The organism is Saprospiraceae bacterium, from assembly GCA_016716185.1.
Lineage (GTDB): Bacteria > Bacteroidota > Bacteroidia > Chitinophagales > Saprospiraceae > Vicinibacter.
Map to the genome: position 1 here is coordinate 2,664,018 of JADJWV010000002.1, position 57,671 is coordinate 2,721,688.

Sequence of the window (57,671 nt, forward strand, 5' to 3'; positions counted from 1 at the left end):
TTCATGCTATTTAGGCATCATGGGTTCTTCCATCTTTATTTCGGCTGGTTTTGCCTCTGTTTTTTTGCTCAAACCGAATGTCAGGGTCAACTCGTGAGAACCGTTGTTGAAGTTCTGAAACTCAAGGTAGGATTGATCGTAAGAGTAATAAATTCCCAGGCGATCCAATTTAATGCCAGCGAGCATGGCAATGCGATGCCAGGATGGATTAAAACTGTAGGTAAATCCTGCCACCAATCTATCTTCCATCAACTTTGCAAGGATGTTGAGATCCGTTGCAAATGGGGCGTCTGAAATTTTTCTCAGGCCCAGTGAAGGTTCAAGCACCAGTCTGTATTCCGGCATTTTCCAAATACCTCCTAAAAACGCTGTAAAGCTTACAGGCTTATCTTCTTCGGGCTGGTTGGTTGCAATATTGGCATCGTCGAGTTTGGTTTGAACGATATGAGGGATACTGATCCCAATGCGGTATTTGCCTTTAATTTCCGAATAAAAACCAAAATCAGCTGCAAAATATTTTTCGCCGTTTACTGCTCTGTTGACTACCGGATCTGGATTTTGGTGTAAAGGATCCGTAATGGCCTCATTATCGAGATTATATTGAATATATGCCCCTGATAAGCCCAATGACATTTTCATATCCTGATTGGCATTAAAATGATAAGCATAGTTCAATTGGCCCAGAAATCGATTGGCCACTCCAAAATTTTCATTGTAAACCAAGGCCCCCAGACCCATATTTGTTGCAGCACTCCCGTCGATTCCCAGAGTTAATACTTTAGGAGCTCCGTCAAATCCGGACCATTGATTTCTGAAATTGAATAACAATTGGCTTTGTCCGGAAATACCCGTAGCAGCCGGATTCAACAAAAAGAGATTCAAATGATAATGGTTGTAAACCGTTTGAGCTTTTAATGCCGTGGCATAATCCTGAGCAGACAGAGACCAACTCCCCATCATTATCATCAACAAAATCAGCCAATTTATATTTGATTTTTTCATAATGTTTAAAATATTATTATACAATATTTTATCTAACAATTGTCACAGTTCCTTTGAAATACTGATCATTTTTTCCGGGCTCCAGGACTTTCAGGATCCACATATAGGTACCTTCCGTAAGCGTGTTTCCATCGTCGTCTTTTCCGTCCCAGGTATTCAGATAATTGACGGCAGCAAAGACCTGATTCCCCCATCGATCGTAAATGGTGAGGGTATTTTCAAAATTCTGGACGCAATTAATTTCAAAAAATTCATTAAACCCATCTCCATTCGGAGAAATGACCAATCTGGATTTGTAACATTCGTTATCGATCATACCCACACACACGGTAAATTCCTCTGAAGCGGTGCAACCATTTGCGTCGGTAATCGACAGGGTGCAATTTCCCGAAGGCAAATCATTGGCTATAACTGCCGAATTACCATTACACCAGGAATAGGTAATGGGTGCCGTGGCTCCGGATAACAGAGCTTCATAACGACCGTTGTTATCAATATTGGTGCTGGCACACGCCAGTTTTCTAACCGTGAGATCGATAGCAGGAGCGTCAGGCAACAGTAATGAACTCGAAATTTTAGTATTCCCTGCAGCATCTGTTACGGTAACTCTGTAACTGATATTGGGACATAAATTGGTTGCCGTATTGGAATTCAGTGTTGAATCGTGAGACCATTTGTACTTATAAGGCAATTTGGGGTCGGTAGAGGTGACCTCCACAAAGATTTTGCCATCGCAGAGACCTCGACAACTTACGGGTTGATTGCCCAATTTAGGGTCAATTTTTAAATTTACAGTAATCGTTGGTGGGGTCGTATTGATCGCATCGCATATAAAAGTGTCGCATTTGATGCAACTATTGCGGTCGGTAATGCAGAATACGTAGGTACCAGGAGCACAATTTATGAGGTCTTCTGTATTACTGATCACTTGTCCGTTGGCATTTCTCCATTGATAGGTAAATGACGGGGTGCCTCCTTTTCCTGTAGTATAGATGGCGCCATCTGAACCCGAGGACCGCTTGGTGCTATCCAGCGTAATGACGATTTCATCCGGTTCTGTTACCGTAAATGAGCCGGTTGCTGTATTTCCACCGGCATCGGTAACTGTGACGGTATAGGTTCCTGCACACAATGAATCGGCTATATTTCCACGGTCGCCATTACTCCATTGGGCCAGTTGATATGGGGTACTTCCCCCCGAGGCACTGACATTGAGTCTTGCTTTACAATCACCAAAACAACGAACAGAATCCAAATAAACTATACTAACGACCTTAATAGGTGGTGGGTTAATCGTGAAGGTATCGATTTTAGTACAACCGTTGGCATCTTTCAGGGTTAATTCCCAATTCCCTGCAGAAAGATTCATTGGATCCTCTTCCGTTTTTGGATTGGTCCTGTTTGGCAATCTTACATACAGGAAAGTATAAGGTCCAGTTCCACCCATTACAGTGAGATCTATTTTTCCATCGTTTACTGTCTGCACATGTGTAATGACTGCAGTACATTTCAATTCATCGGGTTGAGTTATCGTTACAACCGTAGATGTAGTCCTTGCATTTCCATTCCCTTCATCGATCACAACCAGTCTGTAGTCCCCGGGACACAAGTCGTTTGGAGAAAGCACCGTAGATATTACGATTTGGGATGGTTGCAACTGCCATTCATATCTGAATGGTCCTTTACCTCCTGCAATCTGTGTTCCAGTGACACTACCGTTGCAATCGCCAAAACACCTGGCATTGGTTTTAGTGCCCAGAGTGATGGTGACCGGTGTTATTACCGGACAGCAGGTTACTGTAAGTTCTGGTTCTCCTTTGATCACCGCAAAATTATCGCTGACGCAATCTGAGAATTCTAGCGGGCTTCCCAAGAGGTCTGTAAATTGAATTTTTGTATCAAAAGGGCAATCTGGTGGGGACACCAGTAAAGATTCGAAACATACCGAGAACATAGAAGCCCCGTTGGCAAGATCTTGCGGGCCGGTTTGGGAATCCCAGGTCACCCTGATAGAATCTTTAACCACATTGAAATTATTGGAACCTAAATTGGGTAGATTTATGCTGCTAATCCGGTTAAATTTCAATTTAGTATTGTCGAATTTCATACTGAATTGAAAATTCTGTACACATTTAAATCCATCTACTCTGATCGGAATACAAAATTCACCACACGCCTCCACCGTAGTATCCCTAACATAGAGATTCAGGGTTTTTGCCGGTGCAGCTGTAATGGTGAGTTTTCCCGATGTAAATTTAACTGGAACCACATCGCCATTTCCATTCGTAAATTCAACAACGACAGGGGTTCCATCGAAAGTGATATCAGTCATGGAACCTGCAGCTCCGACAGGTCTCAGACAAACTTCAAAAAGTGTAGTATTATCTGCAAGTGTAAGTGGATCCCTGCCTGCATCCCAATTGATCTGTACACCACTTCTGTCTGGCAAGGCCGCATAATTTTGCCCCCACGACAAAGACCAGGCCGCTGAATTCAAGGTATCGAAGACTGCAACAGCAGTATTCCAATGCATGGTAAATTGTCCGGTTTGGATCAGCTTAAAGTTTTTGGTGGTAACCTTTATGCATTTCACGACTCCGGCCGGAGTCGTTTCTGTGGCGGCTATGATTTGTAGGCCACTGGTATCCGGAGGAGGTCCACCTCCCTGGCAACCCGGGCCGTTGATTTTGACTTTGCCTGTGTTGGCAGTTAAATTGACATTTTCAAAGTTGCCATCCAGTACTTCTATTGAGGTTGGTTTGCTGGTCAGTTGCACAAAAGACGAATCGCATTCCTTACCTATGAGTTTGAATCTCAAGGTAAACAAAGTGGCGCCATTGTTGATATTTTTTCCGGTTCCTCCCGGAGCATCCCAGGTAAACCCAATTTGGCCGTTTTTTACGCTGGCACTTCCGACATGAGTCGAAAAATTGACATCGTAATTAGCCGTTTTGATAACGTCTACAATAGCCAGTACATTGGAGTCGTAACTGAATGAATACTGGGTTGCCAATATATTATTGAAACCAGTTACCGTCACCGGAACCTGGACTGTATCGTTCTTGTTACCGGATACGGTCGCGATGGTCAGTTGTACCTGAGACGTGAGGTTCCCACAAAGAAAAAAACTGGATAAGACAAAAATGTAATTTTTCATAGTTTACTGGATTTGGGTAAATCATATGGACTCCAATCCACTTACAAAATTAATATACCTTTAATAATCTTTATAATGAATATAAGTATTTTTTATAATACAAGCATCCAAAAACAGCTATAAACCCCTTTTTACAGGTCTATATCCGAGAATTGAGCTTGAAATTGCTTAGATTGAAAGTACTGAAATAGGTGTTACTCTGGCAAATCTAAGTAAAAAGCCTAAGTTTAGTCCATAATCCTTAGAAAATAACGATAGAATTGGGCCAAACGCTTCAGCTGAAATTCAAGATAACTTCCATGTGCAATAAGAAAGCCTGACCATGTCACCATGATCAGGCAATAACACTGCATTTACTCAATCCTTATCATCTGATAAGAATTAATCGTTTTGTATCGGTAAAATCCACGGTATTCATCTGCAAGAAGAAGACACCGTAGGTATTTAATTCACTTGATTTCAACACCAGTTCATGACGACCTGCCTGATAGAATTTGCGGGATTTATAAATCACTTTTCCATCAAGTTCATAGGCAATGAATTCAACTTCCTGATTTTTTGACAGGTCAAAGCTAACCGTGGTGGTCTCTTTGAATGGATTCGGTTGGTTTTGATACAATACCGATCCACTGGCAAATTCAGTTGAAATTTCATTTCGTATTTTCAACTCCATGTTCATGATTTCCAGCTGTTCATTGTAACATTCCGGAACCAAAGTTTTCGAAATGGAAAGCCAGTTGGTTTTTTCTATCGCCACTTTAGGTTTTACAACGAGGTAAAAAGCAATCTCATTCGCTCCGAGCTGGTAAGAAGTTTGGTGCCCCAGAGCCAATCGGACTTCATTTTGTTCTATTTTATAATCGTCATCCGTAAGTTTGATTTTACCCGGCTCCAAAGCGAGCCATTCGATTTTACGACCGTCGGCAATCATGGACAACTGCATTCCTTCTATTTGTGTGGCATGACTTATATACACCGGAATCCGGTATTCTTTTCCAGCTTCCAATGCTTTATCATCGAGTACTAACAATCGTTTGTTAGCTGTACGTACGGTTGATTGCTGAACATTGCTGGCATCGACATCGATATTGATATCCCCCATTTTCAATCCATAAAAATCAGCAGTCAACTGGTTTCTGTTGATCAGGTTGTAATTGATGACCGACTTGAAACCACATGGATCCATCGGACTCGGAACGGCTGAGTTTACCGGCACAAATCTCCAGTTGGGCGATTTTTCAAATTTATTGGTAATCCCCAATATCAATCTTCTGATCTCAGAAATATCGGCAGCAGTTACCGAACAACTTGCATTGACATCGGCTGCCAGATATTTGTAAGGCGAATCAAAAGTCTGGATTCCGAGAATGTGTTTTTGGATCAATACGATATCGTATGTACTGACACCATTCACATAATTTCCATTGGTTTTTTCAGCACGGATGTTGTAATTCATTCCCGGAGTGATGTAGTTGAATGTAAACAAGCCGTTTTTATCTGTGTAGGTGGTATTGGTACCCGCGGGACTTGGTCGTTCCCAGATGGCAGAAACCCCATCTACCGGACTGTCGGTGATCGTGGTAATTTTACCCTGGATGGTTAAACCTGTAGGACAAACTTTGTTTGGATCCTGAACATCGAGTTGTACTTCGCAATAATCCGAATTACCAGCCTGATCGACGACATATACCCTAACGATATTGATGCCAATATTAGAGCAGGTAAACAACATGGAAGGCTCAAATCTACCGTTGATCAGGAAGTAATACTTCAAGCTGTCTTTAGGTGTACAATTATCTTCGCTGTTGATATTGAAGTCTTTTGCCCAGATCTCTACACTTTGTGTGCTCGGCATGACCGTTGTAACGATATGGCCGATACAATATGGTGTTGGTTTTTTACCATCGCGCACGGTCAGGAGATAAGTACAGGTAGATTTATTGTTGCAAGCATCCCATACAGTGAACGTAACTTTATGGACTCCGACCGGATAAATACCCGATGCAACTTTTCCAGGGCCGACAAATGCACTGTCGTAAACACCATCATTAAACAAATCGATGTGGTGATGCCAAACCAGATCTGAAGAGTCTGTGCAATCATCTGTTGCTGCGGCAGCGATATCCAATGCTCCCTGACAACCTGGTCCAAAAACATCTATCGTGCGGTTATTGCAGCTCGTAATAAACGTTGGAGGCACCGTATTGGTAATTTTTATAACCTGGGTCCAGGTCCAATATCCCGGAGAACCTTGACTATTCGGATTCCAGACGCACCAATCGATGACGATCCATTTTCTCAATATTTTAAGGCAAGCGTCGGGATCCAGAGTAAATACCAAATCATCGTAGGTAACTACCACATTTGCGCATTTATCTGCGCCATAAACCCATGGCTTTCCTGTAATGTCGGGAGTTAATTGTGGTTTGCTCAGGCAGTCGGAATTACTTAAATAATCCAACGGCCATTTCACAGTAACGTTGTCCGCAGTAAAATCGATGATCCTGATTCTTTGCGTACATGTAGAAACCAAACCTCCCGGATCTTTTGCTTCAAATTTTCTGTAGATGTAGCCTTGTCCGCATTTTAAGTCTGTTGTGACCGTTTCTGTAACCTCAACTCCACAACCATCATAGGCGTAACCATCGATAAGAGGTGCAGAGTAATCCAAATGAGCATCTTTTATATCAATTGCTTTCCGGTCGGCGGGATTATTTCTAACGGTTCCAAAAACTGAAAGGTCGGCATAATCGAATTCACATGATACTGTTATATCCGGAGGACAATAAATGAAGGGAGCCAGTTTATCCTGAACTTCGATTTCAACCATACATGTATTTGAATTTCCATGAACATCCCAAACTCTGAAGCCAACCATCAGGGTCTTTCCAATATCGGCACAACAAAAATGTACGTAAGGTCCCCACTGATCGCCATTGGGAGTATTGCAAGGCACCCCGTCATCCATACGTTTAACTTCATATCTAAGCACACCACAATTGTCGTGGGAACGGTCATCGAACGTTAATGCTTCCACTTTTGCCGTTCCATCGATGGTGAGTGTAACCACTGTTTTTTGATCGCAAACAGCGATCGGTGGAATTTTATCTTCGACATAAACTTCTGTTGCGCAATCGGTATAATTTCCACACTCGTCAGTTACCTGAAAAATGACCCAGTTTAAACCTAATGGAAGATCGGAAATACTATAAAGTCCATTTGGCAATTTAGTCACATTCGCATTGGAAGTACCCTCATATGTAGGTGAACCATTCTGCGATGCAATTTTATAACCCACCTTTACAGTAGTCCTGCTACATTCCTCAATAACAGTTGGAGGAGCGAGTAAGGCTGTTCCAGAACATTTCCAAACATCCGTACTTATGGTGATGTTTAGTGCACAAGCTACAATGGGTCCGCGCTCATCGACGATTTTGATCACCTGATAATGCGTGAACACATTTTGTCCGCTGGGTTGGCACCAATCGACGTAAGTCCATTTTCTTAAGATTTTAAACGTTTTTGGACAAACCGGCAGGATCTGATCTTCATAAGAGACTGCAATTTTGCAAACACTCCAATCCGGATAAATGGGTTCTCCTGCAACCGTTGGAACACCAGTAACGGCAGGAGGAGGGACGGTATCCAGATCCAGGCAATCAAAAATCGTATCTCTTGGCCATTTTAAGTCAAGCAGTGGATCAATTTTCCGAAAATAAACACATTGTTCACAAGTATCCGAACGGTTACCACTTCTGTCGGTATAGTAATAAGTGATTACGCGTTTACCAATGACATCCGGAGTAGAGTCGCAATCAAATTTAATGATTACGTCGGAAATCACGTGACGGGTTGTGTCGGAACAGTTGTCCATAACCAAAGGATTTTCGAGAATGTAATTCTTCTGGTTGCAGAAAACGGTATCCGGTTCCGGACAGCGAATGACCGGTGGAAATTTATCTTCTACATAAATGGAACCCCAACAAGAATTATTACCCAGGTAGACTGCTACCGTAAGTGTTTTTCCAATGTGGATGGAGGTTACTGTTGCGTTGGGTATTGGAACACCATTGGTTCCAAAAACCACAACAGTATAATTGCAACCAACACCGGGATCCTCGAGGATCATATCCGGAGTAATGATTGCCTGACAGCTCCCATCGACGGAGACCTGTACCAGGTCGTCGCAAGCCAAAGGGCACTGTGCTAAATTTTCCTGAACATGTAGAAAACACATCATGCAGATGGACAGCATCCATCGCAGGGCTGGTTTAATGGGTAACAGGATTGTAAATGTTTCCTTTCTCATTTTAATTCGGTTTAAAGGATTGAAGTAAATCAGTTTGTTATTAATAAATATTATACTCAACAATGGACCCAAAGGCCCCAAGTTTTCAATTTTGTTAAAGCAAATTATATTCGTAAGCTACTTTGATCAGTCCGGATGCATTTCTGACGTTCATTTTTCGCATCAGACTTTTTCTGTGTGCACTTACGGTGTCTTTGCTTATAAATAGCAATGCAGCTATGTCTTTATTGGATTTCCCTTTAGCTACCAACTCGAGAATTTCTTTTTCTCTTTTTGTCAGATGTTGAGAAGCATTAAAGCGATTGACCGTTAATTTGGATTGAAGATTTTTCCGGTTAACATCTGTTAGTTTGATATCCCTTCCTGTAAAAATCTCACCCTCCATCACTGTTTCAATGGCTTTTTCCAATTCTGCCAGGTCTGCATTTTTTGAAAGGAACCCATCGGCCCCTTTTTTGAGGACATCTCTCGCAATTTTGGCATCCGTATACATACTAATACACAGGATCCTGAGTTGCGGATGGAGTTCTTTGAATTTTGGTATCATTTGTCCGGCATCAGCATCTGCCAGATTCAGGTCCAAAAAAAGGAGATCTACGGATTCAGGATTGAGGAGCCGGAGGGTTTCTGTAATGTTTCCTGCTTCGCCAGCGCAGGAAAGAGAAAGCCGACTTTCGATCTGATCGAGCAGCAATCTGAACCCTTTTAAGAAAAGCTGATGATCATCTGCCACTACATATCGGATCGCATCCATGAATTAAGTCCCGGTTTTTTTGAACATATTATAAATAAGCAAAATAAGTGCCAAAAGACCCGGAGCGGGGCACTACAAGCGAATAGGATTTCGGCTATGTTGTACTAAATTTAATTTATAAATAAGATTATCAACCATTTATACATAATATAAATAGTTAATATTAATATAAAATAAATGATAAAAATATTTTATGTGTTCATGAGAAGAACCTGGTTTGGAAGTATAACCGGGCTATAAGACTGATATTGCTTCTCATTTCTGGCTTTAAAAGAAAGATCAATAAAGGGCCAAGTAATTGATAATCAGTAATTTATTGGAATACGAAGCATCGACCCATACATTGATGATCTACGACAAAAGGGATTCGGCATTCAAAAGTTCAAACCCTTTTTTGCTGAATATGGATGCCTGGAAACCGGGCAAAAGTGAAAAAGCACCGATTTCGCCTTTTTTATTCATAGCTATATAGCCAACCTGGAAAGGTTCGGTTGAATTGATGGACATAAGCCTTTTGATGGCTTCTTTGCAGGCCTTTTGGGGATGCATCCCTTGCCTCATCATTTCAACAATAGAGAATGCCCCAACTTTTTTCAGGACTGCCTCCCCCAATCCCGTCGCGGTAGCTGCTCCAATTTCATTATCGACATACAAGCCTGCACCGATGATCGGGGAATCACCAACCCTACCCCGCATTTTAAAAGCCAGTCCGCTGGTCGAACAGGCTCCCGATAAATCACCGCTTTGATCCAATCCAAGAATTCCAATGGTATCGTGGCGCTCGCTATTGATAACCGGGCTGTATTTGGATTTCACCTTCCAGTTATCGTAGGCTTTCCGTGCTTTGTCGGTCAATAAATTCTCAGTTATAAATCCTTGCTCCTGTGCAAATTGACTGGCTCCAAGCCCTGCAAGGATGACATGGGGAGTCTGCTCCATGACCCTCCTTGCCACAGAAACTGGATGTTTGATGTCCTCTAAAAAGACTACAGAACCAGCATTGCCTTTTGAGTCCATAATACAGGCATCCAGGGTAACCTTGCCTTCCCGATCCGGAAATCCTCCATAACCCACTGAAGTATCTTCCGGGTCGGACTCCGGTACCCGGGCTCCCGCCTCGACGGCATCAAGTGCCGACTTACCTATGCTTAGCTCATTCCAGGCCTCAGATACTGCATTTTTGTTATTCCAGGTGGCAATGATCAGAGGCTTCCTGGATTTTTTTGATGCAAATTCCAATTCCTGGGCTATACCTCCCCAAAATTCAGCTGCTCCGAAACCAAGCAACGAACTGGCAGAGAGAAAATTTCTACGGTTCCACATTATTTTACCCATTTAATTTCGTCACAAAATAACCAGGAATCACCACCCGCACCCAGATGCCAGGAAGGCATTTGGCCGGCATTTTTGGCCTTTATCCTTGCGAATCTGATTGACTGACCGGGATTAAAATTGTACGTTTTGGTAAGAGAATGCTCCGTATCCAAAGGAATTTCAGTTTTTGCAACGAAAGGAACAGAATAACTTTTTCCATCCAAAGAATATTCAATACTTACCTCTGAAGGCAGCAGGATCCAGGATTTTTGATCCTGCAGAAAACGAATTTGAATGTTTCCGGAGTTTTGCACCTCGTCAAACTCTAATTCTGCAACCAGGTCTTGCGCCTGAAAACCCTGCCAAAACCCATCCCGGTAATCTTCACTACCATGGACGCCATCAATCAGAGCGTCTGGTCCGGTAGCTGCATACTGATTTGCATAAGTTGATGTCAAAGTCAGTTTGATCCCATTAGGTTTTACAAAAAAGTCAGCTTTTTGCCAACTCCGTCCGGATTCTTCTTGTTTTAATTTAAAATAAAGTGTAGTTGGTTTATAAATCACAATGGGCTGTTTATAATCATAAACAGGACCCCTTGTAGTATCAAAACTATAAACCATATCTAAATTCTGCACGGAAGCCAGTTCAATTCGATTCGAATCTTTGAACACCTGATCCCCTTTCAAAATATAGGGGGCAATTCTGTATAAGGGTTCTTCACTCGGAAATTCAGCAAGCTTTTCATTCAAGGCCCGCTTCGCTAACGAAAATTCAAGCACGTCACCTTCACTTAAAGAAAACCGGTAACCCGGAAAGGACCCATTTTTTTTAAAAACAGAAACATATTTATTTTTTGCCGAAATGTTACTTTGAATCTGAATTGGTTTTTTACCAGGCACTTTAATTGTTGCATGGCGGAATGAAGGAACTCCCAAATCGTAAGTGGCGTGAAAAGGATGAACAGGATAAAATCCAAGTGCACTAAAAACATACCAGGAAGACATTTGACCGCAATCCTCATTGCCAATCAAACCGTCAGGAGAATTTTTATAAAATTGTTCCTTTATCGCGCTTACATATCTCTGTGCTTTTTCCGGTGCCCCGACATAATTATACAAATATGCATAGTGATGACTGGGCTCATTTCCATGGGCATACTGACCAATCAATCCGGTAATATCCGATTGAACTCTTCCCGTCATTTTACTTTCGGAAGTAAATACTTCATCCAATTTCTTATGCATGACATGACTTCCTCCCATCAAATTCATCATGCCTGATACATCGTGATGCGCTCCAAATAAATATTGGTAGGCATTGGCTTCAGTGAAATGAAAATTCACTTCTCTGGGATCAAAATCAGCAATAAACTTCTGGTTTAATTTGGCTTGAAAAAAACCTGTTTTCGGACAAAATAAATTTCTGTAACCATAGGGCGACAAAGACCTGTCTACATCCGCACGAATAAATTCAGCAGCTGCAAAGTCCAGACTATTTTCTATAGTTTTGGATACAGATTCAGACTCTTCATTGGACGCAATAAAACCTTTGTGCATAAACTTCAGTCCGGAATTATTCCCAAACATCAACGAATTTTTGACGGCTTCTTTAGCCAGTAGCGTATCAAAATTAAAATCGTTGTGAGCAAATGCATTTGCGATCACGGGAATTGCATGGTTTCCTATCATACACCAGGTTTCATTCCCCGCAAGTTCCCACACGGGTAATTGTCGAGATGCCTGATATTGTCTAAGAAAGGTTCGGATAAATTTTGCATTGTAATCCGGATAAATGAATTGATATAATGGATGTGTGGAGCGGTATGTATCCCAAAGAGAAAACACTGTGAAATGATCATCGATTTCGGCGATATAAATATTCTGGTCCATTCCCCTGAATCTTCCATCTGCATCCTGAAATAAACTTGGATGAATGAGATTGTGGTATAATGCTGTATAAAAAATTGTCTTTTTAGTCCGGCCCTTATCTTCGATTTCGATCCGAGACAAAAGTTCATTCCATTTATCTTCAGAGGATCTCATCATTTCTTCAAAATTGAATTGATCCCAATCGGCTTCCAGATTTAATGAAGCACCGTTTGCATCTACGGCTGATATGGCGACATGCAGCTGCAAAATCTTTGATCCGTTATTTTCAAAGACCAAACACATTTGAGTCGAATCGGCATTAAAAAAAGAAGAAATAATTTTCTTATCAAATTGAATATTGAAAAAAAAATGCTGGTTTTTTGCCCAGGATGAAGATTGTCTGAATCCTTCAATTCCAGTTGAACTCAGATTGGTAATTCCGGAAGACACCAAAGGATCCCTGTGTTTTAAATCCAGAATCAACCATTGGTTTTTAGGATCTTCATATGTATACCGGTGCATCCCGGTGCGCTTTCCAACAGTCATTTCAGCCCAAATGGAATATTTATCAAGTTTGACTTTGTAATAGGCCGGACTTGCAAATTCATTTTCCTTCTTAAATGTTGATCTGTAAACTGAATTCGAAAAAATATCTTCCGGAATAAGTCCTTGTCCTGGCATGATCAACAGATCGCAGTAATCTGCAACTCCGGTACCGGAAAGATGTGTATGGCTGAATCCATAAATCAAAGAGTCCGTATAGTGATATCCGGAACATCCGTCCCAACCTTCGAGCCGGGTATCCGGACTGAGTTGCATCATCCCAAAAGGATAACAGGCTCCGGGAAATGTATGTCCATGCCCTCCCGTTCCAATGAACGGATTGACAAATGTATTGTAGCCAGTTCTTTGGCAGGAATTCAGCAATAGTATTACACAAAATAAAGATAGAAATAAAACGGCAGGAAATTTTGAGTTCAGTTTAGCATTTGATTTCAATGAGAAAATAGTTTAGTTAATGAAAGAATTTTGCATTCCATTTGTGAATCAGGTCTGGCATGATTATCTCATTCTTGGCATTTTTCGTTTACCACCGGGACGAAACATCATTCTTTGGTCCATTTGCCCTGCCATCTTCATCCTTCCCTGTTGTTTCATCACATCATCGAGCATTTTCATCTGATCCTTAAATGCATCGATTGTAATGTTTAATTTTTTAAGTTCCCTGTATGCATTATTAGCTTGAGTCATTCTGTTTTTGGTCAAATGAATATTGATCATTTGAATGAGGATCATGGCCTTTTCATTATCTGAAGGCAATTTGAGAGATTGTGCTTTTGTCAACCAGGATTCTGCTTCTTCAGTCTTATTTCGTTGCATGGCTATGCTGCCTTTGATCAGAAAATAGTAAGCTCTGTTGGTTACATAGAGCAAATTGGGAAACAGCGTTAAGGCCAACCTTTTTTCGCAGGCTTCAAAGTCGGTTGATTGCATAAACATGGCAGCAGATTGCACCGTACCCAGTAAAACATAACTGACCAGCAAGATCAGGCCAATAAGCAATAAGGGAAATGCATACCAAAAACCGGTTGTAAATGCCAGAACCAGGCCCCCACCCAGGAATAATGCGATCAGGGCAAATTTTAAATAAATATTAAGTGTAAACATAGAGACTTTCGAAATTAAGAATGTAAAGGTAAATCAAAGCTGTAATAAAATAAAAGTCAAATGGATTGTGTAGACAGACATCTCAGGACTTCTGTACTTCCCAATGAAATAATATTCATTAATTCTTAATCGGAGGGAATAAGACGTTCTATAAGGTTAATTTTTAAATAAGGCAGATTCTGATCCCTTGCTCAGGCAGAAATGAACATTTATTCTCATATTCCAATGAACCTAATCATTTAGAATATTGAATAGTACCTGGATGGCATCCGTTAGAAATTTCTCTTGGAATTTGAATTTCAGACACGCATCTCCGCCTTTACATTTTCAATTTTTCTGATTTCGGGAAATCAATGTGTCGCGGGAGCTTGATATTACAACCCATCCAAACTGATTTCCGATAAGTAAAATCTCCCGGTATAACAAGAATTCCAACTGTTAGCACGTAAAAATAACGGTGCTGACAATTCGACCCCCGGTGAAATCCTCAATTTAAAAATAGGTATCTTTGTACAATAAATAAAATGCTGCGAAGTTCTTAAGGATTGAACTTTACCAGGCAGAATTTACCAAACCATGAGAATTACATTCATTTTTTTTCTTATACTTAATCAATTCATTGTCAATAGTCAATCGGATTTAAATCGCGATTTTCCCATCATCCCAAAACCAAAATCGATTCGGGTTGTAGGAGGCAACTACAGTTTGAATCAGCTTGATAAAATAATTATACCTACGGGAAGTTTGGAAGCTGAACAAATCGCAAACAGCATCCGGGAAATTCTTCAAATTCCAATTTTAAAACTGAACCGGCAAAAAAAGATTGATAAACCATCAACAAGGAGTTTGACACTCTCCCACATCGATAAACCAGGCCGGGATGAATATTACAAAATCAGCATCACTAAAAACGGTATCTGGTTGCAAGGCAGCTCGGCGAAAGCCTGGTTTTTGGGAATGCAAACCCTTTCGCAGTTATACGAGCTGAATTCCAGCCACTTTGCTGAAAAAACATTGCCTTATTGTTTAATTGAAGATGAACCAAGATTTAAGTACAGAGGAATGCATCTGGATGTAAGCAGACATTTTTATCCTGTAGAATCCATTAAGAAATATTTAAGATTGATGGCCAGATTTAAGTTCAATACTTTTCATTGGCATCTCACAGATGATCAGGGTTGGCGGATAGAAATAAAGAAATTTCCGAAGCTCCAGGAAATCAGCAGCAGTCGGAAGGCCACTTTAAAAGGCCATGCAAGTCAATATCCGGAAGTGTATGATTCGAGCACTTATCATTATTATTATACCCAGCAGGATATCAGCGAAATAGTGGATTATGCATCAAAACTTTATATTGATGTAATTCCTGAAATTGAAATGCCCGGCCACAGCACGGCTGCCCTGGCCGCTTATCCGGAATTCAGTTGTAATGGAGAATTGAGAGATGTCGCATGTAAATGGGGCGTTTTCAATTCAGGAGTGTATTGTACCCAGGATACCACCATATGGTTTTTAAAAGAAATTCTAAACGAAGTGTGCAATTTGTTTCCTGGAAAATACATTCACATTGGTGGCGATGAAGTTCCAAAAGAAAACTGGAAAGCCTGCGAAAAATGTCAGGCGGTGAAAAGAAGACAAAATCTGAAAACGGAAGAAGATCTACAAAGTTATTTTCTTAAAAACATTGAAAAGCATTTAAGTAGCAAAGGGAAAACACTTGTTGGGTGGGACGAGATACTGGAAGGCGGATTACCTGCTAACGCAGTCGTGATGTCCTGGCGTGGAAATGAAGGTGGAATCCATGCTGCCAGAAAAAGGCACGAAGTGATCATGTGTCCGGGCTCCCATTGTTATTTTGATCATTATCAATCTTTAAACAGTACAGAACCCCTGGCCATTGGAGGCTATACTTCCCTGGAAAAAACTTATCACTTTGAACCGGTCCCAACTGAGCTCAAAGCTAACGAACGTTCGTACGTTTTGGGGGCACAGGGAAATGTCTGGACAGAATACATGCCGGATTTTCAACAAGTACTATATATGGCTTATCCCAGGGCCATAGCGCTTTCAGAAGTCAACTGGACAGCACCCGATCAAAAAAATTACCCAGGATTTTTGAGCAGGCTTGGTTCCCACATACCCTGGTTTAAGAAGGAAGAAATGCAAATCACTCAAAGCATGCTGGATCTGAGTTACCAGACCAGATATGGTGAAGATGGGATCGAACTTTCTTTCAACAAGCCGGCAATGAAAGGAAAGATCCTGGTTGAATCTACCAGAGAAGGAGATGTGGTTGGTGAATATTTAACACACGATACATTCATTCTTCACAAGGATGTACAGTTCAAAGCCTGGTATCAGCTGGAAGATGGATACATTGGCAAACCGCTTCGAATTACTTTTCAAAAACATTTGGGTGTAGGAAAACAAATAACACTTTTGGAGGCTCCTGCCGAACGATATTTCAGTGGAGGCAGCCAGTGTTTGCTCAATGGCATTGAAGCTCCCGGCAACAAATTCGGTGGACCTGAATGGGTAGGTATGGAAGGAAAGGATTTTAGTGCGGTTATAGACTTAGGGCAGGAGCAATTAGTCAAATCACTGTTATTCCAATTGTATCACGATCCCGGATCGTGGATCCACCGGCCATCAGAAATTAATATTTATACAAGTGAGGATGGAATGACCTATTCAGAACTTGTTAAATACCAGATTTCTGAAACCAAAACCGGGCATCTGCAACCGGAAATTCCTTTACACCATAAATCTGCAAGATTCATAAAAATCCTGGTAAAGAACCAGGGAAAAATTCCGGAATTATACCCAGGTGCCGGAAAGAATGCCTGGTTGTTTATCGGAGAAATTCAGATAAAAAAGTAACCAAGACGCTTCATCAATAATTTTTTAACTTTCATATCAGCAATTCTTAACGCTGTTAAGCATTAAAGCTTGCTTGATTTTTTTCAGATACCAGTATCCAATTGTATTCATGGTTTATGACCTGATATTTTGGAAAAACTTTTGAAAATGTCTCTAGGAATTTTTTATTCAATTCCTGATCTTCCGGGGTGGCATGCAGTCTGTTGTAAAGCAAAATACCGGAAGATGCCAAAGCTGAATTCAAGAAGCTGAGAAATTTCTCAGATTCAAATTTGATTGGAATTGTACTGTCTTCAAAAATATCCATACAAATCAAGTCATACTGTTTTGAATTTGATTCGAGAAAATCCAATCCATCTTTACAGTATATTTTATAAGGTCCGGTGTATATGAAATCCAGGTATTTTTCAAACAAAAAAACAATCTCAGGATCGAGTTCCACAAAATCGAAATCTGCGGTGATGTTGAATTGAGATTGCAACATTTGAGGAATGCTCCCGGTTCCCAATCCGAGAACTAAAATATTTTTTGGCTTCCGAATGTGAACTTTGATTTTACGGAATGCTGCCACAAAATGTCTGTACTGCATCCCAAACGAATAAATTGCATTGTCGCTGACCAATTTAAATTGGCCGCGAGACAGATACAAACCGATGTTTGGATTGAATTCCGATGAGAGATGGTCGATAGGAAGGTCTGCGAAATAACTCAGAATTTTCCAGAACAGATTGGGTTTTTTGATCGTAAACCCATTCATAAATTTTCCCAATTCCGGAATCCACTACTTGCCCGAAAAACATAATCCATGAGTTGTTTTTGGTTTTCAGTGAGCCGGATCCCTCTGCGCTCCATAACGGTTGCTGCAGTGGTAAAAAATTTATCGAGTGTAAAAGTGGAAAAACCCGAAGCACCACCCCAGGCAAAATCCGGTATGAATTGTCTAGGAAATCCAGAGCCAAACACATTGGCTCCATAACCTACAACTGTACCGGTATTGAACATGGTGTTGATACCACACTTCGAATGATCGCCCATAATCAACCCACAAAACAGACTGGAAGTTTTTTCAAATCTCTTGCTTTCATAATTCCAAAGTTTCACTTCTTCGTAATTATTTTTCAAGTTTGAAGCATTGGTATCGGCACCGATATTGACCCATTCACCAATGACACTATTTCCTAAAAAGCCATCGTGAGCCTTGTTGGAGTAAGCTTGAAAAATAGTGTTGTTGACTTCACCGCCAATCCTGCATTCCGGCCCTATGGTAGTTGGTCCGTATATTTTCGATCCCATTTTGATAATGGATCCATCGCCAACAGCCAAAGGTCCCCTTAACATGGATCCTTCCATGACCTCAGCATTGTGACCTATATATATGGGTCCTTCCAGGGTATTGAGGCAGCTTGCCCAAACCTTTGATCCTTTTTCTATAAAAAGCTTTTGACCCATTACCCGATTACTTTCATGGACCGGCTCCGAGACCCTTCCTTTGGTAACGAACTGAAAGTCGCGTTCAAGCTCCATGCCATTCCATTGAAACAACTCCCAAAGTTTTGAGATCCCTCTTATCAGGTGTTTTTCAACTTGTTGCTGTTGAAATTGATTTAAGTCGGTTGATTCTAAAAAATTCTGGCATTGTTGCTTATTAAAATGACCGGCCACCCAATCTTCCCCACAAACCAAAATTTCTCCAACGGACAGTTTTGAAATAACAGAGCAGAGGTCCTCATTTGGAAGCAAATGACCCTGAATTACATAATTATCATCAGCAATATTGGCAGGAAAGCTTGAATCGAGTTCTTTGCGGCAGAAATGGCTGGTCTGTGCATGGAAATAAAGTGCCCATTTTTCCTGGATCGTGAGCATACCCAAACGAAAAGTTGCCAAAGGCCTTGCCCAGGATAAGGGCTTAAACTGTCCGTTGTGGGCCGGATCGAAAAGAATGAGATTCCTCATTTTATTAAATAAAAAACCCCGTAGGTTACGGGGTAGATTTTATTAGTTTTTAGCAAATTTCGAACCTGCGAATTTCTTATTAAATTTATCAATCCGTCCGGCAGTGTCGATAAATTTCATTTTACCGGTAAAGAAAGGATGCGATTTGGAGGAAATTTCAAGTCGGATGAGTGGGTATTCATTCCCATCTTCCCAAACGATAGTTTCCTTCGTGGCCGCACAGGAACGCGTAAGAAAGGCCTCATTACAAGAGAAATCCTTAAAAACAACAAAGCGGTAATTAGCTGGGTGCAAATCTTTTTTCATGGCCTTTTTAATTTGGAGTGCAAAGATAGTATTTTTTTAGAAATATCAAATAAAAACAAAATCCTTTTTTTGATCCGAACTGCTTGATAATCAAATCTTCACAATATGAATTACCTGAATTTTGTACCTTTCCCAGAGGATAACAGGCTATGAAATTTCATAAAAACTTTCTTTTTATATTCCTGGTATTGGCCGGTTTTGCTGCTCTTTACGGGGGAGCACAAATGTTGGGAAAACCTTTCTGGGGCAATAATCCAATTTGGTTGCTGCTGGGCACCTGGATGGTGATCGTTCTTGCACTCAGCCGGATTTATTGGTCTGATGGTCGGCAATTCTTCTATTTGATCATGAGCAGTCTGAGCGGACTGCTGTTAGGTAAAGCATTTGTTTTTACCAGTCCACTGTTGTTTGTGGGTTTTACGCCTTTGCTTTATGCTGCCTTCCGTTATGAACACCAAGGAACTTGTCGTCTGCGGGTCCATGGATATTATGCCTTTCACGCTTTTATGGTTTGGAACATCATTGCTACCTACTGGGTGGCCAATGCAGCGTTGATTCCCGGCCTTGTAGCCTTCCTGCTCAACAGTCTTTTTATGTGCATTCCCTGGTTATTAGCCCTGCAGATCAAGCGAATAAAGCCAAATTTCTGGCTCCCTGCATTTGTCTTTATTTGGTTATGTTACGAATGGGGCCACCATCAATGGGAAATTTCCTGGCCCTGGTTGAGTCTGGGTAATGGGTTTGCATTCTACCCGGAGTGGATACAATGGTATGAATATACGGGAGCTTTTGGGGGCAGTCTCTGGGCTTTAGTTGCCAATGTTGTGGTGTTTGCGTCAATCGCTTTAATCAGATACAGAATTTATGCCATCATCGCTTTGTTAATCTGGTTAGCAATGCCTGTTTTCATATCTCATCAAATATCCAAAAGACCCTCGTATCCGGGTGAGGCCGTTGAAGTGGGTATTGTACAACCCAATTACGAACCTCATTTTGAGAAATTTTCTGTCGACCAGAATTTGCAGATGATCCGGTTTGAAAAATTATCAAGAGAGGTGATTACTGCGAATACCCGGTATTTATTATGGCCGGAAACCAGTTTTGAATATCCCGAAGTTGGGGCATTCCATAAAGATTGGAGAATTTCCAGAATGGGGGACTTGTGTAAAATGTATGGAAATACTTGTCTGGTAACAGGTCTAAGCACCATCCGCACTTTTAAAGAAGGTGAAGATTTAACAGATGCCGCACGTAAAAGCAACAAAAGCTTAAATTCCCTTTATTACGAAATACAAAACAGTGCTACTCAAATATGTGCGCACAGTACCGATTTTCCAGTTTATGTTAAGTCTAAACTGGTTCCGGGTGTGGAAACCTTTCCTTATCGGCGCTGGCTTCCCTTTTTAAAGCCCATTGTCGATAAATTGGGTGGATCCATTCATGGGCTCGGAAAGCAGAAAGAAAGAGCTGTATTTGAAAATGGAAATTTAAAAATTGCACCGGTTATTTGTTACGAATCCATTTATGGTGCCTACATCGGTGATTACATCAAAAAAGGAGCTCAAGCTATATTTATCATGACGAATGATGGTTGGTGGGACAACACGCCCGGTTACCGTCAACACCTCTATTTTGGTGCTTTGCGCGCCATCGAATACCGGAAACCCATCGCTCGTTCTGCGAATACCGGAATTTCGTGTTTTATCGATGCGAAAGGAAACATACTGGATGCGACGAATTATGGCAAAGAAGCTGCCATACGCAGAAATATGTTTTTCTCTACATATGAAAGTTTTTATTTAAAGCATGGAGATTACATTATAAAACTAGCACTGCTGGGTGCATTGATCATTTTGATCATTTCGGCAAAGCCATTTTTGAGAGTTCGTTTTTCAAAAAATCAATGACGCGAACTTCAACAGAGTCCACAGCATTGAATTCGGCAAGATGGACACTTAGCAAATCAAATAAATGAACCAAATACAGCGATTTCTCCAAAAAGGAATTTCCCATACAAAATACATCGATAACTGAACCGGCATAATGACTGACAATTTCTTTTGTCAATTCCATCCGGGCCTGAATTCTGTGATAATCTCCATGGTCGCGAATAAAAATTGCAGCAAGGGTTGGGTGATTCCACCTCCAACCCACAAGTTCGTTGTGATTCATTTCCGGGATGACGTGATGCCAACACAGCATCTTACTGTTTTCGTTAATTTGCTGTCTGGCTCGTATGGAAACCGGCTCAAATCGATCGGAGCTATAAAACACCAGCCATTTTCCTTTGATCAATTCTGCCAATTGCAAGGCTTGATCATTGATACCATTTTTATTGTTCCGGATCAATTGAATTGCCGATTCGATTTGATTTATAAAATCAGGTCCGATGACATTAAGTTTTTCCAAAGTGAATAGCTGAGCACACAATGAATAGGCAAGACATGCCCTCGGTGAAGACCAACCTGATGGCAATTTTATATAATCAATTTTCAACTCTTCTGCTAAACGTAAAAGTTCACCTCCGGAACTGATTACGATCAACCTGGCCTTCTTAGCCAATAATTGCTGAAATGCAGAAATGGTTTCTTCCGTATTACCGGAATAAGACGAGACTATCGCTAAAGTATGCTGAGAAATATAATTAGGAACTGAATAAGATTTGCCCACTGAAAAGGGCAACATCGATTCATTTCTTATGATGGCTTCCACAAAATTTGCTCCAACTGCAGATCCACCCATACCACTGACATATATATTACTTAACCCGGCATCATTCTTTCTTAAATTGGTTTTGGCAAACAACTCCAGCGATTCCTCAAGTTGATCAGGGAAACTCTGAACCATATCCATCATTGTAAGTTCCATAGCTTTACGGATTGGAAATTGCAAAATTAGATTTTATTTTTGTAAGCCTGGATGAAATCTCCCGGTCCATCTAAATCAATATTATTGAAAACAATATCATGTAAATCAGAGTGGAAGTAATTTGCCCTATGGATACTGACTAAAGATCTTCCATACCATTTGTTAAAAAATTATTATTAATTAATGACAACACATAAAAACCCGAAAATACTCCTTTGAGATTGGCATATATGGAGGATTGTCTCAAAGTAATTTATATTAAATTGCGGAGATAAAATACGAATTTCATTTTTTTTCCATCCCGCTTCACTTTTACTTTAATTCTACTACCCACATCTCCCTGAAGATCGGATAATATTTTATCCAAACTTATTAAGGAACGTGGCCAACCTTTGAAAGCTACAAGCTCATCTCCAGGCAATATGCCTGCATCAAAAGCCGGAGAACCTGGTATTACCTGAGAAACGTAATAACGCTGCAAATCACGCCCACCACTGATCACGAGCATTCCTGACCGGTCGTACCTGATTTCTTTTGCAAATCGCTTTGTCGGCTTCAAAAAAAGTTTACCTCTCATATAGTCCAGGTAAATATCAAATTTTTCCAATAATACATTACCAAGAACTCCCTGTTTATTTTGTTTTTCAGATTTGGATAACTCCGTATCTACAACAAGAAAATGTGAAACTACATTTGAAAGTAAAAAAGTATCCAAATGGATCGCAGATATTTTGCCTACAAATCCAGTAAGAAGTCCACCTAAGCCACTACCCAGATAACCAGGAATCATTTTATCTGCATAAGACATCGTTGAGGTTGAATCATTGTACATCAATACAGACAAACTCGCCCCGGTATCCAGCAATAAATTTAATTTTTGAAATTGTTTCCCTTTTCTTAGAAATTGGACTTCCAAATATGGTTTATTTTTATAAATTTGGATATCCACTTCTGTAAAGCCTTTGGGCACCACAGTGGAAAGGGGATGCAAAACAATCCATTTTTTTGTATAATCAATTTGAATAACAAATTGACTAAACAATGAAGCACTTAAAATTCCATGAACAGCCTCTCCAATGACCTGCGAAATATTAGTGGATTGGTCATTTAAAACTATCAATGAAGAAGTACATTTGTATTTAGAACCAAAGTTAAGCATCCGGGGTGGAGTCAGCTTTGCCGGGATCTCTGTCTGAAGATCTGACCCTATAACTTTTAATTCTCGTTGATAAGGATTTTCGAAAATATCAGTCCACAAACTTTCAAACAAAATGGTATGCTCCGCGCCCGTGTCGAAAATTAATTTTAAAGGGATTAATTCTTCCAGCTGAACATCAATGATGATAAATGATTGGACGTATCTGAAAGGGATTCTAATAGCCTGATCGCCCGATGACCCTGTGACCAGATTGGTCATGCAAAGTATTACGATACATAAACAGCGGATGGTGAATTGGGTCCCAGCTCGATATTTATTTAAGGTATTGATCATAATAATACTTGAAATGACCATTAACTGCACAATATACGGATTATCAGAATAAATTCATGAGCACATAAGCTTGTCAAATCCTTCTTGGCAGAAAGTTCAAATTAGAAAATCGAATTAAAATTTAAACTTTAATTGATAGCGGCCGATAATGCCCAAAGGATTATCATGAGAGTCAAGAATTACTTCAAAATAAGAACATTCTAAATTCTTGCTGTACATGACTTCCATGGTGGTTGTATTTAAAATATCGAGATTCCCCGCTTTGGAATTTCTATCTGCATTATCCCTTCTACTTGTAATGAGACCTGAAACATCTCTGAACTTTCGTAGTTCCCTGGACCAGGGCACGAGATTGAAATTTGCAACTAAAATAAAATTTTGATAAGCATTGACCAACTTTATAGAAAGTTCCTCAAGAAATTGATTCAGTTTTCGATAAGACATCATCGTTATTAGTGGCAAATGGCTACTGATCATAATTTGAAAACTATCATTTCTGCTATTTGTAGTATATAAGCTGATCAATGTATTTTCCAAAAGTTCGTATTCAGATTTATTTGCCAATTCAAATTTTGACAAAATAGCTTTACCCAGAGCATCGGACTTTGGGAGTAAAAACTGATGCGGGAACCGGCTCTTAAATTTAATGACTTCACTTACCAGTTCAGGAGTAAACTCTTCAATGACGATGACATCTGCATTTTTCTGATCTACCAACTCAAGAATTTCCTCTAAGGAATTTTTACTTACTGCCGGATTCAAATATGCCAGTTGTATGGCATTCGGACTGGTCATCTTTGCCAGCTTCAGGTCGGTATTGAATGAATTCATCAAATAAAAAGCCATCAAACCAGAGCAAATCATACAGGTATACAACAATTTTTCGCTTTCTAAAAAAAGTGCAACCACCCCACCCAACAAACATATAAGCATCCAATGAACGGCATAATTGGCAATTTTTATTACCCATAACCAGCCCACCGGTGGCATGATAAAAAACAAGCTCACTGCTGCTATGCAGACTATGAGAACCCATTGAATTTTTGGAAAATATTTGTACAATTCATGTGTATTATAAACAAAAATAAGCATCGAATCAGAATCATCAAGTATGAAATACTGATTAATTGAAATAATACTTATAAATTTTTGTTCGTGGTTGATTGAACGAAGTTCTGAAAAGATCTATCCTTAAATTTTGCATGTCCTGCAATAGTCAAGCAAATTTGTTTGCTTTTTATTTACCTCCTCAGTAAACTGATTCTTTCCTTAAAACTCAATTTAACTCCTTCAGGATGCAATAAACTGATAGCCATGATGTAGTTTCCTGCAGGCAGCGCATTTCCCTGAAGGTCATCTCCGTACCAACTGATAATTTGTCCGTCGTAAACTTCACTTTGATAGATGAGGTTTACCAGGCTTCCCGACAAGGAATACAAACTGATATCGCAATAGTAAGCAGGCTTACTCGTATGAATACCAACTTGGATCTGATCTTCAAACCCGTCTCCATCGGGACTGATCCGTGGAGTATACAAGGTATATAGCACCCCTGAAGAATCGAATTTGAGTTCAGTTTTCTGGCTATTTGGAAGACCCGGAGTAGCGAAATCTTCCCAATGGCCTGCCGTTGTCCATGATGCTTTCTTAGAAGAAGGTAAATTCATATTAATTTTCTCGAGCGACTTCCCTTCCTCATCCTCAACAAAAGGGTGATGCCAGTCTTGAGAATAATACAAGCTATCAATCGTGGTTTTTTCATTTCCTGAATTCAGATTCAACACGATTTTACCTCCTTCATCAGGTAATGAGGGCAGATCAAGTTCCAGAATCTGATACCTGTTGTGAGTAGGATATACAGAGATGAGGTCTTCCACATCGACGGTAAATGCCTGGTACTCTCCTGGTTTTAAAACCTCGTCAAATCTCAATGGATAATCTTTGCCAGATTCGCTGCCATCAGAAAATGAAAGATTTTTCAGTGAAATGTACTTTGAACTCTTGTTGAAAATTTCTACAAAATCGTAATGCAGCGAATAAGGATTAAAAAGGATTTCAGACCAAACCAGCTCACCCGGTTTTGGGTCCTGACCCAAAGCTATTTCCGGACTTTCAAAATCTGTAGGATTACCGTGACAATCGCGGATTGAATCCGTTTTGAGTTTATAAATTTCTCCCGGATCCATGGGTTGATGCAGCAACAGAATCAATTCATTTGAGCGCTCTGTAAATTCTGCTGAAACGATGTCCTTTAAAGGAGACATGTGAAATATTCCAGGAAACCTGGTTGTTTCTGGATGAAGTTTTTCGTTAAAAATCAATTTGATTTCCCAAATACTCAGTGGAAATATATCTACCAGCTGTGGACCCCTGGTGTCAATTACTTCGCTGACCCAGGAATTCTCAAATCCGGGAGTCCCTCCCAGAGGATGTTTGCTGAATTTCCATGTAGTCTGCAAATCGCACAAAGATTTTTTTTGAATCCATTCCAATGCATACCCACCATCCGCTTTATCCTGATCGTTAAAATCATTTTCCGAATATTGGACCTGGTGAATCAATTCTCCCTGGTCATTTCTCAATTCAAGAAAATCGCCTGAATTGTTCAAGGAAGGCCATTTCTCAAGAGGAATGGTCTTACCAAATGCACGGAATGCATTTACATCAGCTATATTACATAAGATGGCAAACTCACCAGGAGCCAATAGGCTGTCTGGAAATTCCACCCAGGTATTTTCGTCAGAAATTGTGCAAGATTTCAGGTTTAGTAAATTGGCTGACCTGTTGTAAATTTCAATATATTCTGCATCGGGCAACATCCAGGCTGGAGAAGGATCTACCATCAATTCAGTAAATATCAGATCCAGATATTGAGGTTTATGACTATAATTCAATTGAAAATGGTAGGCTGCCCATAAAACTTCATTCCCAATGACATCTTTCACATTTTGATAAATCAGCGTATCAAACTTTAAACCAGAAATATCATTCTTATAAGTCAGCTTTAAACTTGAAGGATCAATCCATTCCAGATTTTCCGGTAATCCGTGAATCTGCAATTGATATTGGTTGATCGCGCTGCTGTAAAACGGATCAATTTCTTTGTCAAAAGAAAAGATCAGTGCTTTTTCGTCTGCGATTTGATGACCTGTAATCTTCGGCGATTGGCGATCCACACCTACCGAAATTTCGTCAAAATAAAAAGCAGTTTTACGGGATTCTGTATAGGTGCAATGGAGTCCAAAATAAAATAAAGAATCTGTAACCGGCCGACTGTAGCTAAACTCCTTAATATCGAGGTAATTTCCATTTTGCAAATCCTGAACGTAAATTTTCCAGAACTGATTTTGCAAATTGTAAATATGAAATCGTGCATAAAATGGTCCTTTTGCAAATAATTCCGGCAGTCCGGCATTCAAAAGAATTTTTCCATTTCCCTTCAGATGATAAATCTTCCAGCTGTCTTCACTTCCATTTTCTCCGATTTCCAAAACCAATGCTTCATTGGCTGGCCATTCATCTCGATCAGATTGAAGGAAAACTTCAAGTTTATTGGACACTGAAGGATCAAATTCCATTCGGACATCGAAAGTCCATCGAATGGAATCTGCATTTACTGCAGCTCTCCATATCGCCGATTTACCTGCTGATGCCGCGTTCAGTTGCAATTCATTCCTGGAGTTGACCACAAAGTTTTCCCGGTCGCCAGTCCAATCCTCATGAAATACAGAGTTGAAAGGATCTGACCATTGAGCAGTTAAATGCGCTGCTGCCCACAGCATTAGGATGCTTAGGATGTGTCTCATAATGCGAAGTTAATAATTATTTAGCTGGTCCTTGTATTTTAACTTTGCAAAAAATAAAAACATAAACATGCATCTAGCAGTTGTCGGAGTTACAGGATTGGTTGGTAAAACCATGCTCGAAGTGCTCAATGAAATGAATTTCAAGTTTGACCAATTGAGTTTAGTGGCCTCTGAAAGATCCGTAGGTAAAACGGTGCACTGGCAAGGGAAAGATCACATAGTTAAAAGTATGGAAGATGCCCTCCATTCAAAACCCGACATAGCCATCTTTTCAGCAGGCGGACAAACGTCCCTGGAGTGGGCACCAAAATTTGCCGAACGCGGAACGTTTGTTATTGATAATTCATCTGCCTGGAGGATGGATTCAAATTGCCCGCTGGTGGTTCCCGAAGTTAATCCAGAGTCCATTCTTGCTCATACACACATTATTGCAAACCCGAATTGTTCAACGATTCAAATGGTGGTTGCTCTTTTTCCACTTCACCAGGTTTACGGTATTGAAAGATTGGTCATTTCAACGTATCAATCATTCACCGGAACAGGCATGAAAGCTGTTTATCAATATGAAGCTGAACGCGATGGCAAACCTGTACCGGAACCAAGGGCTTATCATCATCCAATTTTTGAAAATTGTATACCCCAATGCGATTCGTTTCTGGATAACGACTACACCAAAGAAGAAATGAAATTGGTCAATGAAACGCATAAGATCATGGGTGATCCTTCCATTGGGATTTGCGCAACAGCGGTGAGAGTACCGGTTCATGGTGGCCACTCCGAATCCGTAAATGTTCAGTTTCGCAAATCCTTTCAATTGGACGAAATTAAAAAACTGCTGGAGCATGCACCCGGTGTTGTATTGCTGGATGATCCTGCCCACTTTAAATACCCCACACCCCTGCAGGCCAAAAATAAAAATGAGGTATTTGTCGGACGATTGCGTTTAGATCCCTCGCATCCTCAGGCAATAAATCTTTGGATCACCGCCGACAATTTGCGAAAAGGGGCTGCTACAAATGCAGTGCAAATAGCACAATTGCTGGTTGAAAAGGGGCTGGTTTGACCCCGTACTTAATTTTTATTGGAAAATACGAATTTTGGATTGATTTTTGCACCTTTTAAACGTTAAAGCTTAAGTATCAGGTGTGGATTTGAAAATTCATATCTCGAAAGATAAATTATTAAACAAATGCCTCTGTCTGAGAGGGAAACGAATTCAATTTTTTAGCATCGAAAATATTATTTCATGAGATCCAGGTTGGTTATTTGGGGGACCAATAAAGACGAAAACCGGGTATTGCTGGCAATTTCTCTCAATGCAGAGGAAAATCAGGTTGCTATTTGGAGCATTCCCGAATCCGCTATTACTGAAGAATTTTACAATTTAATGATGAGCTCCTGGAGGGAAGGTTCCGATTTGGATTTACCAGACGGCACTGAAAACCGAACCATCGAACTCACTATGGCCGAGACCATCCTCCCGGAAGATCTGAAAGTTGAAAAATCAGATGTGATTCAGCGAGCCCAACTGGAATGGCATTTTATTGTCTTATCTACGAAATTGTATAAGAACTTTAAAACTGAACTCGAAGATCTTGGTGATAAAATCAAAAGACTAGAAGAATACAGTTCAGAATTATGGGATGAACTCAAACAATTCTGGAGCACTGTCCAGCAACATATCTTTGATAAAAATATATTGCGAGATCATTCTGATTCGCTTAAAGAAAAAACCAACTCGCTTTTTGAAGAACTCAAAAAACTTCGCAAAGCACAACAATCTGTTTTCAATCAGAAATCGAAAGAAATCTCAACTTATTTTACCGATAAGCTGGAAGCCATAACGCAAAAGATTCAGGGAGGTTCGGTCCTCAAACCCCAGTTTGATGAGCTCGTTCAATTGCAAAAAGAATTGAAAGAAAAAGAACTCAGTCGAAAAGACAAGGATCATATTTTGGCCAAAATCAACGAATGTTTTAAATCCATTCGCGAAAAAAGAGAAACACAGCATCAGCATGGAACTGATGATTCCGGTCAGCAAAAATTCAGCAAACGATTTGAAGGACTTATTCAGGCCATCAAACGCATCGAACAATCCATTGAATTCGAAGAAAAGAATATTTTTTTCGAAAATAAAAGAATAGCCAATACCGACGGCCAGCTTGAAGCACAAATACGCGTTGCAAAAATTAAAATGATCGAAGAGCGCCTGAAATCAAAACAGGCCAAGCTCTCAGAGTTGCTTGAAACCAAGGCCAAACTCGAGGTGCTGAACGAGAAAATTAAGAAAAGAGAAGAAAAGAATAAAAAAAGGCTCGAAAGGAAAGAGCAATTTGAGGAAGAAAAAGAAAAAATCAAAGCGCAAATTGCGGATGAAATTCAAGATTCTCTTGAAAAAGTTCCGGAAGAAGTGCAGGAAAAGCTGGTAAAAGCAGCGGAAGAAATTAAATCCACGATAAAAGGATCCAGAAAAAAGGACAATAAAAAAGCAGAAGCCAGTGAAGCCTCAGAAATCACCTCGTCGAATTTACCTGAGGCATTCCCCGATGATCCAATAATAAAAGACCAGGAGGAGGAATAATTTCATACATTTATCATCCCAAGATTAATTTCACAAAATGATTTCAGAAAAAATCCATCTCCATAAATTGTTTGATGACCAGGGAAACCTGATTTCCCCCGGACTGCCAGCAGAAATTAAAAATTTTCTCATCGATATAGATGGTACCATTTGCGAAGACATCCCCAACGAAGAACCCGAGAGGATGAAGACAGCCGAGGCCTATCCTGATGCCTTAAAGGTTATAAACCATTGGTACGAAGAAGGTCATATCATCACCTTTTTTACTTCGAGAACAGATGCGCATAAAGAGATCACAGAAGTATGGCTGCAATCCCACGGATTCAAATATCATTTTTTATTGTTAAATAAACCCAGAGGTGGCAATTATCACTGGATCGACAATCACATCGTCCGTGCGACCCGTTATGAAGGAAAATTCACCAAAGAATTTGTAGAAATCACTAAGAAGGTTCAGGTTTTTGAACCTTGAAATTAGATGTCAGTTGACAGGTGTTATTTTTAAAAGGTTTTTCGAAGTTTGACCTTTTGTCGTTTCGACTTTTTGACCTTTCGATCTTTAGACCTTTAGACTTTTCGACGTTTCGACCTTTAGATCCTCACTTCACGCTTTCAGCTTTGCGCTTTAAGCTTCTTATCCATTCCCTATTAATATGCCACCCCTACGGGGCTGGATTTATAATATTTCCATTCCCTATTAATATGCCACCCCTACGGGGCTGAATTTATAATATTTCTATTCTCTATTAAGATGTCACCCCTACGGGGCTGGATTTATAATATTTCTATTCTCTATTAAGATGTCACCCCTACGGGGCTGGATTTATTATATTTCTATTCTCTATTAAGATGTCACCCCTACGGGGCTGGATTTATTATATTTCTATTCTCTATTAAGATGTCACCCCTACGGGGCTGGATTCAGATTAAACTAATATTCCTAAATGCTTTATGCATTCTCTATTCTCTATTTATATGTCACCCCTACGGGGCTGGATTTATAATATTTCTATTCTCTATTAAGATGTCACCCCTACGGGGCTGGATTTATAATATTTCTATTCTCTATTGATATGTCACCCCTGCGGGGCTGAATTTATAATATTTCTATTCTCTATGGATATGTCACCCCTACGGGGCTGGATTTATAATATTTCTATTCTCTATTGATATGTCACCCCTACGGGGCTGGAATTTATGATTTTTCCATTCCCTATTGACATTCCACCCCTACGGGGCTGGATTAATAATATTTCTATTCTCTATTGATATGTCACCCCTACGGGGCTGGAATTTATAATATTTCAATTCTCTATTGATATGTCACCCCTACGGGGCTGGATTTATAATATTTCTATTCTCTATTAATATGTCACCCCTACGGGGCTGGAATTTATAATATTTCAATTCTCTATTAATATGTCACCCCTACGGGGCTGGAATTTATGATTTTTCCATTCCCTATTGACATTCCACCCCTACGGGGCTGGAATTTGATTAAATTAATGATCCTGTAATCTTTATATAATCGCAATTTTATATACCCTCACTCCGCGCTTTCTGCTTATCGCTTTTCGCTTTAAGCTTCTTATCCATTCCCTATTGACATTCCACCCCTACGGGGCTGGATTAATAATATTTCTATTCTCTATTGATATGTCACCCCTACGGGGCTGGAATTTGATTAAATTAATGATCCTGTAATCTTTATATAATTGCAATTTTCTTCCCGACATAAAGGTGATGTATTTCTATTTCACCAATTTCATGTCGGGACCCAATCACTCCGCGCTTTCTGCTTATCGCTTTGCGCTTTAAGCTTCTTATCTATTCTCTATTGACATTCCACCCCTGCGGGGCTGGAATTTGATTAAATTAATGATCCTGTAATCTTTATATAATCGCAATTTTCTTCCCGACATAAAGGTGATGTATTTCTATTTCAGCAATTTCATGTCGGGACCCAATCACTCCACGGTTTCTGCTTATCGCTTTGCGCTTTAAGCTTCTTATCTATTCGCTATGCTCCACCTTAAGTTTTTTGTACTTACTTTAACAACAACTTCTTCATCATGCTGCCGGATTTTCCGGAAAAACGAAGCATAACCATTCCTTTGGGAAGATCCTGCACGTCGACTTTTGAAAGTTGTGAAGCGGTTTCTATTGAAACTGTTTTTAATAACTGGCCATTCAGATTAAGAAATTGCAATTCGTCAAAATCAGAATTTTCTCCCAATCGGAGTATCAGGTAATTTCCACTTGGATTGGGATAAACATTCACTGCTGCAGGTTTGCTTTCTGCATTGGTTTCAACGATTTTATCTGAATCGGCTAAAACGCCTTTCCCGGGGAATGTAGTACAAATGAGATCACCTTCATTGGTTGTCAGACAAACTTCCGAATTGTAAAATTTTGGATTGATAAATTCAATGTTGTCAACGACCCAACCTAAAATGGTAGAAGTATTGGAACTCACATTCAAACTATCGTTTGCAAACCTAAATCTTACCTGAATTTCCTGATCTTTAAAATCTGAAAAATCGACCACCGATGGAATGAACCCATTACTTTGACCAGAAAAAGCTTCAACGTTAAATGTAACGAATGTCTGATAGTTGACTGGTCCCGTATAACTGTTCAAACTAAATTTTTGAGGGGCTATCTGATTCCAGACAAAACCATCGGTTGAAACTTCAACAATACCACCGTCAAAACCGGTTTCTGTATTGAAGAAGTGATAAAATAACATCGAAGGTTCGTTCCCTTGCATTTTAAGAGGCTCTCTTAAATAAAGTACAAAATCGTCTGATCCATTTTCTTTTTCCTCTGCAATCCATGAAAAGGACTGGTCTACTCCATAACCCTCATCCCGGTACCAGATCTGGTCGCCCTTGGAAAGATCAATTTCCCAATTGTCTTCTCCAAGTTCAACATCATCATACCAGTTAGTAGTCGAAGCTATTGAAATACTAGTACTCAGCTTGTACGTTATTCTCCGCGTTTCAAGAGATTTCATCTGACCTAAATTCCAGACTAATTCACTGCCTGAAGCCGAAGGTGCAATATTCGCAGAACCAGGAACATAAGAACAACCTGTTGGAATCAGGTCCTTAATAGTCACATTGTTGATTATTTCCGGTTGGTAATTATTAATTTCCAGGGTGACATAAAACTCAGTTCCAGGTTTTACAACGTCGTTTTGCACAAAATTGTCTGGTGTTGAATAATAACCCGCACGTTTGGTTAGCAAGATTTTATCAATGCAGATTGGCGCAGACAGGAAACTCAGGGTTTCATCGCCAACCATGTTGTTTGAACCTTGTTTGGCAAAAAATCCCATCCCTCTTCTCGCGAAAACATCCCAAATGAGACAGGCATTTTTCGCCTGATTATTGATGGTATCAGCCCGGAGTATAGCATTGCGACCATCAATAAAACCCGGAGAGCAAGGCTGCAATTTCATTCCATCAAATACCAGTTGGATAGCTATGTTATTGCCTGCATTTTTATTCTTCCAATCGGGATCGTAGCCGTATTTATCTGCCAAAGCCCAGTATAAATCCCAAATCACGGTTGTCCAAACTTCGCCAAGATTATGAACTTCAGGGTCAACATTTTTATAGGTAAATTCATTGATGGTCATATCATTCGTATAAAGCCTGCGGCGAATGCCGAATCCATCTGGTTTTTCATTAAGAGCATAGGTTCCAATTCCTTTTGGCATACTTCCCTGATCACCGGGTTTCGCTGTAACAATGAGGCTCATAAAATCGCTCCAGCCTTCACCCATTTGTTCCCCATTTCCAAGGCAATTTGAACTGGAAGGTCCGCCAGTCAGGCGGTTGGAAATTCCATGCCCATATTCATGAGCAATGATGCCGTTATCGAAATCTCCGTCAAGGCTATCCGGTCCTGCATTGGTATCAGGCCTTTTGATCTGAATTCTGAGGCCACCATTGGTAACCATCATTTTTAACCTTTGGCAAATGGTTCTGGTTGTAAAGTAAGCTGGAATGGTGACTTGTCCACCTACAGCCCCAGCCCCCATATTTACGAAACCATCTTCACCATTGCATATGATCACTCCGGCTGCTCCAGCACGCTGTGCATTGAGGGATTTCGCGCCAAATTCACAGGTGCCTCTATCGATCAATACGATTTTCCCTTCGACATCGGCTCTTTTAAATCCATTCACACAACCTAATGTGGGATTGGCTGAATAGTCATTCCCGATCACAACGTCTGCTTCGATTGGGGTAGCTCCCGGAGCCGGGCCAAATCCCCCCCTTCTGCAATCAACTGCACCGGCAAATGAGTCCGGTTTGGTAATGTAAGTTTCTTCCTGAGAAGCCAGCCAAAGGAACATTTGCATCCTTCCACCATTTCCATCGTTTGGTGTTGAAAAGTTAGCATTGTCAGTACCTGATCCATCCTGAGCTTCAGCACGAACTGCATCTCCTTCCCTTCCCCCTTTTCCATAATTATTCGTTTGAAAGTTGCCGGCAACTTCCGTAAAACCAAAATTATAACTGATATCATGCATCATGTTGTTCAGGTAAAAGAGGTTGACGGTTGCTGCTTCTTTATACTGATCCGGTTCGCCCGACTGATCAAATGGGAAATCAAAAATTAAATCGTTGCCTCCGTTGGGTTCTCCACCATCTGAAAGATTATCTCCATTCCTGTCCAAATAAGCGTGTACATTATTTCCCCTGGTGATGAGGTATTCCGGGCCGGCAATTCCATTGGTATCGTGCCATCCAAATGGAGAGGCTTTGCTATCCGCAGGATTTACCACGTATTGCCGGGGGCCATGTCTCGGACTTTCATCGGGCAATGCCACTACATGGTAGCTGTCGGGCGCTGAGGTCAACAATTTAGTCGAATTGTGAATATTTTCGAGTAGATCTTTTACCGGAACAGGTTTCTTTTGAAAAACTGCAGGATCTGGAATACACTGTTTGTGGTGTTTGTGTTTAAAGGAACACTTCACTACCAAATTGTGCTTATCCAGCACTTCACCCGTAATTGCATCGATGCGCACTGACCAGTAATCATTGCTGGTTGTGAGATCCAGGCTCATGTCCCATGCCAATCGGATCGAACCATTTTCGAGTGGCATATAAACCAATTTCACCGGGATACTGCTGTGCGTAAAATTCGTCTTTGGAAATTCAAGTCCGGAATCACCATGACGCAAGATATTGGAAGGAATCAGAGCATTTTGAATATCCAGGTGTTTAACTATACCAATAAGGGCATCCCTTTCGCTGATGCGGGGTTTGGTTGCAGTAATATTTTTAGCCAGATCCCTGTAGAAACGGGAAGGACTATCGTAAATTTTTCCCTCTTTACTGATGTGGACCGAAGTGATAGCATTGTATATTTCTATTCCTTTATAGCGTTGAATAAAATAAACGTGGGTGATTCCATTGTGTTCTGACCTGTATAAATCCGTAACAGCCAGATCTTTGATATCTTCACGCGACAGGCCAATAGAAGTTGCATGAGTTTCCAGGAAACGCAATCCGGCATCAATTGGTGACTGAATTTGCGCATTAGAAATATGTGTAATACATAAAAGTATTACTACCAATAATTTATACATTATAATTTTCATCTATGTTGTATTTTTTCAAATGGTGAAAATAACGAAAATATTGAAGTTGGAATGCAAAAAAAAGATTTGATTCTGGGAAAGAACGCATTAAAAGAAGCAATCGCTGCTCAAACTGCAATTCAGAAAATTTTTATTTCTGAAAGTCTGGATTCTGAAGACAGCAAGTCCTTATTAAAACTGGCACGAAGCCATAAAATCCCTGTTTTAAGGGTGCCCAAATCAAAACTGGATCATCTGAGCAGACAAAATCACCAGGGCGTCATTGCGCTGATCAATCCGGTAACCTATCATCTGGTGTCCAATTTAGTCGATGGACTGTTTATGAATGGGATTGACCCTGCCTTAGTTATTTGCGATGGCATTACGGATGTGAGAAATTTTGGTGCCATTGCGCGTTCCGCTGAGGTCTTCGGAATACATGGGATCGTCATTGGTCAAAAAAACAGTGCTCCTATAAACAGTGAATCGATCAAATCTTCATCAGGAGCATTGCTGTCGATACCTGTTTGCAGAGAAAAAAGCCTGGTTTTCAGCATCCGTCAACTTCAGGCCAGCGGAATTGTTATTGTTGGAGCCAGCGAAAAAGCAGACCAAGCCATAGCGGATCTTGACCTTCAAAAACCGCTGGCGTTTGTTTTTGGTTCAGAAGGCAGTGGAATATCAGATGAAATCCGGCCGCTGATTAATGAATGGGCGTGCATCCCCCAATCCGGAAACATTCAGTCCCTGAATGTTTCAGTTGCGGCGGGAATATTTTTTTACGAATGGAAACAACATCAACCGGGAAATAAAATTAAATGAGACATTTACTAACAGCTATTGGCGTTCTTTTCCTCTCTCCGATATTATTTGCTCAAGACCAGGGGCTCTTGTGGAAAGTCGAAGAGCCAGGAACCTCTAAAAAAGCTTATGTTTTCGGAACCATCCATATGATTCCAGCCAAGCACTTTTTCATGCCTCATGGATTTGATGAGGTTTTCGAAGAAGCCAACAGAATTTTTATGGAGATCGACATGGATGAAATGGAAAATTTTGGAAAACTTTTTGGCATCATGGACAAGCTCTTTATGGATGATGGTAAAAGTCTGTCGGATCTGCTCGATGAAAAAGAGTACCAGCTGATCGAATCTCATTTTGAAAACATAGGTATGCCTCTGGCTTTATTGAAGAGAATGAAACCACTCTTGCTCAGTGCGCTGGCCGGCACGGAAGGAAATCCGCTTGCTTTGAAAGATGGTAGCTTTAAGTCTTACGAACTTGAACTTGCTGCGATGTCCCGGCAAAAAGAGAAATCACTGGAAGGATTGGAAACTCTTGATTTTCAAATCTCCATTTTCGATAGCATTCCCTATGAAGTTCAAGCCAGAATGCTGGTCGAATCGATCCAGGCTCCGAAAGAAAAAATGGAAGATTTATACAAGGTCTATCTATCTCAAGATATTCAAAAAATGGTTCAATCGGTCGAGTCTGAGGATCCCGCCTTAAAACCCTATCTGGAAATGTTGCTTTTCAAAAGAAATCAAAGCTGGGTGCCCGTCATCGAACAGGAAATGAAATCAGGGATCAGTCTGTTTGCAGTTGGAGCAGGGCATTTAGGTGGACCCAAAGGATTGTTGCAATTGCTCAGAGAGAAAGGTTATCAGCTGACCCGCATCAACTAACACTTGTTAATATTATAAAGTTAAACGACCAATGGCCCTGATCCTGCCTGTAAGAAACAAAACGCCCCAATGGGGTCATTCTTGTTTTTTTGCAGATAATGCTACGCTAATAGGCGACTTGATTTTGGGTGATGATTGCAGTGTTTGGTTTCAGGCTGTGGTGCGTGCCGATGTGCATGAGATCAGGATAGGAAATCAAGTCAATATTCAGGATGGAGCCATAATCCACTGCACTTATGAAAAAGCAGGGACTTACATCGGAGACCGGGTGTCCATAGGACATCGTGCAATCGTGCATGGTTGTAAAATTTCTTCAGATGTTTTGATCGGAATGGGAGCCATTGTTATGGATCATGCGGAAATTCCGTCCCATGTATTAATTGGTGCAGGTGCCGTAGTCCTTGAAAACAGCAAACTCGAGTCCGGTTACATCTATGCCGGAATACCAGCAAAAAAAGTAAAGCAACTCGACACTGCGTTGTTCAAATTTCATATCGAAAGAACTGCCAGAAATTATATGATGTACGGGAAGTGGTTTGGGGAAGGGAAAGAATGAAGACTTTGGATTCGAACTTTAGGACTTTTTGACTTTTTGACTTTTTGACTTTTTGACTTTTAGACCTTTTGACTTTTAGACTTTTTGACTTTTTGACTTTTAGACCTTTTGTCCCGATAAAATATAGAGAATTATTTCTTTACTAAAATATTCAATTTTATCGGGATTTTGACTTTTTGACTTTTTGACTTTTCGTCCCGATAAAATATAGGGATTTATTTCTTTTCTAAAATATTATGCCATTTTATCGGGATTTCGACTTTTAGGAAAATCCTATGTAAAACTACAAGTTCCATAAAATTAAACTTTTTGAGATTTAAGCTTCAGGCTTTGAGCCTTGTACTCATCCTTTTGAATCTCTTTGCTCTCTGCACTATTCTCCATCCTCCTCCTCTATTCTCTTTGGTCTGCGCATATTCATTCACTTTGCTCTATAATCTATCCTATTGGCTTCATCAAAAAAACACGTCTTTGTAATGCTCGACCCGGTGCGTTCCATCCTTAAGAAACAGGATCGTTATCAAATCAAATCTGATTTCCCAGTAATGATTGTTCTGAAGCATATAGGCGGAAGCTGCATCCTGCAACATCCATTCTTTTCGGGAGGTCATGAGGTTTTCTGAATCAGAAAAGGGGGAATAGGTTCTCGATTTTACTTCTACAAAAACCAGGACCTCTCCTTCTCTGACGATCAAATCGATTTCGGACCTTCTGAATCGCCAGTTTTTTTCGAGAATTATATATCCATTGGCTTCCAAATAATTGCAGGCTATAGCCTCTCCTTGTTTTCCGGTTCGGATATGCGCAGGATCCATTTATACTTCATTTGGAAGGGAAGCTCTCTTTCCAGGCCAGCATCCCACCAGTCAGATTTCTTACTTTTTTAAATCCAGCCATTTCAAACATCATCTTTGCCATCTGGCTTCTGTTCCCACTTCTGCAGTAAACAATAATTTCTTCGTCCTGCATTCCATCCATGGATTGTATTTTTACCGGCAGTTCCGATTGCAATGAAGCCAATGTGCCACCGATGTTAAACTCATCGTGTTCAAAGGGTTCTCTGACATCGATGAGATGAAGCACTTCACCATTTGCCAAACGCTGGTGCAAGTCCTGAACGCTGATATCTTCCATAAGTATTTTTAAAATTTAAAAGTTTAATCACAATTATCGGGTCTCGATTGCTGTATTTTGAGTTGAATAGACGAACCAAGTGCAACTGACTCACCAGGTTTCGGATGCTGCCACAGTACGAAAGCTAGTTCTTCATCGGTAATTTCTTCTTCGTATTGCAAATCTGTGAGTTCCAGTTTATATGTATTTAATAAAAACCTGGCTTCAGCCAAATTCAAACAAATCAATTTTGGCATATCAACTTTGCCTCCGCTTTGCGTTGAAAGTACAAAATCAAGGGTGTCGCCCCGGTAAATTTCTATATCATCCGTTCTTTGGTCTGCGTTGGTAATGATTTTACCCTTGTAATACGCCTCCAGAATATGCTCTTCAGGTCCAGGATCGTATCGTATTTCTTTCACTCTGGAATAAACTTCAAAATTGTTGAAAAGTTCCTTCCTTTTAAATTCGAACCTTTTTCCATACAATACCGGTAAATCAGCAGATAAAAATCCCTCAGCCCTGTATTTGGTGACCGTGACATAAATCGTGCGACCTTCCTTAACATAGGAACCTGCTGCAGGAATTTGAGAAATAATGATTCCGCCCGGGATCCCTTTCCGAAAAACAGAATCTCTAACGACCAATACAAAGTCTTTTTTATCAGCATGTTTCTCTGCTTCCTGTTGCATGACCCCTATATATTTCGGCATTTTTAACTTTTGTCCGTGATTGGTGTAGAGTCTTAAAAAAATGGAGTGCAAAATCCAGAGTATCAGCAGGACCAGGAACAATCGCAGGAGCGTGTGTCCAAACAATTTGCTTTTAAGAAAATGCGGAACGTCTTTAATACTAAATTTTTCCTCTGTTTGCGGCATGTGTTTAATGTCTACAGGATATTTTGCAAAGATCAAAGATAGGGAGAAGAGCCGAGCTGTAACTCCAGGTTCCGGTTTTCCAAATTATATTAAATAAAGTTTTAATATGTAATTAAATTTGCATGGTCTTAATTGTATGCCATGAGTAAAATAAAGGTAGGGATCCTGTTTGGGGGAAAATCTGCAGAACACGAAATTTCCATACAGTCTGCAAAAAATATCATCGAGGCTTTAGATGTAAACAAATATGAAACGGTGTTGATTCATATCGATAAACAAGGCTACTGGAAACATCTTCCCGAACCCGGCCAACTGGCTTTAGTTGAAACCGGGGAAAGCCTGGTGGTCGAAGGTGGTGAAACCCGGGTTGCACTCACACCCCAAAGTTCAGGTGCTTTAATTCCTTTGGAAAATATGCCACTAAATCAAACCATTGACGTGGTTTTCCCCATTTTACATGGACCTTTTGGAGAAGATGGTACGGTCCAGGGTCTTTTAAAGCTGGCGGATATCCCCTTTGTAGGACCCGGGGTGCTGGGCTCAGCGGTGGGTATGGATAAAGATATTATGAAACGGCTGCTTTTGCAGTCGGGTTTGCCCGTGGGACCGTTTCTGGTCTGTAAAAAATCAGATCCCAGGCCGGATTTTACCATGGTTTCCAATACTCTGGGATTGCCACTTTTTGTAAAACCGGCAAATCTCGGCTCTTCTGTAGGGATTTCTAAGGTAGAATCGGAATCGGAATTTGAAAAGGCCATACAACTGGCTTTTTCTTTTGACCGGAAAATAGTTATCGAAGCCAACATCAAAGGTCGTGAAATTGAATGCGGAGTTCTTGGGAATGACCATCCTGTGGCCTCCATTCCGGGCGAGATCATCCCAACCCATAATTTTTATTCATACGAAGCCAAGTACCTGGATAAAAAGGGTGCAGAGATCGAAATCCCGGCTAGAATTACCCCGGAGCAAACACAAGCAATACGGGACATGGCTGTAAAAGTTTTTGAAGTATTGGCATGTGAAGGCTTAAGCAGGGTGGATTTCTTTCTGACAGACGAAGGCAAGATCTTCGTGAATGAGATCAATACAATGCCGGGATTTACGGCAATCAGCATGTATCCAAAAATGTGGGAATACACAGGAATCAGTTATTCCGGGCTCATCGACCGGCTGATCCAGCTTGCCTTAGAACGGTACAAGGAGGAAAATGGGCTCCGGACCGGCTTTTAAGAAAGCAAGCGGAAAACCTTATCTAAATTGTAGTCAATCAATAACTTGCGGTGAAATCTTGTTTAAATCCAAAATTCCTGCCGCTTTACGCCTGACTAGCAGCATTTAATACGTATAAAAATTTTTGATAAAAAGTTTTGCTCTGGATTAGATAATTGTTAAAATTGCGGAGTATTAAACCTATTTTAAACTTGCAAAACTTGCACATTATGAAAAAACAACTTTTCCTTTCTTTTCTTTTTATTTTAGCATTTAGTGCGGCTTCTTTTGCCCAGAGCAAACTCTTTGCCGGACTTGATCTCGGTTTTAGAAGTAAAGATGGACATTCACATCTTGCACTCAGTCCAAGATTAGGCTATTGGTTAAGCGACAATGGAGCATTGGTTGGTGGCATCAATTTCCAAAGCAATAAGGCTGGTGATGGTGCTGAAACAGTTTCAGTTTTCGGTATCGGAGCAGAGTATCGCATTTGCTGGAAAAGTGACAATTTTTACTATTATTTAGCTCCAGGTGCAGCTTTTTCCAGTAAAATTGTAACTGATGCTGGTGTATTTGACGGGTCTCAAATAGAGGTCCGCCTTACTCCTGGTGTATCCTACATGTTAGCTGACAAATGGTCAATTAGTGCTGCATTGGGCTTTTTGAATTTTACATCCATTAGTCCTGATCAGGGTGATTCAGATTCAGAATTTACCATCAACACCAACATGAGTGATATCAGCTTTGGTCTCTGGTATCATTTCTAGGATTTATTTAATCCAAAAAGAATTAAACCTCCGGATGTTTGATCCGGAGGTTTTTTTTTGCCTTTCCCCGAATCGTTTATTATAAGATACGGACATCCGGAGGTACATTTAATCCTGTTTATTTTGCCAACTTTGAATTTCATTCTTAATATCACATAAATTGGACTTGATGTTTCTCAGAATACAGTTAAACTTAATTTCACCAAAAATGTCAAAGCCTTATTATTTAAATTTTATGAGAAGCTTAAGCCTTGGAATTTGTCTATGTTTATACAATTGGGGGCATTCACAGAATCTTTACTTTCCACCCTTGACGGGCAATGTCTGGGAAACTACGACCCCCGAAAACCTTAAATGGTGTAGCTCTGAAATTCAAACCCTGTACGATTACCTCGATGCTGAAGAAAGTAAAGCATTAATCGTCTTAAAGGATGGCAAAATTGTCATCGAAAAATATTTTGACCAATTTACCAGAGATTCTTTGTGGTACTGGGCTTCTGCAGGCAAGACGCTGACAGCATTTCTCGTTGGGATGGCTGAACAGGAAGGATTGCTTCAACTGACAGACCCGACTTCCAAATATCTGGGATCGGGCTGGACAGGTTGTACGCCAACGCAGGAAAATTCCATCACCGTCTGGCATCAGCTGACTATGACCAGTGGATTAGACGATGGAGTTCCCGACAACCATTGCACGCAGCCTTCATGCCTGGTTTACAAGGCCGATCCCGGCAAACGATGGGCCTACCATAACGCTCCTTATACATTATTGAGGAATGTATTGGAAACTGCCTCGGGAATGAACGAAAACAGCTATATCCAATCCAGGTTAAAATCTCGGACAGGGATCAAAGGCATTTGGATTAATTCGGGATACGACAATGTGTATCTCAGTGATGCCCGGAGTATGGCCAGGTTTGGTTTACTGATTTTAAACCAGGGTATTTGGGGCATTGACACTTTGTTGAAAAACAACGATTATTTCAATTCCATGACCCAAAGCTCACAGAGTTTAAATCCGGCGTACGGCTACCTCTGGTGGCTCAACGGGCAGAAATCTTTTAAATTACCTGGCTTGCAATTGGATTTCCCTGGTTTTCTGGTGCCCGATGCCCCGAAGGATATGTTTGCCGGCATTGGAAAAAACGGCCAGATCTTGTGTGTGGTTCCTGGTGAAAAACTGGTGGTCTTAAGAATGGGAGAATCCAATGGCAATGATGAAGTTCCAATTCTGTTGATCCGCGAAATGTGGAAATATTTAAACAAAATCCGGTGCAATTTGCCGGTCTCTTCACATGAAGAAATCGATACAAAGACCAGATTATTTGTTTCTCCAAACCCTGTAAACGACCAATTTCATATAGCGGGGTTGGAGTCCTATACGGAAATTGGAATTTACGATTTTCTCGGTAGATGCGTAGATAAATATATTTATAATAATAACAATATATTAATAAATGATTTTAAACCTGGTATATATTATATTAAAATAGCAAGTAATAATATTAGCATTCCTTTTGTCAAAATATAGCCTCGGTTTAAACGTTTGTTAAGGAATTTCAGATTCCTAGCCTCTATAAATCAATTTTTTATATCTTTGCAGTCCGTTTTTCAAAAGCCGGCTATGGATTCTTTGAGGGTATATGCGGTTCCGCTAAAAAGTTTGCGAAACGGCATCCACCAATTCAGTTGGTCTTTGGATAGTTCATTTTTTGAACATTTCGAAGGCAGTCCTATCCGGAAAGGTTATTTTACCATAGACATGCTCCTGGACAAGCAGGATGATTTATCTTCTCTGCAGCTCGATATCAACGGAAGCTACAAGTCGGTTTGCGACCGCTGTCTGGCGAATATCGAAATCCCGGTGCAACAGCATTATCAGCTTTATGTAAAGACCTCTCTTGAAAAAGTATCGGACCCAAGTTTGATTTGTCTGACTCCCGGTGAAGTGGATTTGAAACTTGCAGATATTTTTTACGATTATGTCTGCCTTTCATTGCCCATTACTCAGACCATAGACTGTGCGCAAATGGAAAATCCTCCTTGCGACCAGGATGTGCTGAGCCGGATCAAATCAGAAGATGATTTGCATACAGATGGATCGATATGGGATGCATTAAAAAAATTAAAAGAGAATTAAATTGTAAGCTATGCCAAATCCTAAATGGAGGCACTCCAAACAACGCAAAAGAAAGAGGAGAACGCATTATAAAGCGGAGACTCCCCAGTTGGCCACTTGTAAGACGACAGGTGTGACACATATCATGCACCACGCCTTTTGGCACGAAGGCAGTATGTACTACAAAGGAAATGTGGTCATCAGGGGTGCTGCTGCAGAAGCTACGGCTGAACAAGCCTGATCAAATTTTAAACTTATCTGAAAAGCTCCCATAGTTTGTATGAGGAGCTTTTTGTATTTAAAATCCACGTGTTTATGAAAAAAGTCATATTTACCAATGAAGCCCCAAAACCGATAGGACCCTACAGTCAGGCCATTCTTTCCAATGGAATCCTGTATGTTTCAGGTCAGATTGCAATCGATCCAAAATCCGGTGAACTTTGCAACAGTACGATTCAAGAAGAAACACACCGCGTTTTGGACAATCTTGGTGCTATTTTGAAAGCAGCATCTATGGATTACACCCATGTGCTTAAATGCTCTGTATTTGTAAAAGACATCAATCAATTCAATATCATCAATGCAATTTACAACACCTATTTCCAGGGTACTGAGCCACCGGCAAGAGAGCTGGTTCAGGTGGCTGAATTGCCAAGGTTTGTAAATATTGAGATCAGTTGTATTGCTGCGGAATGAAGCTGAAAGCTGAAAGCTGAAAGGGAACTATTTGTTCGCAAGAACTAAAAAGCAACTTGTTGCTTTTTATATAATTATACACAATAAAAAAGCACCCCAGAGGGGTGCCCTTACATTATGGAGAGGAAAGTAATATTAAGTGGAATACAACCCACAGGAAAGTTACATTTTGGCCGTTATTTTGGTGCCATTCGAAACTGGGTAGAATTGCAACAGGAATACGATTGCATTTACAGTATTGTAGACTATCATGCGATGACCATGCCTTACAATCCTGTAAAACTGAAAGAAAATGTATGGGATCTGGCCATCAATTTGTTGGCTTGCGGCGTTCAACCAGAAAACCTGTTTATCCAATCTCTGGTTCCGGAACATGCAGAATTGTGTTGGATCCTTTCTTGTATGTGTAGTTATGGTGAACTGAGCCGCATGACCCAGTTCAAAGACAAGACCCAACAATTGAAAGAAAAAGATAAAGATTTGTTTGTTTCCGCCGGATTGTATATCTACCCGGTGTTGCAAGCTGCAGACATTCTGATTTATAAAGCGGATTATGTTCCGGTTGGAAAAGACCAGGAGCAACATCTCGAACTCACCAGAAATATTGCCGAGCGATTCAACTATGTAACCGGAAAAAATTATTTCAAACTCCCGGAACCACTTTTCACTGAAATACCCAAGGTGATGTCCACGGCAGATCCTCAAAGAAAAATGAGTGCAAGTGCGGGTGAAAAACATTTTATCGATGTTTTTGGAGAGCCTGCCCAAATACGCAAACAAATCAGGTCGGCTGTTACGGATACCGGAACACAGGACACAACAAACCAAATACAAAACTCAGTTTCAAACATGAGTGCAGGAATTGAGAATTTATTTATGTTGTTGAAAGCATCTGATCCCATGGCATATCAGACACTCGTTAAAGAATATGAATCAGGAGAATTGCAATACAGTTTATTAAAAGATACTGTTGCCGATTCATTGATCAATCTGGTTGCGCCATTTCAGGAAGAAAAAAAGAAATTACTGGCTAATAAAAAAGAGATCAAAGATCTGATTAAAAAATCATCAGCCGAAATCCGTAAAAGAGCAGCACAAACGGTTTCTGAAGTAAAAGCATTGACCGGAATCGGATAACAAAAAGTTTCCTTGAGATTAATTTATAAAAGCACATTATAAAATATAAACGATGACCCTATTCTGCGTTGGAAGAAACTATACGGAACATGCGAAAGAATTAAGCAATCAGGTTCCAACGGAGCCGGTCATTTTTTTAAAACCGCCAACTGCCATCTTACCGGAGGATCGTGCCTTGTATTATCCCGATTTTACCAAAGATCTCCACCACGAAATTGAATTGATCTTTAAAATTCAGAAAAAAGGAAAATCCATTCCGGAACATCTCGTTTGGGATTACATCAGCCATGTAAGCGTAGGGATCGATTTTACAGCCCGGGATTTGCAACAAAAATGCAAAGAAAAATCACTGCCCTGGGAAATCAGTAAAGCATTTGACTATTCAGCTGTAATTGGAAAATGGATACCCCTTGAAGAATTGAAGAAAGATCAATTAAACTTCGAATTAAAAATCAACAACCAAACGGTACAAAAGGGTAACAACAGCGAAATGGTATTTAGTGTACCTTTTCTGATCAATTATCTTACCCGCTTTTTCAAAATCAACAAGGGCGATATCTTATTCACTGGTACCCCTGCAGGAGTTGGCCCTGTAAAAATCGGAGATCATCTGGAAGGATTTTTAAATGGAGAACTCATGTTTGAGCTGGACATTAAGTAATCTGGAAATTTCTTTAATGACAATGGATGCATCCAAATATGAGTTTTGAATGTAAATCCACCCCCGTTTTATAAAGTCAGATTGAGAAGCATATTAAATCCATTCAATTCTTGTAAGAACTGGCATATACTTCAGCAAATTCTTCGAGTATCATCGCTGTGGCTCCCCAGATTACCAACTCTCCCCAAGAAAATGCAGGAACATGGCGTTGAATTCCATCGGTAGTTCGTATGGCTAAGTGAGACCTGAGGTTCCTGTTGTTCAAGGCGCTCACCGGGAATTCGTGAACTTCCTCCACTTCTTCCAGTTGAATTTTATAATAAGGCGTAGTAGCACACGTTGCTATAAATGGAAATACATAATGATTGCTTACAGGGATATACAATGGACTGAGCTTGCCTAATAGTTCGATAGCATTTGCGGATACTCCTATTTCTTCCGAGCATTCTCTGATCGCTGTCTGCTCCAAAGAAGGATCCGATTTATCTTTTCTTCCACCCGGCAAACTGACCTGACCTCTGTGCTGATCTTTTTCTTTATTGTGTACACGCGTGATCAAAGGAAAAAAGACTTCACCGGATTTTTCATACAATAAGATGAGTACTGCAGCCAGGTGTGCGTCTTCAGGTATTTGAATTTCCAATCTGCCATGATAAGGTGCCATTCTCTTCTGAGCATTTACGCCCGGCAATTGCAATTCGAGTGCTTTTATGAGTTTATTTTTCCAATCCACCATGATTCAGTGACTCCAGATAATCCATCATTAAAAAAAGGAAAAAATCAGATGAGAAGAATTACTTATTTACTTTCTTCAAATATTCTTCGATAGCCATATGCATGGATGGAGTTTCCACAGTCGGTGCCTGAATATCGAGAATCAGACCTGCATCAGTAACTGCCTTTGCAACTGCAGCGCCAAAAGCTGCAATTCGGATAGATCCCTGATCGAAATCGGGATCGTTATCAAAAATAGATTTGACTTCCTGAGGACTGAACAAGACCAACATATCGTAATTGCAATCTTTTAAGTCTTTCAGATCGGAGCTCACCCGCCGGTACATGGGTGATTCCAAAAACTTTACTTTAAGCGATTTTAAAAAACTCGCCACATCAGAATTTCCGGATTCAGAAGAGGGAATTAAAAATGGGCCCGATTCTTTGTGCTTGGTAAAGTAATTGGCCAACTCAGTCACCGATTTAACTCCATTAAAAACTTTTCTTTTTCTGAAGATGATAAATTTCTGCAAGTAATTGGCTATAGCCTCTGTTGCGCAGAAATACTTGTTCATTTCATTGATTTTAAACCGCATTTCTTCAGCCAGTCTAAAATAATTCTCGATAGCATTTTTACTGGTAAAAACGATGCAAGGAAATTCATCGTGCCGGATTCGCTGCCGTCTGAATTCTTTTTCAGTATAACCTTCAATGGTGATCAGCGGCCTCCAATCCAATTGGATTTTGAATTTAGCCTCAAGATCAAAATATGGCGATCGCTCGGGCTTGGGTTGCGAGATGAGGACGTTTTTTACGCGCTTCAATCTGTTCTCTTTACTGGCTGCAATGGTTGTCGTTTTTGTCGGCATATCCTTCAGCTTTCAAAACACTCCTTGTCTTGTCAAATAACTATATAAAACAAAAACAGGTGCGATTTCGAAGGTGCAAAGATACAATAAAAAGTGAAATATATGCTCACGCCAGAGATTTATTGAAAATATAATCTCTCTCAATTGCCTGTAAATCAGTATTATAAATATTAGAATTGCAACCAGAAACATCAATTTTTCGCCAATGGCAGGGCTTACAAAAGTGATGATAAAATTAGAAGGAATGAGTACGATTGCTAAAATACAATTAAATACGACCAAACTGAAAAGGTAACGATCGGTGTCTTTAGAAATACCATAGACATAGCCTAATATTTTAATAGCCAGGTGTTTGAGACAATAAATTGCAAGTACAAATCCTGTAATATACAGGATATAAACAGGCGCCTTGAGACCTTCAAAATGAATGATCACCAGGTACAAAAACAGACTCAATCCAATGAAATAAAGACCGTATAATAGGTAAAAAACCAAACTAACGTCCTCTCTGGATTCCCGGTACAACAGACTTAGAAAATTGACATTGACCAGACTCCTGTATAATTTGACCGTAACGGAGCGGTTGATGTTAAGGGCAATGGCAAGTAGAAAACTAAGGAACAGCAATCCCCAGAATAACAGAGATTTGATCTCTATATCTTTAATCTTGTATATGTTTTTTTCTTTAATCCAGCTTATCCATGGATTAGCTTGCCGGATTCCAATGGAATCCATATTTAAAACCGGAGTTCTGAGTTCAAACGGATTAGGATAGCCGGAATTGATGCTGTCAGATTGAGGTTCAGCAGATATTTCCCGGTGCTCGGATGCGGATTTTTTAAGATTGAAAGGATTTCGGGGACTTTGTGCTTTGAGTACACAAGTAATGCCGATGAAAATTAAAAAGCATGCTATAAAACTCCTTGTAATTACGGACATATAAACTTAAACCCAATGCCATGTATATTATCAATCTTGATTTCCTGGTCTTCATTTAAGTACTTACGCAAACGGGAAATAAATACATCGAGACTTCTTCCCATAAAATAGTCATCCTCACCCCAGAGTGTTTCTAGTATGAGTGAACGCTTGATCACTTTGTTCTTATTTTTTAAAAGGTAACTCAACAACTCGCTTTCTCTCTGGGTAAGAATTCTGGGTTGGTCGTTCAATACAAGTTGGTATTCCATGGGCATATAGAGATACTTGCCAACCTGGATTTCCTTTTCTTCAGTTGGAGCCTCAAAAACCCTGCTTCTTCTGAGAAATATTTCAATTTTAAGGATCAGTTCCTCGATGCTGAAAGGTTTGGTCAGGTAATCATCTCCTCCTAATTTCAGTCCATGGATTCTATCGTCTTTCATGGATTTGGCAGTCAGGAAAATGATGGGGATCTGGTGATCTTTTTTACGGATATTTTCAGCAATCGTAAATCCATCCATTTCGGGAAGCATCACGTCGAGGATGACCAGGTCGAATTTCTCTTCTTTAAACTTATCAAAAGCAGCGGCTCCGCTGGCACAATGGACGACCTCATAACCCTGCAACTCAAGGTGGTCTTTAGTGATAAATGACAGCGTTTCATCGTCTTCGGCATATAAAAGTCTGGCCCGTTTCATTTATGCGAATTTTTGACCAAGATACGAACAATTGTTCCTTTCTTGTATTCACTTTGGATCCCCAGCTCAAAACCGTGGGCATCGCAGATTCTTTTCACGTAATACAGGCCAATTCCAAAACCCTTGACATTGTGCACGTCCCCGGTGGAAACTCTGTAAAACTTCTGAAACAAATAGGGTAAATCTTCTTTTTTGATACCAATTCCTTTGTCTTCTATTTCTATGACACAAGCATCGATCAGGTCAAAGGTCCGGATATATATTTCCGGCGATTCCTTGGAGTATTTTATAGCATTGTCCAAAAGGTTGCTCAACACATTTGTCATATGGAATTTATCGGCTTTAACTCTAATTTTAACCGCATTAAATTCCGATTCCATGATGCCCCCGGCATCCCTGATGCGGAGCTGTAAATTACTCAAAATTTGTTGCAGGATCTCATGGAGATCGATTTCTTCCATCTTGAGGCTGAAGCTCGATGATTCCATCTTGGCCAGTTGTAAGACTTTTTCAACCTGATCGTTTAAGCGCTGATTCTGATCTTTAATGATTTTAGTATATTGAGTCAATCGCTTGTCATCTTCGATAAGAGGGTGATTCAACAATACTTCTGATGCAATTTTTATAGATGAAATAGGGGTTTTAAATTCGTGGGTCATGTTATTTACAAAATCCTTCATAAGATCAGAATAACGTTTCTGCCTAAGTATGATATAAATAGCCGAAATCAGAATCAGACAAGCTGCCAGAATAAGTCCGGAAAAAAACAACATGTTTCCTAGACTTTGATAGAGGTAGGACTCTTTTTCCGGAAATTTTACAACAAAATAGTTGGTGTCATCTGTTTTTTTCTTTGCCTTCTTTTTCTTGGTGGAAGTAACTTTTTTTTGTTTGGGTACGCTGCAACATTCGCTGTAAATTAGTTCATTGGTATTGCAATCATAAACCCCGTATTCGAATGGCGTGTTGAGATGTTGCTTTTCAAACTCGGTTTCCAATAAAACTGCCAGTACAGCCTGATCGATAGGTGTGTTGACTTTTACTTCGTATGTATTGCTGGCATCCTGAACGATCAACCCTTTTTCTGAAATTTTTGCCTTGTTGTACTTGGCGATACCAAGCGCAGTATTTCGCAAAGCCGTACTGACATCTCTGTGAAATTCGCGATCTTCCTTGTTTAAGGTCTGAAGCATAAAATAGGCCTGCATTCCCAGAATTCCAAGAATTACGAGAACACTAAAGATAATAATGACTACTATTTTACCGCTTGACAAGCAACTAATTTTAAATCCAATGTATAACCCACCGGGACAAATATTGTTTAACCATAGGTTTGTTCCAGAAGTTCCTCCCACCTGAATTCCAGGATTGAAATTCTTTCCTGGATTTCAGACAAACGCTTGTTGATTCCAGTGAATTCAGCCTCATTCAATGCTGGTCCATTAAATTTTTCAAGCAAAAGATCTCTTTCCACATGAATTTTATCGAGCTCTTTTTCAATTTGATCCATCTCCCTTTTTTCTTTTTGGCCCGGTCTTTTGGGCTTGACAGGTTGTTGTGGAATCTCTTCCTGCCCAATGGATTTTTCCTGGGTCTTGTTATCCGATTTTATCCTGAAATCGGAGTAGTTGCCCGGAAAATCATTTACGTGTCCGTCAGCGGATAAAACAAACAAATGGTTTACTATTTTATCCATGAAATAACGGTCGTGAGAGACCACCAGGACACAACCCGGAAAATCGATGAGGTATTGCTCAAGAACATTGAGTGTAATGATATCCAGATCATTGGTGGGTTCATCCAGTATTAAAAAATTAGGATTGGACATCAGAATGGTAAGTAAATACAATCTTCTTTTTTCTCCTCCACTCAATTGCGAAACAAAAACCTGCTGTTGGCTTCGAGGAAAGAGAAAACGTTCCAATAAATTTTCCGCAGAAAGTTTATGGCCTTTTTTCAGCGGGATATAATCTGCAATACTTCTGACCACCTCGATGACCCGTTTGTCCTCGCGCAATTGCAAACCATCTTGTTCGTAATTACCGAATACAACAGTTTCCCCGACAATAATTTTTCCCTGATCGGGTTTGATTTTAGCAGTCATCAAATTTATAAGTGTGGTTTTCCCGGAGCCATTGGGACCGACAATTCCAATGCGGTCATTGGGTTTGAATTTATAGCTCAGATCTTTTACAATCGGTTTCTCTCCGAAAGTTTTGTGAATGTGATGAAGCTCCAGTACTTTGCTGCCCAGCCTTGGCATTTCCAAAGGTATTTCTTCCATTTCCATTGGTCTGGGACCCTGAATGGAATCTTTCAGTTCAAAATATTTATCAACTCTTGCTTTATTTTTAGTTGTTCTTGCCTTGGGCATTCGCCTTACCCAATCCAATTCCTTGCGTAGAAGTTTTTCGGTTTTTTCGCGTGATACAGATTCGTTTAACAAGCGTTGGGTTTTCTTTTCCAGATAGTCTTCATAATCGCCCTGATATTTAAACAAACGACCGTTATCCAGTTCATAAATAATGTTGCAAATATTATTCAGAAAATAACGATCGTGCGTGACCATAAAAAGTGTGATGGAGGACTGGCTCAAATAGCGTTCCAGCCATTCGATCATTTCGAGGTCAAGATGATTGGTGGGTTCATCCAGTATTAAAAATTCGGGATCACCACATAAAATTCGAACCAATGCCAATCTCTTTTTTTGACCGCCACTCAGTTTAGAAACCGGAAACGAAAGTGAAGGCAGATTGAATTTTCCCAGCAATTCCCTCATTTTGGTGTCGATTTCCCAGATTTCGGAACGGTCCAAGGAAGCCAACATGGATTCATAGGAGTCCTCGGGATGTCTGAGATGCGCTGAGTGGAGATCTCTGAGTCCAGTCATCCATTCAAATGGCTCGTGAAGCAAGGCATCCAGCAAAGAGGCATCTTTTTCAAAATTGGGATCCTGGCTTAAATATGCCAAACGAACATCTTTGTTCCGGTACAGAGAAACCTGATCGCCTTCCAGGGCTTCCTCTCCAGTAAGCATTCTCAACAAAGAGGACTTGCCGGATCCATTGCGGGCCACCAATGCTGCTTTATCACCTCTGTTGATCATAAGATCCAGATCGGCGAATAACAGTTTTTCCCCATAGGATTTACTTGCCCGTTCAATCGAAAGATAATTCATTGGGGCAAAGCTAAAAGAGCCCGAACAAATCCTTCACAGAAATTCAAAAAGATCTTTAAGGGCACCTCTAAAAATCCCTGATACTTCGTTGTACAAATTTTTTAAACTCCTCTCCCGTGAAGCGGGATACCGCAGTAAACTCTGAGTTTAAAAAATTCACTCGACTCGCCTGAGAGGTTTTTTAGAAGTCCCCTTAAGTTAATTAAATGCTGTTCAGGGCAATCAGGGCAGGAAAATCTTACCGGTCCCAAGCGTTGTTCCGGATTTCGTATCGAAGACAAAGTAGAAGTACATACCTGGCAGCAACAGACGTTTATTTACCTTATTTCCTTTACTTAACACATTACCTTCTGTATTGAATAACATGACCTGCTGATCTTCAGTCAGGTTTTCAAAACTTAGTATGTCGCCCAGGTCTGAAACTTTCAAATTCATTTTCTCAACTTCGTCGCGTGCGAATGTAGTGGCTATTTTCTCATAACAGCCGATATCAAATTTCCCCGCTTGTGGTCTTTTGGTGTGTATAATGTCTTCAACGACCAGACCGGCTACTTCTGAACTTCCTGCATCGATAGCCGGAGAATTATCGCTTAAATTATAATCACCGCCTGTGACGTTTTTAAAAACCGATGCATTATCGTTAATCACAATGGAGTTTAAGTCATTCCCCATGGCTTTCCAAATGGCGAAATTGATGTAACTCGAACCTTGATTTACGGTCATTTTATCGTTCAGCAAATTGTAATCTCCAAAGTAATTGGTGCAACTGCTTTCAATATCCAAACAACCTTTTGCCGAGAAACTAAGAAGGATGTTGTTTTTAACAAAAAGACTATCGCTTTCAATAGCGAGAATACACCATTGAGAAGCCGATGGAACAATCACCGTGTTGTTGTACACTTTAACATCGTTGCATCCTGTTGCGGCATCTCCAAGAAAAAATGTGATGCCATTTCCACCACCACCAGATCCGTTGTTATAAATAAGATTGTTATATACCTCAGAATAATAAATTCCCTGAAGGTTTAATCCGATCCTGTTCCCATAGCATATGTTGTTGTAGATTTTTACATCGGTAGAAATACCCGGGCTTCCGCTACTCAAATCAGGATTGAGCTGGATGCCTGCTGCTCTGGCGTTTTCAAAGCATTGATTGTACCTGATGACTACCCGGTCACTGTTATTAGAAACATAGATCCCATGTTCGCCATACGAACGCTTGCAAATATTAAATTCGGCCAGGAAGTCATCCGTATATCCTGTAAAAATTCCCCTGTAACAACTGTCGACTTCACAATGACTGATGGTGATGTGATTGGCGAGCACCGCACGAATGCCATCTTCACCCGAACCATTTGGATCAGCAATGCGCTGTACTTTAAACCCAATTACTTGGATGTAATGCGAACCTTCTATGTTTAATCCATCATAACCTCTGCCGCAAGATTGATTAATGACTACTTGATTTTCTTGAGCATAATAGACAATTTCATGACCCTCGCTTCCACTATTTTTATAAAAATGGTCAAATCCTTTGTAAAATCCATTGTAAACAAAAACTGTATCGCCTGCTGCCACTTTGTTGGTCGCAGTTTGTATGGTCTTGAACGCAGTAGTGAAACTCAAACCATTGTTTGCATCATTTCCGTTGGGTTGTACGTGATAATTTACAGCAAGTAATTCAAACACGTTAAAAATGAAAACAAATGAAAAAAGAATTAAAAATTTCATAATCGGATTGGTAGCTGTCATAGAATATTAGAATTGAGCTTTCAACGTTAACCTCACGGGGGTTTTCCTAAAGAGACCCTGAGAACTTGGCCCGATGCCTGCAAGTTAAGATTTTTTATGGATTTTTTGCCCTGAGCCAAAGAAATGTCAGGACTTTCTCACCCAAATACCATGGCCATTTTTATGTCAAAAAACTGTATACACCAGACTATGAAGATAAACTGGTTGAATGTGCAAACTATATCTTTACACCAATTTCCTCCATGCAATGAACCCGGAGAACAGACAACTGGCAGCCATTTTATTTTCGGACATTTCCGGCTTTACCGCCATCATGGAGACTAATGAAGAGAGGGCTATGCTCTTTCTTGCACAAAGCAGGGAACTCCACCAGGTAGCCATGCAAAAATTTGATGGAAAATTGATCAAAGAAATCGGCGACGGAATGCTTTGCAGTTTTGATACCATCTCGCAAGCGGTCGATGCTGCGTTATTTCTTCATCGGGAAACGAATCGACATTACGAATTTGAATTGGGTATCGGGATCCACTCCGGAGAAATTATTTTCAGGGAAAATGATATTTTTGGAGATGCCGTCAATCTGGCTTCCCGAATCCAATCGCTCAGCAAACCGCGTTCTATTTTAATATCTGATAAAATCTATCAGGAAATTAAAAATAAAAATCAATACCAGATTGCAGAACTTGGTAGGTTTCATTTTAAAAATGTGCAGGAACCCAACACCATTTATGCTTTGGCAAATGAAGGCATTTATCTCCCGCACAAAAAAGAAATAAACGGAAAACTAAAATCGAAGGGTTTGTCCAATCCGGCATATTTTAAATTTGCACTGGTGTTTAGTTTGTGTGTGTGTGTGTTGGCTTTTTTTTTCCGGAATGATAAGAGCGATCAGAAATCAGCCTCAAACCCTGTTATTTTTGTTTCTCCGGTTGAAAACAAGTCATCAGATCAAAGTTTGGATGATCTGGGTTTTATGGCCAGAGACTGGATCAATCAGGGATTTATTGAAACCGGTAAAATTTCTGTAATTAAAGAAGAAAATTACTTAAGCAATCAGAACATATCACTAATTCAAATCCCCAAATCTGCAAATACGCATATCAAAGGAACCCTGTATAAAAATGAACAGGAAGAATTGTTGATCGCATTTGAGATTATCAATCTGGAAACCGGGCAAATTGAATACGGCATCAAATCCCAACCTTTTGCAAAAATAAATTTCAATAATCATCTGGAGGAATTGATCCAAAAATTGTTGGGATATTTTCTTTCCACAGCATCTTACAGGACCAATGGAATTAAAGCCCCCAAATTTAATGCCTACGAGTCCTTTATAAAAGCCAGACAAACCCCGGCCATTGAAAGTTATCGAAAATTGCAATATCTTCTGGATGCAATTGAATTGGATTCAAATTTTGTTGATCCTTATTTTTCAATACTTGAATTGGCAAGTACCTGGGGTTACCGAAGCACGAATGATTCCATTGTGGCGCTGCTGGAAAAAAGATCAGCTATCCTTAATGGCCATCAGTTTCTTCAATTTGAAGCGCATAAAGCCAGACTCCGCGGAGATCTTGAGCGAAGTTCCGATATTCAATGGAAACTTTACACACAATACAAATTGGAATCCGGTGCAACGAAAGCGATGTATTACGATGTATCTGCCAATAAGCCATCTGCAGCTATCCGTAAGTTTCATCAATTCAAGCCGGTTCGAACCATTGAAATTCGCGAAAACTCAAGAGACCAGGCATTTCTAGGCGAAATTTACGAAGCTTATTGTGCATTGGAACAATACGATTCAGTCGTATACCGGATACAGAATGATAAAATACCCGTGTTGCACTTTACAATTGCTTTGGCGCATATTGAAGCTATGATCCATTTAAAAAAATGGGATACTTTGGACCGATTGCTGAAGCATTATACCGATTACATTCCTGCCGATCAGCAATTATATACCAAACCGGCACTTTATTGGAAAGCAGTATGCGAAATTTATCTTCAAGATGATCCTACTCGTTTGGCTCCTTATATAGAAAAATTAAATACGACCAATGAGGAAAACCCAAACAACATGTTTTATCATTATTACAAAGGGATGGTTTATTACCTGACCGGTGATTTCAAAAATGCAGCCATTCAACAAGTGATGCATTTTGAGAAAACTCCTCAATTCAGATTTTTCATTGCATTCCCTGCTGTATGTTTTATAAAATTAAGACAATACGACCAGGCGAGAGCCTGGATGGAAAAAATAAAAGATATCGGATCCGGGTACCCAGGTCAACTTGAATATGCTCATGCGGTATATCATTGTCATTTAAACGATTTTGAAAAGGCAATGAAACATCTCAGAAATGCCCTGTCTCAAGGTTATGAATTTGATTTCTACAGTTATAAAAAAGATATATTGCTCAAAGAAATTGGGGAATATGAACCCTTCCAAAATTTTACAAAGCCCAGATAATTTTAGCGCTATGATTCAAGATGTCGTTTTATTCTCAAAAACATTTTTTACAAAATTGGTTAAGATTAATTAGACATGCAGGTTTTTACACAAAAAGAAGAAATCAAATCCTTTACCGCTGATCAAAGAAAAAGGAACCACAGCATCGCTTTCGTTCCAACCATGGGTGCTCTGCATTCAGGTCATATATCCCTGATTCAAATTGCAAAGGCAAATGCAGATATTGGTATATGCAGCATCTTTGTCAACCCCACTCAATTTAATAACCCTCAGGATCTTCAAAATTATCCGCGGATGGTGGATAGAGATATAAAAATGCTGGAAGAGCGAGGTTGCGATGCTGTTTTCGTACCTGCTGTGGAAGTGGTTTATCCGCCAGGACTGGACACCGGAATTGAGCTTGACCTGGGCACCCTGGACAAGGTTATGGAAGGTAAGTTCAGACCGGGACATTTCAAAGGCATGTTACAGGTGGTGAAACGGCTGCTCGATCTTGTCGAACCCGATTTGCTGATCATGGGTCAGAAAGATTTTCAGCAATACACCCTGGTCAGGCACATGATCAACCAGTTAAATTTGCCGGTACGACTTATCATTGGGGCAACCTTGCGCGAAGCAGATGGCCTTGCCATGAGCTCCAGGAATCTAAGGCTGAGTCCTGAAATGAGAAAAAATGCCATTGCCATCT

General features: G+C 40.2%; 43 protein-coding genes (1 of these 43 only partly in view). 18 read left to right on the forward strand and 25 right to left on the reverse strand.

All coding sequences use genetic code 11. The annotated features are described in order from the left end of the window. Positions 1 to 6: 6 nt before the first annotated feature. The 7 genes from IPM34_12165 to IPM34_12195 all read right to left on the reverse strand — a co-directional run bounded on the left by IPM34_12165 (position 7) and on the right by IPM34_12195 (position 14,075). Positions 7 to 972 carry a type IX secretion system membrane protein PorP/SprF gene (locus tag IPM34_12165; GenBank protein ID MBK8956291.1) on the reverse strand — a complete coding sequence of 322 codons (966 nt, stop codon included), beginning with the start codon at positions 970 to 972 and terminating at the stop codon, positions 7 to 9. A gap of 58 nt (positions 973 to 1,030) precedes the next feature. After that, the gene (locus IPM34_12170; protein ID MBK8956292.1) at positions 1,031 to 4,159 is read right to left on the reverse strand and encodes a gliding motility-associated C-terminal domain-containing protein; all 3,129 of its coding nucleotides are present in this window, start codon (positions 4,157 to 4,159) and stop codon (positions 1,031 to 1,033) included. A 367-nt stretch (positions 4,160 to 4,526) separates the two neighbouring features. Continuing rightward, on the reverse strand, positions 4,527 to 8,468 hold the full coding sequence (locus tag IPM34_12175; GenBank protein MBK8956293.1) for a hypothetical protein: 3,942 nt from the start codon (positions 8,466 to 8,468) through the stop codon (positions 4,527 to 4,529). Between the two features lie 94 nt (positions 8,469 to 8,562). Next, positions 8,563 to 9,222 (reverse strand): response regulator transcription factor, encoded by a 660-nt coding sequence (locus IPM34_12180; protein ID MBK8956294.1) that lies wholly within the window; start codon positions 9,220 to 9,222, stop codon positions 8,563 to 8,565. A 351-nt stretch (positions 9,223 to 9,573) separates the two neighbouring features. Then, entirely contained in the window at positions 9,574 to 10,545 is a 972-nt protein-coding gene (locus IPM34_12185) for a N(4)-(beta-N-acetylglucosaminyl)-L-asparaginase (protein MBK8956295.1), read from the reverse strand. Further along, positions 10,545 to 13,406 carry a GH92 family glycosyl hydrolase gene (locus tag IPM34_12190; GenBank protein ID MBK8956296.1) on the reverse strand — a complete coding sequence of 954 codons (2,862 nt, stop codon included), beginning with the start codon at positions 13,404 to 13,406 and terminating at the stop codon, positions 10,545 to 10,547. The genes IPM34_12185 and IPM34_12190 overlap by 1 nt, the downstream gene beginning before the upstream one ends. A 63-nt stretch (positions 13,407 to 13,469) precedes the next feature. Next, on the reverse strand, positions 13,470 to 14,075 hold the full coding sequence (locus IPM34_12195; protein MBK8956297.1) for a hypothetical protein: 606 nt from the start codon (positions 14,073 to 14,075) through the stop codon (positions 13,470 to 13,472). A gap of 576 nt (positions 14,076 to 14,651) precedes the next feature. Between IPM34_12195 and IPM34_12200 the strand changes: the two genes are divergently transcribed. Beyond that, positions 14,652 to 16,955, forward strand: a complete 2,304-nt coding sequence (locus IPM34_12200; GenBank protein ID MBK8956298.1) for a beta-N-acetylhexosaminidase — start codon at positions 14,652 to 14,654, stop codon at positions 16,953 to 16,955. 55 nt (positions 16,956 to 17,010) lie between these two features. Here the strand turns inward: IPM34_12200 and IPM34_12205 are convergent, their stop codons facing one another. Genes IPM34_12205 through IPM34_12215 form a run of 3 tightly spaced genes read right to left on the reverse strand, consistent with a single transcriptional unit; the run spans position 17,011 to position 19,217 of the window. Continuing rightward, complete coding sequence (locus tag IPM34_12205) at positions 17,011 to 17,712, reverse strand: fused MFS/spermidine synthase (GenBank protein MBK8956299.1); 702 nt, start codon at positions 17,710 to 17,712, stop codon at positions 17,011 to 17,013. Next, positions 17,709 to 18,911 carry a glucose-1-phosphate thymidylyltransferase gene (locus tag IPM34_12210; GenBank protein ID MBK8956300.1) on the reverse strand — a complete coding sequence of 401 codons (1,203 nt, stop codon included), beginning with the start codon at positions 18,909 to 18,911 and terminating at the stop codon, positions 17,709 to 17,711. Before IPM34_12210 ends, IPM34_12205 begins: the two co-directional genes overlap by 4 nt. 42 nt (positions 18,912 to 18,953) lie before the next feature. Continuing rightward, positions 18,954 to 19,217: a type B 50S ribosomal protein L31 gene (locus IPM34_12215; protein ID MBK8956301.1), complete on the reverse strand. Its 264-nt coding sequence runs from the start codon at positions 19,215 to 19,217 to the stop codon at positions 18,954 to 18,956. Between the two features lie 149 nt (positions 19,218 to 19,366). On the opposite strand from IPM34_12215, the gene lnt reads away from it, so the two are divergent. Continuing rightward, on the forward strand, positions 19,367 to 21,124 hold the full coding sequence (gene lnt, locus IPM34_12220) for an apolipoprotein N-acyltransferase (GenBank protein MBK8956302.1): 1,758 nt from the start codon (positions 19,367 to 19,369) through the stop codon (positions 21,122 to 21,124). Here lnt and IPM34_12225 read toward each other — a convergent pair. The 4 genes from IPM34_12225 to IPM34_12240 all read right to left on the reverse strand — a co-directional run bounded on the left by IPM34_12225 (position 21,075) and on the right by IPM34_12240 (position 27,383). After that, complete coding sequence (locus tag IPM34_12225; GenBank protein ID MBK8956303.1) at positions 21,075 to 22,085, reverse strand: bifunctional phosphoglucose/phosphomannose isomerase; 1,011 nt, start codon at positions 22,083 to 22,085, stop codon at positions 21,075 to 21,077. The two genes, lnt and IPM34_12225, sit on opposite strands and share 50 nt — an antisense overlap. Positions 22,086 to 22,338: 253 nt before the next feature. After that, positions 22,339 to 23,502 carry a PDZ domain-containing protein gene (locus IPM34_12230; protein ID MBK8956304.1) on the reverse strand — a complete coding sequence of 388 codons (1,164 nt, stop codon included), beginning with the start codon at positions 23,500 to 23,502 and terminating at the stop codon, positions 22,339 to 22,341. 189 nt (positions 23,503 to 23,691) lie between these two features. Then, complete coding sequence (locus IPM34_12235; GenBank protein MBK8956305.1) at positions 23,692 to 24,669, reverse strand: endonuclease/exonuclease/phosphatase family protein; 978 nt, start codon at positions 24,667 to 24,669, stop codon at positions 23,692 to 23,694. 149 nt (positions 24,670 to 24,818) lie between these two features. Continuing rightward, positions 24,819 to 27,383: a lamin tail domain-containing protein gene (locus IPM34_12240; GenBank protein ID MBK8956306.1), complete on the reverse strand. Its 2,565-nt coding sequence runs from the start codon at positions 27,381 to 27,383 to the stop codon at positions 24,819 to 24,821. Positions 27,384 to 27,450: 67 nt separating this feature from the next. On the opposite strand from IPM34_12240, the gene IPM34_12245 reads away from it, so the two are divergent. The 3 genes from IPM34_12245 to IPM34_12255 all read left to right on the forward strand — a co-directional run bounded on the left by IPM34_12245 (position 27,451) and on the right by IPM34_12255 (position 30,436). Further along, positions 27,451 to 28,446: an aspartate-semialdehyde dehydrogenase gene (locus IPM34_12245; protein ID MBK8956307.1), complete on the forward strand. Its 996-nt coding sequence runs from the start codon at positions 27,451 to 27,453 to the stop codon at positions 28,444 to 28,446. 183 nt (positions 28,447 to 28,629) lie between these two features. Then, positions 28,630 to 29,964, forward strand: coding sequence for a hypothetical protein (locus IPM34_12250; GenBank protein MBK8956308.1), 1,335 nt, complete (start codon positions 28,630 to 28,632; stop codon positions 29,962 to 29,964). A 37-nt stretch (positions 29,965 to 30,001) separates the two neighbouring features. After that, entirely contained in the window at positions 30,002 to 30,436 is a 435-nt protein-coding gene (locus IPM34_12255) for a phosphoheptose isomerase (protein MBK8956309.1), read from the forward strand. A gap of 1,575 nt (positions 30,437 to 32,011) precedes the next feature. Here the strand turns inward: IPM34_12255 and IPM34_12260 are convergent. Beyond that, positions 32,012 to 35,584: a M36 family metallopeptidase gene (locus tag IPM34_12260; GenBank protein MBK8956310.1), complete on the reverse strand. Its 3,573-nt coding sequence runs from the start codon at positions 35,582 to 35,584 to the stop codon at positions 32,012 to 32,014. 51 nt (positions 35,585 to 35,635) lie between these two features. On the opposite strand from IPM34_12260, the gene rlmB reads away from it, so the two are divergent. From rlmB to IPM34_12275, 3 genes are read left to right on the forward strand one after another with little or no spacing between them, the layout of a single operon-like run. Continuing rightward, positions 35,636 to 36,385 (forward strand): 23S rRNA (guanosine(2251)-2'-O)-methyltransferase RlmB, encoded by a 750-nt coding sequence (rlmB, locus tag IPM34_12265; protein ID MBK8956311.1) that lies wholly within the window; start codon positions 35,636 to 35,638, stop codon positions 36,383 to 36,385. Beyond that, entirely contained in the window at positions 36,382 to 37,245 is an 864-nt protein-coding gene (locus IPM34_12270; protein MBK8956312.1) for a TraB/GumN family protein, read from the forward strand. The genes rlmB and IPM34_12270 overlap by 4 nt, the downstream gene beginning before the upstream one ends. A 31-nt stretch (positions 37,246 to 37,276) precedes the next feature. Continuing rightward, positions 37,277 to 37,801, forward strand: coding sequence for a gamma carbonic anhydrase family protein (locus IPM34_12275; GenBank protein MBK8956313.1), 525 nt, complete (start codon positions 37,277 to 37,279; stop codon positions 37,799 to 37,801). A gap of 455 nt (positions 37,802 to 38,256) precedes the next feature. Here the strand turns inward: IPM34_12275 and IPM34_12280 are convergent, their stop codons facing one another. Genes IPM34_12280 through IPM34_12290 form a run of 3 tightly spaced genes read right to left on the reverse strand, consistent with a single transcriptional unit; the run spans position 38,257 to position 39,627 of the window. After that, a complete protein-coding gene (locus tag IPM34_12280; GenBank protein ID MBK8956314.1) occupies positions 38,257 to 38,616 on the reverse strand; it encodes a YraN family protein in 360 nt (119 codons plus the stop codon). 7 nt (positions 38,617 to 38,623) lie between these two features. Continuing rightward, complete coding sequence (locus IPM34_12285) at positions 38,624 to 38,935, reverse strand: rhodanese-like domain-containing protein (protein MBK8956315.1); 312 nt, start codon at positions 38,933 to 38,935, stop codon at positions 38,624 to 38,626. A gap of 23 nt (positions 38,936 to 38,958) precedes the next feature. Next, entirely contained in the window at positions 38,959 to 39,627 is a 669-nt protein-coding gene (locus IPM34_12290) for a PASTA domain-containing protein (protein ID MBK8956316.1), read from the reverse strand. A gap of 306 nt (positions 39,628 to 39,933) precedes the next feature. Here IPM34_12290 and ddlA point away from each other — a divergent pair, with 306 nt between their 5' ends. The 8 genes from ddlA to IPM34_12330 all read left to right on the forward strand — a co-directional run bounded on the left by ddlA (position 39,934) and on the right by IPM34_12330 (position 46,381). Then, positions 39,934 to 41,022, forward strand: coding sequence for a D-alanine--D-alanine ligase (gene ddlA, locus IPM34_12295; protein MBK8956317.1), 1,089 nt, complete (start codon positions 39,934 to 39,936; stop codon positions 41,020 to 41,022). 209 nt (positions 41,023 to 41,231) lie between these two features. Beyond that, positions 41,232 to 41,768, forward strand: coding sequence for an outer membrane beta-barrel protein (locus IPM34_12300; protein ID MBK8956318.1), 537 nt, complete (start codon positions 41,232 to 41,234; stop codon positions 41,766 to 41,768). 235 nt (positions 41,769 to 42,003) lie between these two features. Continuing rightward, positions 42,004 to 43,299: a serine hydrolase gene (locus tag IPM34_12305; protein ID MBK8956319.1), complete on the forward strand. Its 1,296-nt coding sequence runs from the start codon at positions 42,004 to 42,006 to the stop codon at positions 43,297 to 43,299. A 66-nt stretch (positions 43,300 to 43,365) separates the two neighbouring features. Further along, on the forward strand, positions 43,366 to 43,908 hold the full coding sequence (locus tag IPM34_12310; GenBank protein MBK8956320.1) for a DUF177 domain-containing protein: 543 nt from the start codon (positions 43,366 to 43,368) through the stop codon (positions 43,906 to 43,908). Between the two features lie 10 nt (positions 43,909 to 43,918). Beyond that, on the forward strand, positions 43,919 to 44,128 hold the full coding sequence (gene rpmF / locus IPM34_12315) for a 50S ribosomal protein L32 (GenBank protein ID MBK8956321.1): 210 nt from the start codon (positions 43,919 to 43,921) through the stop codon (positions 44,126 to 44,128). Between the two features lie 74 nt (positions 44,129 to 44,202). Continuing rightward, a complete protein-coding gene (locus tag IPM34_12320) occupies positions 44,203 to 44,583 on the forward strand; it encodes a RidA family protein (GenBank protein MBK8956322.1) in 381 nt (126 codons plus the stop codon). Between the two features lie 117 nt (positions 44,584 to 44,700). Continuing rightward, positions 44,701 to 45,720: a tryptophan--tRNA ligase gene (trpS, locus tag IPM34_12325; GenBank protein ID MBK8956323.1), complete on the forward strand. Its 1,020-nt coding sequence runs from the start codon at positions 44,701 to 44,703 to the stop codon at positions 45,718 to 45,720. Between the two features lie 52 nt (positions 45,721 to 45,772). Further along, a complete protein-coding gene (locus IPM34_12330; GenBank protein MBK8956324.1) occupies positions 45,773 to 46,381 on the forward strand; it encodes a fumarylacetoacetate hydrolase family protein in 609 nt (202 codons plus the stop codon). Positions 46,382 to 46,484: 103 nt separating this feature from the next. Here IPM34_12330 and IPM34_12335 read toward each other — a convergent pair whose 3' ends face one another. The 7 genes from IPM34_12335 to IPM34_12365 all read right to left on the reverse strand — a co-directional run bounded on the left by IPM34_12335 (position 46,485) and on the right by IPM34_12365 (position 54,513). After that, the gene (locus IPM34_12335) at positions 46,485 to 47,117 is read right to left on the reverse strand and encodes a CoA pyrophosphatase (GenBank protein MBK8956325.1); all 633 of its coding nucleotides are present in this window, start codon (positions 47,115 to 47,117) and stop codon (positions 46,485 to 46,487) included. Positions 47,118 to 47,175: 58 nt separating this feature from the next. Next, entirely contained in the window at positions 47,176 to 47,943 is a 768-nt protein-coding gene (locus IPM34_12340; GenBank protein MBK8956326.1) for a uroporphyrinogen-III synthase, read from the reverse strand. Positions 47,944 to 47,976: 33 nt separating this feature from the next. After that, the gene (locus IPM34_12345) at positions 47,977 to 48,903 is read right to left on the reverse strand and encodes a DUF4271 domain-containing protein (GenBank protein MBK8956327.1); all 927 of its coding nucleotides are present in this window, start codon (positions 48,901 to 48,903) and stop codon (positions 47,977 to 47,979) included. After that, positions 48,894 to 49,583, reverse strand: a complete 690-nt coding sequence (locus tag IPM34_12350) for a response regulator transcription factor (GenBank protein MBK8956328.1) — start codon at positions 49,581 to 49,583, stop codon at positions 48,894 to 48,896. The genes IPM34_12345 and IPM34_12350 overlap by 10 nt, the downstream gene beginning before the upstream one ends. Continuing rightward, the gene (locus IPM34_12355) at positions 49,580 to 50,857 is read right to left on the reverse strand and encodes a HAMP domain-containing histidine kinase (GenBank protein MBK8956329.1); all 1,278 of its coding nucleotides are present in this window, start codon (positions 50,855 to 50,857) and stop codon (positions 49,580 to 49,582) included. Before IPM34_12355 ends, IPM34_12350 begins: the two co-directional genes overlap by 4 nt. 47 nt (positions 50,858 to 50,904) lie before the next feature. Further along, positions 50,905 to 52,761, reverse strand: coding sequence for an ABC-F family ATP-binding cassette domain-containing protein (locus IPM34_12360; GenBank protein MBK8956330.1), 1,857 nt, complete (start codon positions 52,759 to 52,761; stop codon positions 50,905 to 50,907). A gap of 222 nt (positions 52,762 to 52,983) precedes the next feature. After that, complete coding sequence (locus tag IPM34_12365) at positions 52,984 to 54,513, reverse strand: hypothetical protein (GenBank protein ID MBK8956331.1); 1,530 nt, start codon at positions 54,511 to 54,513, stop codon at positions 52,984 to 52,986. A gap of 208 nt (positions 54,514 to 54,721) precedes the next feature. Between IPM34_12365 and IPM34_12370 the strand changes: the two genes are divergently transcribed. Both IPM34_12370 and IPM34_12375 read left to right on the forward strand, forming a co-directional pair. Then, positions 54,722 to 56,983 (forward strand): hypothetical protein, encoded by a 2,262-nt coding sequence (locus IPM34_12370; protein MBK8956332.1) that lies wholly within the window; start codon positions 54,722 to 54,724, stop codon positions 56,981 to 56,983. Positions 56,984 to 57,058: 75 nt separating this feature from the next. Further along, positions 57,059 to 57,671, forward strand: the 5' portion of a protein-coding gene (locus IPM34_12375; protein ID MBK8956333.1) for a pantoate--beta-alanine ligase. It continues 245 nt past the right edge of the window; 613 of the gene's 858 nt are visible here — the first part of the coding sequence; its start codon is at positions 57,059 to 57,061; its stop codon lies off the right edge, out of view.

What these genes read in the sequence shown, in the direction of transcription:
- IPM34_12170 (MBK8956292.1), bottom strand. Translation starts at nt 4,159, where the DNA reads ATGAAAAATTACATTTTTGTCTTATCCAGTTTTTTTCTTTGTGGGAAC.
- IPM34_12175 (MBK8956293.1), bottom strand. Translation starts at nt 8,468, where the DNA reads ATGAGAAAGGAAACATTTACAATCCTGTTACCCATTAAACCAGCCCTG.
- IPM34_12180 (MBK8956294.1), bottom strand. Translation starts at nt 9,222, where the DNA reads ATGGATGCGATCCGATATGTAGTGGCAGATGATCATCAGCTTTTCTTA.
- IPM34_12185 (MBK8956295.1), bottom strand. Translation starts at nt 10,545, where the DNA reads ATGTGGAACCGTAGAAATTTTCTCTCTGCCAGTTCGTTGCTTGGTTTC.
- IPM34_12195 (MBK8956297.1), bottom strand. Translation starts at nt 14,075, where the DNA reads ATGTTTACACTTAATATTTATTTAAAATTTGCCCTGATCGCATTATTC.
- IPM34_12200 (MBK8956298.1), top strand. Translation starts at nt 14,652, where the DNA reads ATGAGAATTACATTCATTTTTTTTCTTATACTTAATCAATTCATTGTC.
- IPM34_12205 (MBK8956299.1), bottom strand. Translation starts at nt 17,712, where the DNA reads ATGAATGGGTTTACGATCAAAAAACCCAATCTGTTCTGGAAAATTCTG.
- IPM34_12210 (MBK8956300.1), bottom strand. Translation starts at nt 18,911, where the DNA reads ATGAGGAATCTCATTCTTTTCGATCCGGCCCACAACGGACAGTTTAAG.
- IPM34_12215 (MBK8956301.1), bottom strand. Translation starts at nt 19,217, where the DNA reads ATGAAAAAAGATTTGCACCCAGCTAATTACCGCTTTGTTGTTTTTAAG.
- lnt (MBK8956302.1), top strand. Translation starts at nt 19,367, where the DNA reads ATGAAATTTCATAAAAACTTTCTTTTTATATTCCTGGTATTGGCCGGT.
- IPM34_12225 (MBK8956303.1), bottom strand. Translation starts at nt 22,085, where the DNA reads ATGGAACTTACAATGATGGATATGGTTCAGAGTTTCCCTGATCAACTT.
- IPM34_12230 (MBK8956304.1), bottom strand. Translation starts at nt 23,502, where the DNA reads ATGACCAATCTGGTCACAGGGTCATCGGGCGATCAGGCTATTAGAATC.
- IPM34_12235 (MBK8956305.1), bottom strand. Translation starts at nt 24,669, where the DNA reads ATGCTTATTTTTGTTTATAATACACATGAATTGTACAAATATTTTCCA.
- IPM34_12240 (MBK8956306.1), bottom strand. Translation starts at nt 27,383, where the DNA reads ATGAGACACATCCTAAGCATCCTAATGCTGTGGGCAGCAGCGCATTTA.
- IPM34_12245 (MBK8956307.1), top strand. Translation starts at nt 27,451, where the DNA reads ATGCATCTAGCAGTTGTCGGAGTTACAGGATTGGTTGGTAAAACCATG.
- IPM34_12250 (MBK8956308.1), top strand. Translation starts at nt 28,630, where the DNA reads ATGAGATCCAGGTTGGTTATTTGGGGGACCAATAAAGACGAAAACCGG.
- IPM34_12255 (MBK8956309.1), top strand. Translation starts at nt 30,002, where the DNA reads ATGATTTCAGAAAAAATCCATCTCCATAAATTGTTTGATGACCAGGGA.
- IPM34_12260 (MBK8956310.1), bottom strand. Translation starts at nt 35,584, where the DNA reads ATGAAAATTATAATGTATAAATTATTGGTAGTAATACTTTTATGTATT.
- rlmB (MBK8956311.1), top strand. Translation starts at nt 35,636, where the DNA reads ATGCAAAAAAAAGATTTGATTCTGGGAAAGAACGCATTAAAAGAAGCA.
- IPM34_12270 (MBK8956312.1), top strand. Translation starts at nt 36,382, where the DNA reads ATGAGACATTTACTAACAGCTATTGGCGTTCTTTTCCTCTCTCCGATA.
- IPM34_12275 (MBK8956313.1), top strand. Translation starts at nt 37,277, where the DNA reads ATGGCCCTGATCCTGCCTGTAAGAAACAAAACGCCCCAATGGGGTCAT.
- IPM34_12280 (MBK8956314.1), bottom strand. Translation starts at nt 38,616, where the DNA reads ATGGATCCTGCGCATATCCGAACCGGAAAACAAGGAGAGGCTATAGCC.
- IPM34_12285 (MBK8956315.1), bottom strand. Translation starts at nt 38,935, where the DNA reads ATGGAAGATATCAGCGTTCAGGACTTGCACCAGCGTTTGGCAAATGGT.
- IPM34_12290 (MBK8956316.1), bottom strand. Translation starts at nt 39,627, where the DNA reads ATGCCGAAATATATAGGGGTCATGCAACAGGAAGCAGAGAAACATGCT.
- ddlA (MBK8956317.1), top strand. Translation starts at nt 39,934, where the DNA reads ATGAGTAAAATAAAGGTAGGGATCCTGTTTGGGGGAAAATCTGCAGAA.
- IPM34_12300 (MBK8956318.1), top strand. Translation starts at nt 41,232, where the DNA reads ATGAAAAAACAACTTTTCCTTTCTTTTCTTTTTATTTTAGCATTTAGT.
- IPM34_12305 (MBK8956319.1), top strand. Translation starts at nt 42,004, where the DNA reads ATGAGAAGCTTAAGCCTTGGAATTTGTCTATGTTTATACAATTGGGGG.
- rpmF (MBK8956321.1), top strand. Translation starts at nt 43,919, where the DNA reads ATGCCAAATCCTAAATGGAGGCACTCCAAACAACGCAAAAGAAAGAGG.
- IPM34_12320 (MBK8956322.1), top strand. Translation starts at nt 44,203, where the DNA reads ATGAAAAAAGTCATATTTACCAATGAAGCCCCAAAACCGATAGGACCC.
- trpS (MBK8956323.1), top strand. Translation starts at nt 44,701, where the DNA reads ATGGAGAGGAAAGTAATATTAAGTGGAATACAACCCACAGGAAAGTTA.
- IPM34_12330 (MBK8956324.1), top strand. Translation starts at nt 45,773, where the DNA reads ATGACCCTATTCTGCGTTGGAAGAAACTATACGGAACATGCGAAAGAA.
- IPM34_12335 (MBK8956325.1), bottom strand. Translation starts at nt 47,117, where the DNA reads ATGGTGGATTGGAAAAATAAACTCATAAAAGCACTCGAATTGCAATTG.
- IPM34_12345 (MBK8956327.1), bottom strand. Translation starts at nt 48,903, where the DNA reads ATGTCCGTAATTACAAGGAGTTTTATAGCATGCTTTTTAATTTTCATC.
- IPM34_12350 (MBK8956328.1), bottom strand. Translation starts at nt 49,583, where the DNA reads ATGAAACGGGCCAGACTTTTATATGCCGAAGACGATGAAACGCTGTCA.
- IPM34_12360 (MBK8956330.1), bottom strand. Translation starts at nt 52,761, where the DNA reads ATGAATTATCTTTCGATTGAACGGGCAAGTAAATCCTATGGGGAAAAA.
- IPM34_12365 (MBK8956331.1), bottom strand. Translation starts at nt 54,513, where the DNA reads ATGACAGCTACCAATCCGATTATGAAATTTTTAATTCTTTTTTCATTT.
- IPM34_12370 (MBK8956332.1), top strand. Translation starts at nt 54,722, where the DNA reads ATGTGCAAACTATATCTTTACACCAATTTCCTCCATGCAATGAACCCG.